The 55,598-nt window shown below is 58.2% G+C and carries 58 protein-coding genes and 2 tRNA genes; 25 read left to right on the top strand and 35 right to left on the bottom strand.

Annotated elements, in window-relative coordinates:
- Window positions 1-492 precede the first annotated feature (492 nt).
- From GS605_RS19520 to GS605_RS19535, 4 genes are all read left to right on the top strand, one after another.
- Complete coding sequence (locus GS605_RS19520) at window positions 493-1,242, top strand: allophanate hydrolase subunit 1 (protein WP_171725051.1); 750 nt, start codon at window positions 493-495, stop codon at window positions 1,240-1,242.
- Window positions 1,239-2,237, top strand: coding sequence for a biotin-dependent carboxyltransferase family protein (locus tag GS605_RS19525; RefSeq protein ID WP_171725052.1), 999 nt, complete (start codon window positions 1,239-1,241; stop codon window positions 2,235-2,237). The genes GS605_RS19520 and GS605_RS19525 overlap by 4 nt, the downstream gene beginning before the upstream one ends.
- 12 nt (window positions 2,238-2,249) lie before the next feature.
- Window positions 2,250-3,011 (top strand): LamB/YcsF family protein, encoded by a 762-nt coding sequence (locus GS605_RS19530; protein ID WP_171725053.1) that lies wholly within the window; start codon window positions 2,250-2,252, stop codon window positions 3,009-3,011.
- A 149-nt stretch (window positions 3,012-3,160) separates the two neighbouring features.
- On the top strand, window positions 3,161-4,408 hold the full coding sequence (locus GS605_RS19535; RefSeq protein WP_171725054.1) for a hypothetical protein: 1,248 nt from the start codon (window positions 3,161-3,163) through the stop codon (window positions 4,406-4,408).
- 57 nt (window positions 4,409-4,465) lie between these two features.
- Here GS605_RS19535 and GS605_RS19540 read toward each other — a convergent pair whose 3' ends face one another.
- Together GS605_RS19540 and GS605_RS19545 are read right to left on the bottom strand one after the other, a co-directional pair.
- Complete coding sequence (locus tag GS605_RS19540) at window positions 4,466-5,860, bottom strand: D-alanyl-D-alanine carboxypeptidase family protein (RefSeq protein WP_171725055.1); 1,395 nt, start codon at window positions 5,858-5,860, stop codon at window positions 4,466-4,468.
- Window positions 5,861-6,139: 279 nt separating this feature from the next.
- Window positions 6,140-6,841, bottom strand: a complete 702-nt coding sequence (locus GS605_RS19545) for an HAD family hydrolase (RefSeq protein WP_171725056.1) — start codon at window positions 6,839-6,841, stop codon at window positions 6,140-6,142.
- 93 nt (window positions 6,842-6,934) lie between these two features.
- On the opposite strand from GS605_RS19545, the gene clpS reads away from it, so the two are divergent.
- Genes clpS through hemF form a run of 4 tightly spaced genes read left to right on the top strand, consistent with a single transcriptional unit; the run spans window position 6,935 to window position 10,011 of the window.
- Window positions 6,935-7,276 carry an ATP-dependent Clp protease adapter ClpS gene (clpS, locus tag GS605_RS19550; RefSeq protein ID WP_152456986.1) on the top strand — a complete coding sequence of 114 codons (342 nt, stop codon included), beginning with the start codon at window positions 6,935-6,937 and terminating at the stop codon, window positions 7,274-7,276.
- A gap of 42 nt (window positions 7,277-7,318) precedes the next feature.
- Window positions 7,319-8,284 carry a class I SAM-dependent methyltransferase gene (locus tag GS605_RS19555; protein WP_171725057.1) on the top strand — a complete coding sequence of 322 codons (966 nt, stop codon included), beginning with the start codon at window positions 7,319-7,321 and terminating at the stop codon, window positions 8,282-8,284.
- 36 nt (window positions 8,285-8,320) lie between these two features.
- Window positions 8,321-9,121 carry an SDR family NAD(P)-dependent oxidoreductase gene (locus GS605_RS19560; protein ID WP_171637986.1) on the top strand — a complete coding sequence of 267 codons (801 nt, stop codon included), beginning with the start codon at window positions 8,321-8,323 and terminating at the stop codon, window positions 9,119-9,121.
- 5 nt (window positions 9,122-9,126) lie between these two features.
- Window positions 9,127-10,011, top strand: a complete 885-nt coding sequence (hemF, locus tag GS605_RS19565; RefSeq protein ID WP_171725058.1) for an oxygen-dependent coproporphyrinogen oxidase — start codon at window positions 9,127-9,129, stop codon at window positions 10,009-10,011.
- Between the two features lie 3 nt (window positions 10,012-10,014).
- Here the strand turns inward: hemF and GS605_RS19570 are convergent, their stop codons facing one another.
- The gene (locus tag GS605_RS19570) at window positions 10,015-10,422 is read right to left on the bottom strand and encodes a hypothetical protein (protein ID WP_171637989.1); all 408 of its coding nucleotides are present in this window, start codon (window positions 10,420-10,422) and stop codon (window positions 10,015-10,017) included.
- 185 nt (window positions 10,423-10,607) lie between these two features.
- On the opposite strand from GS605_RS19570, the gene GS605_RS19575 reads away from it, so the two are divergent.
- Window positions 10,608-11,120: a toxin-activating lysine-acyltransferase gene (locus tag GS605_RS19575; RefSeq protein WP_171637991.1), complete on the top strand. Its 513-nt coding sequence runs from the start codon at window positions 10,608-10,610 to the stop codon at window positions 11,118-11,120.
- Window positions 11,121-12,047: a Hint domain-containing protein gene (locus GS605_RS19580; protein ID WP_171725059.1), complete on the top strand. Its 927-nt coding sequence runs from the start codon at window positions 11,121-11,123 to the stop codon at window positions 12,045-12,047.
- Window positions 12,048-12,049: 2 nt separating this feature from the next.
- Here GS605_RS19580 and modC read toward each other — a convergent pair whose 3' ends face one another.
- Genes modC through modA form a run of 3 tightly spaced genes read right to left on the bottom strand, consistent with a single transcriptional unit; the run spans window position 12,050 to window position 14,624 of the window.
- Window positions 12,050-13,150: a molybdenum ABC transporter ATP-binding protein gene (modC, locus tag GS605_RS19585; protein WP_171725060.1), complete on the bottom strand. Its 1,101-nt coding sequence runs from the start codon at window positions 13,148-13,150 to the stop codon at window positions 12,050-12,052.
- Window positions 13,147-13,839: a molybdate ABC transporter permease subunit gene (modB, locus tag GS605_RS19590; protein WP_152456975.1), complete on the bottom strand. Its 693-nt coding sequence runs from the start codon at window positions 13,837-13,839 to the stop codon at window positions 13,147-13,149. Before modB ends, modC begins: the two co-directional genes overlap by 4 nt.
- Before the next feature lie 5 nt (window positions 13,840-13,844).
- On the bottom strand, window positions 13,845-14,624 hold the full coding sequence (gene modA, locus GS605_RS19595) for a molybdate ABC transporter substrate-binding protein (RefSeq protein ID WP_371807781.1): 780 nt from the start codon (window positions 14,622-14,624) through the stop codon (window positions 13,845-13,847).
- A 294-nt stretch (window positions 14,625-14,918) separates the two neighbouring features.
- On the opposite strand from modA, the gene GS605_RS19600 reads away from it, so the two are divergent.
- Window positions 14,919-14,994: transfer RNA gene (locus GS605_RS19600), tRNA-Val, on the top strand.
- Window positions 14,995-15,064: 70 nt separating this feature from the next.
- Here GS605_RS19600 and GS605_RS19605 read toward each other — a convergent pair.
- Genes GS605_RS19605 through GS605_RS19620 form a run of 4 tightly spaced genes read right to left on the bottom strand, consistent with a single transcriptional unit; the run spans window position 15,065 to window position 19,719 of the window.
- Window positions 15,065-16,306 (bottom strand): dipeptidase, encoded by a 1,242-nt coding sequence (locus GS605_RS19605; RefSeq protein ID WP_171725061.1) that lies wholly within the window; start codon window positions 16,304-16,306, stop codon window positions 15,065-15,067.
- Window positions 16,307-16,356: 50 nt separating this feature from the next.
- The gene (locus tag GS605_RS19610; RefSeq protein ID WP_171725062.1) at window positions 16,357-17,535 is read right to left on the bottom strand and encodes a carbohydrate porin; all 1,179 of its coding nucleotides are present in this window, start codon (window positions 17,533-17,535) and stop codon (window positions 16,357-16,359) included.
- Window positions 17,532-18,296 carry a DUF3299 domain-containing protein gene (locus GS605_RS19615; RefSeq protein WP_171725063.1) on the bottom strand — a complete coding sequence of 255 codons (765 nt, stop codon included), beginning with the start codon at window positions 18,294-18,296 and terminating at the stop codon, window positions 17,532-17,534. Before GS605_RS19615 ends, GS605_RS19610 begins: the two co-directional genes overlap by 4 nt.
- A 25-nt stretch (window positions 18,297-18,321) precedes the next feature.
- Window positions 18,322-19,719 (bottom strand): amidohydrolase family protein, encoded by a 1,398-nt coding sequence (locus tag GS605_RS19620; RefSeq protein WP_171118964.1) that lies wholly within the window; start codon window positions 19,717-19,719, stop codon window positions 18,322-18,324.
- A 142-nt stretch (window positions 19,720-19,861) separates the two neighbouring features.
- On the opposite strand from GS605_RS19620, the gene GS605_RS19625 reads away from it, so the two are divergent.
- Both GS605_RS19625 and GS605_RS19630 read left to right on the top strand, forming a co-directional pair.
- Window positions 19,862-20,863, top strand: a complete 1,002-nt coding sequence (locus tag GS605_RS19625) for an AraC family transcriptional regulator (RefSeq protein ID WP_171725064.1) — start codon at window positions 19,862-19,864, stop codon at window positions 20,861-20,863.
- A 536-nt stretch (window positions 20,864-21,399) separates the two neighbouring features.
- Complete coding sequence (locus GS605_RS19630) at window positions 21,400-22,398, top strand: LacI family DNA-binding transcriptional regulator (protein WP_171638007.1); 999 nt, start codon at window positions 21,400-21,402, stop codon at window positions 22,396-22,398.
- Here the strand turns inward: GS605_RS19630 and GS605_RS19635 are convergent, their stop codons facing one another.
- Together GS605_RS19635 and GS605_RS19640 are read right to left on the bottom strand one after the other, a co-directional pair.
- Window positions 22,399-23,532 carry a Gfo/Idh/MocA family protein gene (locus GS605_RS19635; protein WP_171725065.1) on the bottom strand — a complete coding sequence of 378 codons (1,134 nt, stop codon included), beginning with the start codon at window positions 23,530-23,532 and terminating at the stop codon, window positions 22,399-22,401.
- Between the two features lie 38 nt (window positions 23,533-23,570).
- Window positions 23,571-24,674 (bottom strand): Gfo/Idh/MocA family protein, encoded by a 1,104-nt coding sequence (locus GS605_RS19640; protein WP_171725066.1) that lies wholly within the window; start codon window positions 24,672-24,674, stop codon window positions 23,571-23,573.
- 123 nt (window positions 24,675-24,797) lie between these two features.
- Between GS605_RS19640 and iolC the strand changes: the two genes are divergently transcribed.
- Genes iolC through GS605_RS19655 form a run of 3 tightly spaced genes read left to right on the top strand, consistent with a single transcriptional unit; the run spans window position 24,798 to window position 27,448 of the window.
- Complete coding sequence (gene iolC / locus GS605_RS19645; protein WP_171638012.1) at window positions 24,798-25,766, top strand: 5-dehydro-2-deoxygluconokinase; 969 nt, start codon at window positions 24,798-24,800, stop codon at window positions 25,764-25,766.
- Window positions 25,767-25,775: 9 nt separating this feature from the next.
- Complete coding sequence (locus GS605_RS19650) at window positions 25,776-26,612, top strand: 5-deoxy-glucuronate isomerase (protein ID WP_171638014.1); 837 nt, start codon at window positions 25,776-25,778, stop codon at window positions 26,610-26,612.
- Window positions 26,609-27,448 carry a class II fructose-bisphosphate aldolase gene (locus GS605_RS19655; protein WP_171725067.1) on the top strand — a complete coding sequence of 280 codons (840 nt, stop codon included), beginning with the start codon at window positions 26,609-26,611 and terminating at the stop codon, window positions 27,446-27,448. The genes GS605_RS19650 and GS605_RS19655 overlap by 4 nt, the downstream gene beginning before the upstream one ends.
- A gap of 3 nt (window positions 27,449-27,451) precedes the next feature.
- On the opposite strand, the gene GS605_RS19660 is transcribed toward GS605_RS19655, so the two are convergent.
- The 13 genes from GS605_RS19660 to GS605_RS19720 form a co-directional block, all read right to left on the bottom strand.
- Window positions 27,452-28,231, bottom strand: a complete 780-nt coding sequence (locus tag GS605_RS19660) for a TIM barrel protein (protein WP_171725068.1) — start codon at window positions 28,229-28,231, stop codon at window positions 27,452-27,454.
- Window positions 28,232-28,257: 26 nt separating this feature from the next.
- Window positions 28,258-29,016 (bottom strand): SDR family NAD(P)-dependent oxidoreductase, encoded by a 759-nt coding sequence (locus GS605_RS19665; RefSeq protein ID WP_171638020.1) that lies wholly within the window; start codon window positions 29,014-29,016, stop codon window positions 28,258-28,260.
- Entirely contained in the window at window positions 29,013-29,819 is an 807-nt protein-coding gene (iolB, locus tag GS605_RS19670) for a 5-deoxy-glucuronate isomerase (protein WP_171725069.1), read from the bottom strand. The genes GS605_RS19665 and iolB overlap by 4 nt, the downstream gene beginning before the upstream one ends.
- A gap of 48 nt (window positions 29,820-29,867) precedes the next feature.
- On the bottom strand, window positions 29,868-31,049 hold the full coding sequence (locus GS605_RS19675) for a phytanoyl-CoA dioxygenase family protein (RefSeq protein WP_171725070.1): 1,182 nt from the start codon (window positions 31,047-31,049) through the stop codon (window positions 29,868-29,870).
- Window positions 31,050-31,099: 50 nt separating this feature from the next.
- Window positions 31,100-31,999: a myo-inosose-2 dehydratase gene (gene iolE, locus GS605_RS19680; protein WP_171725071.1), complete on the bottom strand. Its 900-nt coding sequence runs from the start codon at window positions 31,997-31,999 to the stop codon at window positions 31,100-31,102.
- The gene (iolD, locus tag GS605_RS19685; RefSeq protein WP_171725072.1) at window positions 31,996-33,828 is read right to left on the bottom strand and encodes a 3D-(3,5/4)-trihydroxycyclohexane-1,2-dione acylhydrolase (decyclizing); all 1,833 of its coding nucleotides are present in this window, start codon (window positions 33,826-33,828) and stop codon (window positions 31,996-31,998) included. The genes iolE and iolD overlap by 4 nt, the downstream gene beginning before the upstream one ends.
- A gap of 153 nt (window positions 33,829-33,981) precedes the next feature.
- Complete coding sequence (locus GS605_RS19690; protein WP_152459131.1) at window positions 33,982-34,803, bottom strand: ATP-binding cassette domain-containing protein; 822 nt, start codon at window positions 34,801-34,803, stop codon at window positions 33,982-33,984.
- Window position 34,804: 1 nt separating this feature from the next.
- Complete coding sequence (locus GS605_RS19695; RefSeq protein WP_171118992.1) at window positions 34,805-35,911, bottom strand: ABC transporter permease; 1,107 nt, start codon at window positions 35,909-35,911, stop codon at window positions 34,805-34,807.
- 69 nt (window positions 35,912-35,980) lie between these two features.
- The gene (locus GS605_RS19700) at window positions 35,981-36,901 is read right to left on the bottom strand and encodes a sugar ABC transporter substrate-binding protein (protein ID WP_171638033.1); all 921 of its coding nucleotides are present in this window, start codon (window positions 36,899-36,901) and stop codon (window positions 35,981-35,983) included.
- Window positions 36,902-37,025: 124 nt separating this feature from the next.
- Window positions 37,026-38,039 carry an inositol 2-dehydrogenase gene (gene iolG / locus GS605_RS19705; RefSeq protein WP_171725073.1) on the bottom strand — a complete coding sequence of 338 codons (1,014 nt, stop codon included), beginning with the start codon at window positions 38,037-38,039 and terminating at the stop codon, window positions 37,026-37,028.
- Window positions 38,040-38,420: 381 nt separating this feature from the next.
- Window positions 38,421-38,497 (bottom strand) — tRNA-Arg (locus GS605_RS19710).
- Window positions 38,498-38,518: 21 nt separating this feature from the next.
- On the bottom strand, window positions 38,519-38,995 hold the full coding sequence (locus tag GS605_RS19715) for a GNAT family N-acetyltransferase (protein WP_171725074.1): 477 nt from the start codon (window positions 38,993-38,995) through the stop codon (window positions 38,519-38,521).
- Window positions 38,996-39,307, bottom strand: coding sequence for an ETC complex I subunit (locus GS605_RS19720; RefSeq protein WP_152459136.1), 312 nt, complete (start codon window positions 39,305-39,307; stop codon window positions 38,996-38,998). It lies immediately after the preceding gene.
- Between the two features lie 157 nt (window positions 39,308-39,464).
- Here GS605_RS19720 and GS605_RS19725 point away from each other — a divergent pair, with 157 nt between their 5' ends.
- The 5 genes from GS605_RS19725 (at window position 39,465) to GS605_RS19745 (ending at window position 43,966) form a co-directional block, all read left to right on the top strand.
- Entirely contained in the window at window positions 39,465-39,722 is a 258-nt protein-coding gene (locus GS605_RS19725; protein ID WP_171638041.1) for a hypothetical protein, read from the top strand.
- A gap of 14 nt (window positions 39,723-39,736) precedes the next feature.
- Complete coding sequence (gene uvrB, locus GS605_RS19730) at window positions 39,737-41,923, top strand: excinuclease ABC subunit UvrB (protein ID WP_305851970.1); 2,187 nt, start codon at window positions 39,737-39,739, stop codon at window positions 41,921-41,923.
- Window positions 41,924-42,210: 287 nt separating this feature from the next.
- The gene (locus GS605_RS19735; RefSeq protein ID WP_171725075.1) at window positions 42,211-42,672 is read left to right on the top strand and encodes a hypothetical protein; all 462 of its coding nucleotides are present in this window, start codon (window positions 42,211-42,213) and stop codon (window positions 42,670-42,672) included.
- Window positions 42,673-42,786: 114 nt separating this feature from the next.
- On the top strand, window positions 42,787-43,494 hold the full coding sequence (locus tag GS605_RS19740) for an ORF6N domain-containing protein (RefSeq protein WP_171725076.1): 708 nt from the start codon (window positions 42,787-42,789) through the stop codon (window positions 43,492-43,494).
- Window positions 43,495-43,537: 43 nt separating this feature from the next.
- Entirely contained in the window at window positions 43,538-43,966 is a 429-nt protein-coding gene (locus GS605_RS19745) for a hypothetical protein (protein ID WP_171725077.1), read from the top strand.
- A 5-nt stretch (window positions 43,967-43,971) separates the two neighbouring features.
- On the opposite strand, the gene GS605_RS19750 is transcribed toward GS605_RS19745, so the two are convergent.
- Complete coding sequence (locus GS605_RS19750; RefSeq protein WP_171169092.1) at window positions 43,972-44,205, bottom strand: zf-TFIIB domain-containing protein; 234 nt, start codon at window positions 44,203-44,205, stop codon at window positions 43,972-43,974.
- A 157-nt stretch (window positions 44,206-44,362) separates the two neighbouring features.
- Window positions 44,363-44,785, bottom strand: a complete 423-nt coding sequence (locus tag GS605_RS19755; protein WP_171725078.1) for an excalibur calcium-binding domain-containing protein — start codon at window positions 44,783-44,785, stop codon at window positions 44,363-44,365.
- Between the two features lie 142 nt (window positions 44,786-44,927).
- Between GS605_RS19755 and GS605_RS19760 the strand changes: the two genes are divergently transcribed.
- Window positions 44,928-45,410 carry a pyridoxamine 5-phosphate oxidase gene (locus tag GS605_RS19760; protein WP_171725079.1) on the top strand — a complete coding sequence of 161 codons (483 nt, stop codon included), beginning with the start codon at window positions 44,928-44,930 and terminating at the stop codon, window positions 45,408-45,410.
- A gap of 3 nt (window positions 45,411-45,413) precedes the next feature.
- Here the strand turns inward: GS605_RS19760 and GS605_RS19765 are convergent, their stop codons facing one another.
- The 5 genes from GS605_RS19765 to GS605_RS19785 form a co-directional block, all read right to left on the bottom strand.
- Window positions 45,414-45,821 carry a universal stress protein gene (locus GS605_RS19765; protein ID WP_171725080.1) on the bottom strand — a complete coding sequence of 136 codons (408 nt, stop codon included), beginning with the start codon at window positions 45,819-45,821 and terminating at the stop codon, window positions 45,414-45,416.
- A gap of 65 nt (window positions 45,822-45,886) precedes the next feature.
- Window positions 45,887-46,213 carry an antibiotic biosynthesis monooxygenase gene (locus GS605_RS19770; RefSeq protein ID WP_152459145.1) on the bottom strand — a complete coding sequence of 109 codons (327 nt, stop codon included), beginning with the start codon at window positions 46,211-46,213 and terminating at the stop codon, window positions 45,887-45,889.
- A 144-nt stretch (window positions 46,214-46,357) separates the two neighbouring features.
- Window positions 46,358-48,646 carry a glycosyl hydrolase family 28-related protein gene (locus GS605_RS19775; RefSeq protein WP_171725081.1) on the bottom strand — a complete coding sequence of 763 codons (2,289 nt, stop codon included), beginning with the start codon at window positions 48,644-48,646 and terminating at the stop codon, window positions 46,358-46,360.
- 138 nt (window positions 48,647-48,784) lie between these two features.
- Window positions 48,785-49,186: a DUF4864 domain-containing protein gene (locus tag GS605_RS19780; protein WP_171725082.1), complete on the bottom strand. Its 402-nt coding sequence runs from the start codon at window positions 49,184-49,186 to the stop codon at window positions 48,785-48,787.
- 49 nt (window positions 49,187-49,235) lie between these two features.
- The gene (locus GS605_RS19785; RefSeq protein WP_171725083.1) at window positions 49,236-50,810 is read right to left on the bottom strand and encodes a lysine--tRNA ligase; all 1,575 of its coding nucleotides are present in this window, start codon (window positions 50,808-50,810) and stop codon (window positions 49,236-49,238) included.
- Between the two features lie 363 nt (window positions 50,811-51,173).
- Between GS605_RS19785 and GS605_RS19790 the strand changes: the two genes are divergently transcribed.
- The 3 genes from GS605_RS19790 (at window position 51,174) to GS605_RS19800 (ending at window position 52,782) form a co-directional block, all read left to right on the top strand.
- A complete protein-coding gene (locus GS605_RS19790) occupies window positions 51,174-51,899 on the top strand; it encodes a class I SAM-dependent methyltransferase (RefSeq protein WP_171725084.1) in 726 nt (241 codons plus the stop codon).
- Window positions 51,896-52,270, top strand: a complete 375-nt coding sequence (locus GS605_RS19795; RefSeq protein WP_216600271.1) for an EamA family transporter — start codon at window positions 51,896-51,898, stop codon at window positions 52,268-52,270. The genes GS605_RS19790 and GS605_RS19795 overlap by 4 nt, the downstream gene beginning before the upstream one ends.
- An 89-nt stretch (window positions 52,271-52,359) precedes the next feature.
- Window positions 52,360-52,782, top strand: a complete 423-nt coding sequence (locus GS605_RS19800; protein ID WP_152459150.1) for a tellurite resistance TerB family protein — start codon at window positions 52,360-52,362, stop codon at window positions 52,780-52,782.
- Window positions 52,783-52,801: 19 nt separating this feature from the next.
- On the opposite strand, the gene dacB is transcribed toward GS605_RS19800, so the two are convergent.
- The 3 genes from dacB to GS605_RS19815 form a co-directional block, all read right to left on the bottom strand.
- A complete protein-coding gene (gene dacB, locus GS605_RS19805) occupies window positions 52,802-54,280 on the bottom strand; it encodes a D-alanyl-D-alanine carboxypeptidase/D-alanyl-D-alanine-endopeptidase (protein ID WP_171725085.1) in 1,479 nt (492 codons plus the stop codon).
- A gap of 66 nt (window positions 54,281-54,346) precedes the next feature.
- A complete protein-coding gene (locus tag GS605_RS19810; RefSeq protein ID WP_171725086.1) occupies window positions 54,347-54,967 on the bottom strand; it encodes a nicotinate-nucleotide adenylyltransferase in 621 nt (206 codons plus the stop codon).
- 32 nt (window positions 54,968-54,999) lie between these two features.
- Entirely contained in the window at window positions 55,000-55,470 is a 471-nt protein-coding gene (locus GS605_RS19815) for an MOSC domain-containing protein (RefSeq protein ID WP_171638071.1), read from the bottom strand.
- Window positions 55,471-55,598: the final 128 nt, after the last annotated feature.

A 55,598-nucleotide genomic window follows, 5' to 3' on the forward strand; every position in this document is an offset into this window, starting at 1 on the left:
AGCGTAACCGCCGCTTCCGCCGCGTCCCAGCGCCTCAGCAGCGCCGGTGAAGGGGGTTCTAAGTATAACAAACAAATCCCGCAAGCGGAAAATGACGCCGCAGAGCATTTTTTTGAAAATTCTTAGATAACCATTTAAAAACAGCATATTACAAGCGTCGAAAGCTCACCTTTCCTGTGTCGGTCGGGACTCTCTCCATCGGATGGCCACGACACAACCCGGAAGACACAAGATGGCACTACTATATATAGGGAATCGACCGACACTGAACACAAGGCTGCGCGACTCAAGTCCGTGAATCGACTCGGGAATCTGCCAGAATCTGCATTGAAAACCTTAGGGCCAGATTTCGAACTGCATCATGCCGAGGGGGCCTACATGATTCCGACCACACCTTGAGTGTGCCAACATTCTGAACACCAATCTTGAACATCCCACCGAGATGAGTTCTGGTCTGGGACATTCGTTTTCGACTTCTTCAGCGAGACAGGCATGACGCGTCACCTTACGTTCCCACTGGTCAGAACCGTCGGATTTGACGGAGCGCTTGTCACATTTGCGGACACGATGTCTGAGACAGCGAACCGAGCGGCGCTGGCCTTTCGATCTGAACTGGATCGGCTTCAATGGGCAGAGGTCACGGAATCTTCTGCCACGCTGGCCTCGGCATATGTCCGGTTCGATACGCAAAGCACCACCCACCAACAGATGCTGCACAAGCTTCAGGACCTCGTCGATCAGAAGGACTGGTACAGCACACCACTTCCAACAGGCCGCAGGCTGTGGCGAATTCCGACGGTCTATGGCACCGACCTTGCGCCCCAGCTGGACGATGCCGCTGCTGCTGCCGGTCTCGCGCCGGAAGAAGCAATACGGCGGCTTGGCCAGTCCCGCGTGCGGGTTTTGACGATAGGGTTCGCCCCCGGGCAACCCTACCTTGGGCCATTACCCCTCGAGTTCAATATTCCGCGGCTGCAAAACCTGACCCCCATGGTGCCCGAAGGCGCTCTGGTTCTTGCAATATCTCAGTTTGTCCTGTTTTCCGGGCCGACGCCAACCGGGTGGCGGCATGTCGGGCAGACGGCTTTTCGGTGTTTCCGGCCCGAGACGACCGAGGCATTCGCCCTCAAGCCTGGGGATGAACTGATATTCGAACCCATTTCCCGCGAAGACCTGGAACAAATCAGAGCCAAAAACGAAGATGGCACGGGCGGAGCAACCTGCGAGGAGATTGCGCCATGAGCCTGATCGTCCACCAGATCGGCCCGGCTTGCACCATCCAGGATCAGGGGCGCTCAGGTTATCTGAACCAGGGCCTGTCCCGGTCCGGGGCCGTCGATACACTGGCCCTTCATGAAGGCGCCGCATTGCTCGGCCAAAGCCCGGAACTTGCTGCGCTGGAAATGGCCGGAATGGGCGGCACGTTCGAGGCGACACAGAACATGCGCATCGCATTGACCGGTGCGCAGATGCAGGCCAGCATTGATGGCAGCCCCGTGGCCTGGAATGCCTCGCATCACCTGAAGCCCGGACAACGGCTGGTCATCGGTGCGCTTCTGCAAGGCAATTACGGCTATCTTCATTTGGGGGGCGGTATCGATTCAGAGGTTTTTCTTGGATCTCGATCCGCGCACCTGACGGCACGGATCGGGCGAGCGGTGAAACCGGGCGACAGGCTGAACTGTGGCGCGGAGGCAGGCGACGCTGGTTTGAAACTGCCCCCTTCCGAACGCTTCTCGGGTGGCGTTCTGCGTGTCGTCGCCAGCTTCCAGACGTCCTTGTTTGATGACGCAACGCTTGATCGGTTTGCGCGCACCTCATTCCATCGTGGCGCACGCGCCAACCGGATGGGGATGCAAGTCAACAGTGACGGCGACGGGTTTGCGGCCACTGGCCAACTTAACATCTTGTCCGAGGTTATTACCCCGGGCGACATCCAGATGACCGGAACCGGAGACCCGTTCATCCTGCTGCCCGAATGCCAGACCACAGGAGGGTATCCCCGCATCGCGACCGTTTTGCCCTGCGACATGCCCCGCGCAGCGCAGACACCCGCGGGCGGAGCGATCACGTTCGAATTTGTCAGCATCGAGCAAGCCACCGAATTGCACGCGGCATTCATGGCGGATCTTGCCCGCCTGCCCTCGAAAGTCGAAGCGTTGGTGCGTAACCCGCATGACATCCCGGACTTGCTGTCCTACCAATTGATCAGCGGAGTGATCTCTGCCACCGACTAAGGAGATGTGCCGATGCCAAGCGTCGATCTGAATGCCGATATGGGGGAAAGCTTTGGCCCATGGAAAATGGGCGACGACGAAAGCCTTCTGAAGATCATCACCTCGGCCAATATTGCCTGTGGCTTTCATGCGGGTGATCCGGATGTAATGGCATCGACAATGAAGCTGGCGGCCGAGAATGGTGTCGGTATCGGGGCGCATCCCGGGTTTCCCGACCTGCAAGGCTTTGGCCGCCGGAACATGAAGCTGTCTCAGGACACCCTCCGCAATCTGGTGCGGTATCAGTTGGGCGCAGCCATGGGCATGGCCAATGCGGTTGGCACCAGAGTTCGCCATCTAAAGCTGCACGGCGCACTGGCCAATATGTGTTCGCTCGATGTCGATATGGCGCGGGCCTGCTATCAGGGCGCGCTGGACGTCGATCCCGACATCATCGTGATGGTTCTTGCCGTGACGAAACAAGAAGACGCCGTGCGCGAGCTGGGCTGCAAATGGGTGGGCGAGATTTTTGCCGACCGCGCCTACAATGACGACGGAACATTGGTTGACCGCAGCCTGCCCGGCGCGGTGATCCACGACGCGGATGTCGCAGGACCTCGCATCCTGAACATGGTCCGCGAAGGCGCGATCATCACCGAAAGCGGCAAGCGGCTGGAAACATCGATCGACACAATCTGCCTGCATGGTGACGGACCAACTGCGGTGCAGATCGCCCGTTCTGTTCGCGAAAGCCTGATCGGGGGCGGTGTCGAGGTGACGAAGTTCACCCGCTGAACATCATGGGTTAACGTCGGCAACCCAAATTCACGACTGTTGCCCGTACAGGCCTCAGCGCCTAGCATGGCGGGCAAACGCATATTCTGAATACTACAATTTCAAACAATGCCTTGACCCATGGCGGGCAAGAGCAAGGAGGTCGTGGAATGTCATTTGATCTGATGTCTTATCAGCCCCGGGGCGACAAGAAGAACTCGGACTTCTTCAACGAATACCTTCCGAAGATTTACGAACGCCGGACAAGCTCGGGCATTGCGGATCAGGTCGGCGCGATGCGGGCCATCATCATTCAGGTCGAACCCGACGCGGTGTTCGACACGATGGTCGAACTTTATGTGATGACACCCTATCGGCACACCGCCAGCTATCTGGGACGAACCCACAGAGTCTCGGTTCTGCATTCACATCCCGACTATCCTGCGCTAATCCTGATGGCGCCGCTCAGCCCCGGATTCGAAGACTTTATCCCCCGCATCAATCGCATGTATCCACTGGCGCGCAACACACCGCAGACGCGCTATGTAGGCGAGGTATTTGCTGCCTGTGATCTGGACGCGCTGACCCATGCACTTGAGGATCAGAACATACGTTTCGAATATCCCGGAGATACCGAGAACCCGTTCTACACATCGGACGGGTTCCGATTCACCACCCCGTCCGATTTCACCTGCAACCGCGTCGGGTATTCGACCCACGACTTTAACGACACCGACAGTCTGGGCCTTGGGGATCGCGTGTTGCTGAGCGACACGGAACAGGCCCGTTTGGAACAGGCCGCCGCCTTTGGAACCGAAAGCAAAATCGCCCCGCTGATGCTGGGAATCGACCATCTTGCGACGCGGGTCCTAGCGGGCGAGCGCGAGGATGCGATCCTCGAGTTTCTGACCATGGTGCCCTATTATTTCTGGGGCGCTTACAACATATTCGACATGAACTCATCGACCAACGTGAACCGCAACGGCAATGTGGACGATGACAAAAAATCTCCGGCCAAGGTATTCACCGCAAACAACACGCCATCCTTCGTCAACTCCTTCGCCAAACTGCCGATGCCGACCGAGGATTTCGTGCGCAATTTTGGCCGTCGTCTGCACCACATGGCCGTCGAGATTCAGGATGGCGATCACAGCGCCGGGGAAAAAAACGTCGATTTCGTTGTGAACACCCTGAAGGACAAGGGTGTGCCGTTCCTGGCCCATGTGGTGGGCGAGTGCAAAGACGACCCGAACCTGAAACAGATCTTCTCGAAACACTCCAAACATACCCTGCTGATTACCGAGTATATCGAGCGGTGCCACAAATATGATGGGTTCTTCACCAAGGACAATGTCGCCGCCCTGACAGCCGCCGCCGGACAGGACGAACAATACCAGCACGGTCACGTTTTCGATTGAAAAAAGGGCTGCGGAATACCGCAGCCCAGACCCATTCAGGAGAGAATATGCCGAACCTTATGATGGCCCGATCATGAAACAGGTGACGTTGCGGGCCTGCAAACGGCGACAGGCCAGATCCGCCTGTTCGCGGGTCATGCCCTGAAAGGTTGCGTCAAACCCGCGCGCGCTTTGGTTCACTTTGCGCAGCGTGCCTTCCAGTGTGGTCATTTCCGACAATGCGGTTTTCAGCAAAACCTTCTCGGCCTCATACCGCGTGGTATAGCGCCCCACATTGACCCCCCACAGGTGCCCACCTGACGAAGACAGCCGAGTGACAACCTCCTGCTCAGGCTCTGGCTGCTTGGTGGAATCCGTCGAAGCCAGAACCAGATTGTCGGGGCGCAATGCCGGACGGGTATCGGATGTTTCCACCGGCGGTGCCGTTTGTGCGATATCCGCTTCGGCAATGGCCGCCGCGATCGCGCTGTTAATGCGTCCACGATTCTCATCAGCTGTCACAGCAACCGCGCTTGCGACTTGCGTCGACGCGGAGGGGCGCCGAACCGGGCGCAAACTGGATTTTGGCGCGCCGCTCACGCTGGCGACCTGCGTCCCGACACCCAATCCGGTATTTCCAGCATAGGCCGGTCGGGCAGGTTTGCGAATGGGCGCACGGGACGGGGCGCGGCGGAAACCCAAATCCAGAAGCTCGGCAACCTTGGCATTCCGAGAGGCGCCGGACTTTCCGCCGAAAACGGTGGCGATGATGCGTTCATCCTTGCGTTTTGCCGATGCCACAAGATTGAACCCCGCCGCACGGGTGTAACCGGTTTTGATGCCGTCGGCGCCTTTGTAGGCCGCCAGCAGGCGACGGTTGGTGTTGGGAACGGTTTTGATCCCTGCATGCGTCGATTGACGCGAGAAAAGGTTATAGTATTGCGGATAGTCATACAGCAGATGCCGACCCAGCGTGGTCATGTCACGTGCGGTCGAAAGATGCCCCGCCTCGGTCAAACCATGGGCGTTCTTGAAGGTCGTGCGGCTCATCCCCATCGCCTTGGCGGTTCGCGTCATACGACGCGCAAAAGCTGCCTCGGACCCGCTGATGGCAATACCGATGGCCGTTGCAGCATCATTCGCCGATTTCACAGCAGCCGCGCGGATCAGATAGCGAAAAGCAATTGTCTGACCAGCGCGCAGGCCCAGCTTCGACGGTGGCTCGGCTGCCGCCTTTTTGGTGATCCGAACCGGGGTATCCAGAGTGATCTCACCGTTCCGCACCGCTTCGAACGCGATATAAAGCGTCATCATCTTGGTCAGCGATGCCGGGTGAAGCCTTGTGTCAGCATTACGCGAATGCAGAACCTCTCCGGTTCGGGCATCAATCACCATCGCTGCGTAAGGTGCCGCCATGGACCTGAGCGGCGCAAACGCCAGCACGCACAACACCACTATGAGAAAAAAGCCCATTCGGGCCGGAACTGTCCGCCGAATCTGCACGATTTTTGCCTCTGTCTGCCTCGCGCCGCTGGGTTTTCCCAGTCAGCAAAAATTATTTTATTATCGTAAACTCTATCACAGAGACTTGGTGAAATAAACCGAAAGCTGAGCATTTCGCGGTTTCGTTAGGTTGCCTGAACTGGGCTATATCTAGACAAATACTGCCCAAAGCCCACCAGATGCGCGATTGAGGCAGAACTTGGTCAACACCCGGCAGGGTTTTCGTGGAACTGCGGCCAATAGGCAACATCAATTCAGGCTATGCACCAGATCGGCCAGACCGCCCAAATCCCTCAACTCCCGGAATCGGGGACTGTCGACCGGCGCTTCGGCATGCTCCACCTCCCAGACAAGGCCGTGCGGGACATGAACCCCCCAGCTTCCTGCCTGGATCGGAGCCACAACATCAGATCGCATGGAATTGCCAACCATCATCGCGCGCGCCGGGCCATCACCATGCCGCTCAAATATCGACCGGTAAGTTTCAGGGGTCTTTTCAGACACGATTTCCACTGCGTCGAACAGATCGCCCAAACCCGACTGGGCCAGTTTGCGTTCCTGGTCGATCAGGTCCCCTTTGGTAATCAAGACAACCCGGCACAAGCCTGTCATGCCTTCCACCGCGTCGCGGGCATGGGGCAACAGCTCGATCGGATAGGCCAGCATCTCTTGCCCGGCTTCGATCAATTGGCGAATGACCGAGGCCGGCACACGGTCATCCGTGACCTCGAGAGCGGTTTCGATCATCGACAGAACAAAGCCCTTGATGCCATAGCCATAGTGTCGAATGTTGCGCTTTTCGGCCGCCAGAAGCCGCTCCATCAGATGATCCTGGTCGGCATGATCGGCCAGCAGCTCGGCAAAATGCGCCTGCGTCAGCTGAAAAAAACGCTCATTGTGCCACAGGGTATCATCCGCATCGAAACCGATTGTCGTCAGCTTGTCAGTCATCTCGTTTACGTCCGCTTGCTCTTTTCACCAGCCATCCCCACGTTATATAAGCGCGAAGATAAACCCCAAAACTGAATCGGACAGTTGCCTACGATGCTGGAAAAGACCTGGATGATGTCTGACGAACCGGACGACGACAGCGACGCGTCCGTTCTGGTACAGACGCGCCCAAAAACCAAGCGTCCGCCTTTGTACAAGGTGCTGTTGCTGAACGACGATTACACGCCGATGGAATTCGTGGTTCATGTTCTGGAACGTTTCTTCGGCATGACCCATGCAGAAGCATTCGAGATCATGCTGACCGTGCATAAAAAAGGTGTGGCCGTCGTCGGGGTCTTCAGCCATGAAATTGCCGAGACCAAAGTTGGCCAGGTTATGGACTTCGCCCGCCGGCACCAGCACCCGCTGCAATGCACCATGGAACGCGAAGAATAAGGCTTTTCGCCTGACCCTCACACATATTTGCCGGAATTGCCCATGTCCCCTCGCCTGGAACTTGCATTGCAGAACGGCCTGTCGCTGTCGTCGCCCCTCAGCGTGATCTGCCCTGTTCCAACCCATGATCTGTCGGCGCTTCCCCATGCGGCGCAGGTGGTGCAGCCGTTCAAACCTTTTTATGACCATTTTGCCGCGCAGGGCTTTGACACGGTGCCCGAGGCAGAAAACCCTTGCGAGGATGCAATTGTGTTTTTGCCGCGGGCCAAGGCGCTTGCACGGGCGATGATCCATCTGGCCAGCTCACGAGCCCGCGGCGTTGTCGTGATCGATGGCGCAAAGACCGATGGCGTGGACAGCATTCTGAAAGATGTTCGCAAAAGGGTCTCGGTCGAAGGGCCTCTGTCCAAAGCACACGGAAAAATCTTCTGGTTTCAGGCTGACCCGCACAGCTTTGCAGATTGGGCTGCGCCAAAGACGCAGATCGTCGATGGGTACCACACGGCACCGGGTGTGTTTTCAGCGGACGGGATCGATCCCGCCTCGGCCATGTTGCTGAACGCCTTGCCTGCCAAGCTGGGGCCGCGCGTGGCCGATCTGGGTGCCGGGTGGGGGTATCTGACCGCAGAGCTTTTGAAGCGCGACAACCTAAAATCCGTGCATCTTGTCGAAGCAGACCACACGGCCCTTGCCTGCGCGCGCATCAACGCCTCTGACCCCAGGGCCCGGTTTTATTGGGCTGACGCCGTTACTTGGACGGCGCCAGAGCCATTGGACACGGTTGTAATGAACCCCCCGTTTCACACCTCACGCAGTGCCGACCCCACGCTGGGGCAGGGTTTCATCGCAGCAGCGGCACGCAATCTGACGCGCAACGGAACCCTATGGATGGTCGCCAATCGCCACCTTCCCTACGAAACCACTCTGAACGAACACTTCGCTCGGGTCGATGAAGCCGCCGGCGACAACCGGTTCAAGGTGTTTGACGCCTCTCGCCCTCGGCGATAAGGCCAGCTAACCTGCCCCTAATTCAGGAGGATTCGGATGTCCTTTTCCATCGCAGGCAAGACCGCAATCGTTACAGGCGGGGCCAATGGCATCGGGCTGGCCATAGGTCGGCATTTCGCGGATGCGGGCGCAAATGTCATGTTCGCCGATATAGATGAAAAACGTCTGGTCGATGAGCTGGGGGAACAGGCAGAAGACGGCAATATTCGGTATTTCGCAGGCGACCTGCGTGAAAAGCTGACCATTGCCAATTTGCTGTCGGCAACACTGGATGCGTTTGATCAGGTGGATATTCTGATCAACGGCGCGCGCCAGGTGATCCAGTCTGATCCGCTTGATCCCGATGACGACTCGATGCGCACCTTGCTGAACCAGAACCTGATGCCCGCGCTGCGGCTCAGCCAGTTGGTCGCAAAGCGTATGATCAAACAGGCCGGGGATGACGATGAGAGCCCTGCCGGATCGATCATCAACCTGTCATCCATCGCGGCCCGCCGCACGCATCCCGACCTGATGGCCTATTCCGTGTCGACAGCCGCGCTGGACCAGATGACACGTTCACTGGCCGTGGCGTTGGCGCCGAACCGCATCCGGGTCAATTCGATTGCGCTCGGCTCGGTCATGAGTGCATCACTGCAATCGACACTGAGAGAGAACCGGGAATTCCGCGACGATATCGAAAAGCACACACCGCTTGCCCGTATCGCGTCGGCCACTGAATTGACGGAAACCGCGCAGTATCTGGCATCGGATGCAGCCGGATTCATCACCGGCCAGATCCTGACAATCGACGGCGGCCGCACATTGCTTGACCCTGTTGCCGCACCTGCGCATTGAGACCCATGTTCGAAACAGAAAAAAACACCGCCTCTGCCTGGTTCCGCCAATTGCGCGACGACATCGTTGCCGCATTCGAAGCATTGGAGGACAGCCACGACACCGGCCCGTTTTCAGACGCAAAGCCCGGCCGCTTTGAAGTCAAGGAAACCAAACGCCAGTCCGAGGACGGCTCTGACGCAGGGGGCGGTCTGATGTCCGTGATGCGCGGCGGGCGCGTGTTTGAAAAGGTCGGGGTCAATGTCTCGACAGTTTACGGGACCCTGGGCGAACGTGCACAACAGGCGATGGCAGCACGCAAAGGCATTCCCGGGATGACCGAAGACCCGCGTTTCTGGGCCTCGGGGATCAGTCTCGTGGCGCATATGCAGAATCCCCATGTCCCGGCGGTGCATATGAACACTCGGATGTTCTGGACCCCGCACGCCTGGTGGTTCGGCGGCGGATCGGATCTGAACCCCTGCATCGAATATGATGACGATACGGCGCATTTCCATGATACCCAAAAGGCTCATCTGGACCCGCATGGACCCGGACATTATCCACGCCTGAAAGAGTGGGCGGACGAGTATTTCTATATTCCCCACCGCAAACGCGCACGCGGCGTGGGCGGTATTTTCATGGATGATTATTGCACCGGAGACTGGCAGGCCGATTTCGCCCTGACTCAGGATATCGGTCGGGCTTTCCTGCCCGCTTTCGTGCCATTGGTTGAAAAACGGCGCGCACAGGGTTTCTTGGACGCCGACAAAGACACCCAGCTGGTGCATCGCGGTCTTTATGCTGAATACAATCTGGTCTATGACCGCGGCACCAAGTTCGGACTGGAAACCGGACATGATCCGGACGCGGTTCTGATGAGCCTGCCACCGATGGCGAAATGGATCTGACGCTCAGAACGTGTCCATGATGAAGTTGTCATAGCAGTAGTTCTGCGCCGACGACGCCGACATGTTGGCCCCGACTTTCCTGACGGTGATGGAATATCCCGGCTTGGTATCCGCCCCCGGCGGCGGGGTCAGCGAGAATTGCACGGTCCGGACGCCGGGTTCATAGGCGCGCCAGATATAGATCCGTTGGTTGTTTGGCACGCCCAGACTGCGGATCGCGTAATCCCCAATTCCACACCAATAATTCACGGGCGCTGAGGATCCGATGGCCTTGACCTCGTAGACACCGTCCGGCATCGGCGTGATTTCCGTACGGAATTGCGGCCGAACGGACAGGCCGAAACCGACAGCCTCGGCCATCGCAGGTATCGATAAAAGCGCGGCAGCAGCCAGAGTCTTGAATGAACGCATAATCCAGGTATCCCGAAACAAGGGTCCGATACCAATAGCATAGTCGGGACGACCTGCGAGTAAAGCAGGACAGGCCAACGAGCCGGCAACACTGACCACATCAAAGAATTTATTCTACCCATATTGCAGGAAAGCAGTACACTCGCTGTAGACTTTTGGTTCCCGTTACACTGTTGGGCATCTCTTTGAGCAAGACGTTTCCAAAAGACTGGTTCGACTTCACGCCGGAAAAATATGCGGATCTGGGCGCTATGTTCTATCTGGCGGGTTTGACGAAAACACATCAGAAACGCAGTCTGGCACAGGTTTTGTACGCGTTCGAAACTCCGTTTCGCCTGGGCCAGTACCATATCTTCCGGCAGCACGGATTCCCTCGTGGTTTTGTCACCTTCGCCGGGCTCAACCCCGAAGCCGAGTTCCGTTATGCGGTGAAAGAAAAACCCCTTTCCGACACGGACTTCACCAGCGGATCATCCTTCTGGATCATTGATCTTGTGGCTCCGTTTGGACAGACCAGCCAAATTGTTGATATCCTCAAGCAGGAAATCCCGCACCCGCGTGTGCGCACCAACCGGATGGACAGTGACATGACACGCAATCGCATCGTCGAATGGACGCGGGATGAAGCGGGCGAGGTTCACATGCGCCTGTATCGCAAGAAGGAATTTGAACGCGTGTTGCAGCAAGGCGAGGGTTAATTGGTTTCAGTTCCGATCACAGGTGAACTGACCGGGGATGTGACTGGTTTTCCACCCAACGTTGAGACGGGACAACCCACTCTGGACAATGGAAACTTCAATCCGGTCACGCAAACCTGGACGATTGCGGCACAACCCGCCAACGGCACCGCCTCGATCGACCCGAACACGGGAGAGTGGACCTATACCGTCGACCCGACATTTTTCGATGGCCTCGACAAAGGCGAAGTCGTCTTCGATTCTTTCTTCATCAGCGTCTCGGGTACAACGCAAGCCGGCCCATTCACCCTTCCATTCACCGGCACACCGGACCCGGTGGAAGTGGTCATCCGGATCGAGGGCGTCTGTTTTGCGGCCGGAACCCTGATCGAAACTGAAAGCGGCCCGCTTGCGATCGAAACGCTGGACGCGGGTCATATGGTGGCCACTGCCGATCACGGTCTGCAACCTATCCGCTGGATCGAAAGCAGCAGAATTCCACCCGAACGATTATGCGATGAACCTGCTTTGCGCCCCGTTCGTATCTCGGCGGGCAGTCTGGGGCCGAACGAACCCTCACGAGACCTTCTGGTGTCGCAGCAGCACAGGATCCTGGTCAAAGGCCCGAAAGTCGAGCTGCTTTTCGGCGCATCCGAAGCCCTGGTTGCCGCCAAACACCTGTGCGGATGGCCCGGCATCTGCATCGATACATCGGTTCAAACGGTCGAATATCTCCACGTCCTGCTGGACCGGCATGAGATCCTGAACGCCGAGGGCGCGCAGGCCGAAAGCCTGTTTCTGGGGGAAGAGGCCCTTTATGGGCTGTCCTCTGAGGCATTGCGGGAACTGGCTTCGATATTCCCCGACAGACCGACCTCGGGTCACACCGGGTTCGGGCGCGCGGCTCGTCTGATACTGCGCGAACACGAAGCCCGCGCCCTCGCCTGAGCCTAGCTGCTGGCCACAATGCGCCCGCCGACATCCTGCGGGGCCAATGCAACCGTCTTGATCACGGCATAACATGTGCTGCCCGGTTTCAGGTTCAGGGCCGCAACAGATCGACGCGTAACCCGCGCAAGCACATTGCCCGCCGGGGTCTTTACCGACACGATGGCACCCGGCCCCTCGCCTGACCGGATCGAGTCCACGGTCCCGCCAAGCACGTTCAGCGCCGAAAGCCCCTCGGGTTTGTTGTTCGACAGGATCACTTCCTGAGCGGGTATCCGAATCCGCAAGTTTGCCCCGACCTCATGCGCGACACGAGGCAGAAACAGCCGCGCGCCATTGGCGTTCAACTCTGTCAGCCCGTCGGAATGATGCTTTGCAACCTGAACCTGCAACACGGCCCCGACGGCACGAATTCCCGCAGGGGCGACTGACGGGTCGGCAAGCATTTCGGATGCGGGCCCGTGGCGAACTGCCTTGCCATCCTGCAACGCAACAACGGACGTTGCCAACCGGGCCACTTCGGCGGCAGAGTGGGTCACATAGAGGATCGGAACCGAGACCTCGTCCCTGAGACGCTCGAAATAGGGCAGGATTTCCGCTTTTCGCTCATCATCCAGTGCTGCCAACGGTTCATCTGCAAGGATCAACCGCGGGCTTGCCAACAAGGCCCGCCCGATGGCGACGCGCTGTTTCTCACCGCCTGACAACCCGGCAGGTCTGCGGTCCAGCAGATGACCGATGCCCAGCATGTCGATGACCCTGTCGGGGTCTTCGCGGCGTGTGTTTTTCGGCGCAAACCAACGCCCATAGGCAAGGTTCTGGCGCACGGTCAGATGGGGGAACAACCGCCCTTCCTGAAAAATATACCCCAATCGGCGCCGATGCGGCGGCAGCCACAGGCCCTGTTCCGTGTCGAACAGAACCCAGCCATCTACCGACACCCGGCCCGCCTGGGGCCGCAACAACCCTGCCACGGCATTGACGATGGTGGTCTTGCCCGATCCCGAGCGCCCGAACAGCACCGTCACGCCCGGTGGCGCATCAAAACTGACATTCAGATCGATCCCCGACAGATGGTGGTGCAACCGAACAGACAGGCTCATGATCCGGCCACCCGAGCTGCAGCACGCCGCCCCACATACTCCGACAGCAACAACGCGCTCATTGCGATGACGATCGATATCAGAACCAGCCGCGTCGCGGCTGCCTCGCCGCCCGGGACCTGCAAAAAGGCGTAGACAGCCGAAGGCAACGTCTGCGTCTGACCCGGGATGTTGGACACGAAGGTAATCGTCGCACCAAATTCACCCATGGCCTTGGCGAAGGCCAGAATAGCCCCGGCTATGACACCCGGTAAAATCATCGGCAAGGTCACCGTACAAAACACCATCGGACGCGACGCGCCCAGAGTTGCCCCGGCCTGTTCCAGCTTCGGGTCCACCGCTTCGATCGACAAACGTATCGCCCGGACCATCAAAGGGAAGGCCATGATCCCGGCGGCAAGGGCCGCGCCTGTCCAGCGAAAGGCCACTACGATCCCGAACTCGGCCAGAAGCCGGCCCAGCGGCCCTTGAATGCCAAAAGTCAGCAACAGCAGGTATCCGGTGACAACCGGCGGCAGGATCAAAGGCAAATGCACCAGACCGTTCAAAACCTGCCGTCCGGGAAACCGCCAACGTGCCAGAGCATAAGCGACAAATATCCCAAACGGCAAAGTCGCCAGCGTCGCCCAAAAGGACACGCGCAATGAAAGCTTCAAAGCTTCTGCTTCGGCAGGCCCCAACCAATCCAAGGCAATCACCTGACCGGCAGGGTAAATCCCTGCTCCAGAAATACAGCCGTGGCTGCATCAGTTTTCAGGTGTTCAAGAAAGGCGTGTGCTCCTTCTTTTGCATTGAGGGTCAGTGCCGCAGGGTAAATTATCGGTGGATGCAGATCGGCAGGGAATGTCGCAACGACCCGGACCCTTTCTTCCACCCTGGCATCTGATTGGTACACGATCCCAAGCGGCGCGGCCCCTGCCGCCACCAGAGCCAGCGCAGCGCGCACATTGTCGGCCTGCGCCACCTGTGTCCGCACAGCCTCCCACTGGTTCAGACTTTGCAAAGCAGCTTTGCCATAGATACCGGCAGGCACCGCGTCGACCAGTGCCATGGCCAGATAGCCGTCTTTCAAGTCCGCCTTGAGGTCATATCCGGGCTGGATCTCACCCACTTGCGCATGATCTTCAGCCCCGATCAGAACCAGGCCGTTGCCCAGCAGATCAACCCGAGAGTCTGCCCGGATCAATCCGTCCTGCTCCAACACATCCATCCAATCCGTATTGGCGGAGACAAACACATCCGCAGGCGCGCCTTGCTGAATCTGCCGGGCGAGGACCGACGACGCCGCATAGGAAACGGAAACGCTCTGACCGGTCTGCTTTTCGTACCCTGCAACGATTTCATCCAATGCGGTCTTGAGGCTGGCCGCTGCAAAGACCAGAATGCCTTCTGCACCGGCCTGAATCGGGGCCAGCGCCGTCATGCCAAGGACCAATGCCACCATCCAAAATCGGCGGGCGAAGGATAGGGTCATGTACACTCCCGACCGGTTTGCTTCAGTCTCTCTGGGGATATCGGACGTCACCGGTGGCGCGCAAGCGCCTTTGGCCATTTACACATGATGGGTCGCAGGTTGAGCAAGGCGTTTTCCATCGATCCGTCTTAAAATGTGCTGCCCACCTTCCAGCCCGAGAGGCGCCCCGAACGCCCGCCTGTTCGGCCTACTGCTGACAATATGCCCCGTTGGACGGCCGCCAGCGAAGGAACGCAAGAAAATCTTCCAGACCCTCTTGCACCTGCCCGCAGGCTTGGCTAAATGCAGCATCACGGGTGATTAGCTCAGTTGGTAGAGCGCTTCGTTTACACCGAAGATGTCGGGAGTTCGAGTCTCTCATCACCCACCATCCTTTCCCCCAAAATTTCTGCGCTGTTCCGCATCCGGGGCCAATCATCATTGATGCCGGTCCCGAAAGTCTATCGCGAATAAAACCCTTCTCGCAATTCCTGCCTGAGACGCAGACGCTCGGGGTATTCTTTCAGAAATTGTTCGGGGGGGGTGCCCTCCCAGACTTGCGCGTAAACCCGCATCTTGTTGCCGCCATAGATCTTTTCGAGGTCTTCATCGGAATAACCTCTTGCCCAGAGATCATCGGTAATTGCCGCAAGGATTTTGGCCAACTCACCGTTGCCGGTCGCCCCTTTGTTGAACGCGTCGATCATATAGCCGCCATCATCATACATGCTGGCGTTTGCAGTCGCGAACTGCACAACCAATTCAGTCGAGAACATGTCATCCGTTGCGATCCCAACGTGGTCGACCCCAACAAGTTGAACATAGTAGTCGATCATGCCGGCGGCTTGCTTGGGTGAGATATCTTCAGGCCAAACGCCGTCCATCATCCATTCAGTGAATGTCGGAGAAACATAGCCGCCCGATTTGGCCGCACGCAGGGCCTCGTCATCGGGAATGGCCCGATAACACCCGCGTGGCGTCGCACCGGGTTCGTTTGCGTAAAGGCCGGCAGGAACCGAATGCGTGTAAACATAAGGCACGCCGGGATAGTTTTCGTCCATGTAGTCCATGGCGTCGTTGGCCGTTTTGGAACCCGTGTGGCTCAGGTCCAGAAGGATGCCGAAACGCACCATTTCATCGATCACCGACTTGCCCCAAGGGGTCAGACCGATATCGCGCCCGTTATAGGCCGCCAACTGCCCCGACCCGGTGCGGAAGATATCGTTGTAGGCCAGGATCATACTCTTGATCCCCATATCCTTAAGCAACGCCATCTTCCTCAGGTCGCCATCCAGAATCGTCGCCGTCTGGCTGTTCCAGATGACCGCCGTCTTGCCTTGAATATGGGCGGCTTCGATATCGCGGGTTTCATTCACGATCAGGTAATTCTCTGGCTGTTGCGCCATCGCCGACCGGAAGTGGTAGTGCTGATCAAGAAAGGTCTCAAAAGACATATCCGCTGCGGCCAGCGTCATCTCATGACCTGTTATTCCGTGGTCCCGAGCCCGCGCGAAGTAAGTGTGCAGCTGTTCCTCTTCAGTCCAGCCGGTGCCGTAGGGGCTGGCCAACATGCCAAGCACGATTGTGTCATTCACAAATTGCTTTGCTTCATCCGACGCATCCCATGTCTTGCTTTCCTCGCTCGCGTGCAGCGCGGCACCGGATACGATTGCAATGGCGCTTGCGGCCAACCAAGTTTTCATGACTGAGCCTCCCAAATTGGTTTCGTGTGAGTTGCTGCTTTCGAGCCGCATCAAAAAACGATCCGGGTGCGCAGGCTGAACAACGTGATGCTATCCTGATTGGCGTTCAGCAGCGGATTGGAGATGAACTGTAGTGACGGCGTGATTTGCAGACCGGGTGAGATTGAAAAGCGATAGAATGCTTCCAGCGTGAACTGATCGCCGTCGATGTTTCTTGCTTCGGCCCAGTTCAAACCCAAACCGGCCAGATCGGTGTTTCGACCGTAATAGCCCAGCCCGGCAGAAACCGAACGATCATACAGCGCTGCCGTGCCTTTCGACGCTCCTGCCCGAACGAACGGCATCCATTTGTTGTCGACAAACCAAGCCGCGGAAAACACGGCGCCATAATCTTCTGCACGGCTGCCATCGTCGGCCGCATCTGCATGCCAGAGGGTCAAATGGACATTGTCGAAATAGATGCGGTCAAAGCCCGAAGTGTAGCCAATCTCAAACGATTTGAAGAGATTGCCGTAGCTGAACACGTCAAGACTTGGATCCGACGGATCGGCGTTTGCGTCTGCAACGCTGGCAACGGCGTAGAAGTTTTTGCTCAGCTTTATCCCACCGGCAATGCCAATTCCCTGGTTGGGTGTGTTGATTGTCGGGTTGGTGTTGAACGACAGGTTTTGGAACCCGCTGTAGGGGCTGACCAATCCATAGATATCCACAAAGTCCGTCACATCAATCTGGCCGACTTGCAGCGTCCACGCGCCGTTCTCGGCCCTTTGGGTCCAGAACAGGTTGGTCAGCAACAAACCATTGTCGTTGAAGGCTGTTCCGGTGATCGACAATGCACCTCCGTCCAGCCCAAGGAATTGCGGGGCAACATCGGTGTATCCGTGCCGATCTTCGATTTTGAATGTCAAAGAACCCCGCTCGGTTGCCTGCCAACTGCCGTAGACACGCGCGATTCCACTTGCGGCCTCACCAGTTCCCAAATCAGCGTTCGTGGATTGGCCCAACGCCAGGTAATCCACGTTGAACCGAAACCCGCCCTCGGCCAGCCGGTCTTTCCACCGAAACCATCCCGGCGCGATGTTGCGCGGAAATTCGGAACGGTATTGCGGATCGGTCAGGCCATCGCCAGGTTTCAGCTCGGCCTCGACCGAAGAAGGCCCGGACAACCCCTGCGCAGACGCCGTACCCGCGCAGGCAATGCTCAATGCGGCAACAAGGCGCCCTATCATTCCGACGCCTTTGCGCCGCCAGTTTTACGATTGCCAGCAGCTCGGACGCGATCGGCTGCACGCTGTCTCCATTCCAGACCGTCGGCCTTGGTTTCCAGCGTTTCAACGCTGTCCGTCTCCAGTTTGAAGGTTGCATTCATCGGCACAAGCCCATCCACGACCATCATGTTCTGAACCGAGGGTTCAATCGTCAGCCTACCTTTGAGCCGAACGGGTTCATGGAAGTAACTGGGGGCCCAGTCGCCGTTCAACCGCACCCGGATCATCTGATTGGGCGGAGGCGGGGGCATGTGGCTGCACATCCCGCGTTCTGGCACCAAATATGCAACCGCTCGCCCGTCCGGATCGTTCGGCGCGGGAATGGCAAAGCCTGTCAGCGTAACACTCTGGCCATCGAGTTGCGGATTTCCGTTTGTTCCTGCCTTTCTTCGCCGCTCTTTCACAGCCTCTCGCTGATCGAGCAGCCAGTCGACATCAACGCCACCCTCGGCCAAGGCGTCTTCAGTCTCGGTCAGAAGCTCTTGCCATTTCTGTCTTTCCTCAACGCTGCCGACATCCTGCTGCAACCTGCCGCGCAAGCGCACGACGAAGAGGACATCGTCAAACTGTTCAGGGCTCAGATCACGATAAGGGTCATCGAACACCTGCACCGACGGGTCCGGAAGGTCAGACCAGTCAAGCGTCGCATGGGGCGTTGCCATTGCGGAATGACCGCTCAGGACAAAGCCAGCGAAAACTGCGGCGCGAAACCAAGGGAACATCAAATCTCTCCAACCGTTATTTGGGTCAGTCCAGTGTGTTCTTGTATATCACACCGTCCTTCATAATCAGTCGGATCGTTTCCGGGCTTTCCGGCCTCGGGTCGGCGCCAAACCATTGATCCCCGGTTCCAACGACGGAAAAGTCTTCAAGTGGGTTTCCGTCGATCAGCAGGATATCAGCATAGGCCCCTTCCTCGATAACGCCCAGATTGCCTTCGGGATAGGGGTTCATGAACGGTCCGGACAAAGCGGCGATTTCACCGCCAGTAGATGTCATTGCGACCAACGATGCGTGAGAGCCAAAGAACTCATTATTGAGATGTTTTTCATAGGCAATTTGAATATTGCAGGCAGCTACAGAACCTACGCAATCCGTGTGAAACCCTCTTTTAGCTGGGCACTCATTCATGTTTTTTATGTAGTCGCCGAAAGCCTGCGTGGCGGACTGTGCCTTTCTTAAGCTGGCTGGGACATCTCGAATGGCAGGAATATCGAAGAGATTTGGATCAAATGCCGTGAGATTGGTTGTGATGTAGGCTCCTTTCTCTTCCATCAGCGCTGATATTTCACAATCAAACATGAAACCGTGTTCAATTGATCGCACACCAGCATTCAGTGCCGCCATGATCGTTTCCTTGCGGTAGGAATGGGCCATGACGTAGCTTTCGTATTCGTTGGCAACCTGCACGGCCGCTTCTAACTCTGCCGTCGATCCAGCCAATAACTGCCACGGGTCAAACACTGAAACTACACCGCCTGATTGCATGTACTTCAGTTGTGTTGCTCCCATCCGAAAGTTGTTACGAGCAAACTTGTACATTTCGGAGACACTGTCGACTTCTTGGGCCATATTCAGACGGCTGAAATTTGAAGACTGGCCAACAGGTGCTGTAAAGTTGGCGAAATCAGCATGGCCACCACGCGTACTTAGAAAAGCAGCCGCAGGGTAGAAACGCGGCCCGACAATAGTCCCGGTGTCGATTGCGCGGCGAAGCCCTCCATTAGCGCCACCTGCATCTCTTACGGTGGTAAAGCCTTGCATTAAGTACATCTCAGCCATTTGAGTGCCGTGAATCGCGAGGTCTTCCCAAGTGCTGTTGGCTTCCATTGCGGGCAACGTGGGTCCTGGCAGCATCAGGTGTGCATGATTTTCGATGAAGCCGGGGGTCAGTGTCCGCCCTTCTCCGTCAATAACCGTAGCATTGGGGGCATCAATCACTTCAGTTGATACGGCCTTAATCAGGTTGCCCTCGACCAATACGCTGGCATTCTCGATACGTTGCTCATTCACGCCATCAAAGACGTGCACATTGGTGAACAGCGTTTGAGGATCTTCTTGATCCTGAGCCTGCGCAGCCACCGAAAAACCAAAAACTGCCGCGACCATTACCGCCGGGCAAAGGGATATTCGCATGTTGGTCATAGGTCTTCCCTTCACATTCACGTTTTACCGAACGTAGCCCGAAAACTCTTGGGCGGGTTGCCACTTTTGGATTAACATGTGCGAATGTGACCGCAAAAAAGGCCACTGAACGAAACCATTGGTTTAAAAAAGGGTGACGGACGTGCCACTCAGCTCCACTTCTGAAGCGCATAGCGAAGGCTTTATCCGCCTCGCGCTGGCCGCCCCGTTTCTGCAATATCTCACCGACCGCAGGATCAATCCGCAACCGGCCTTGGATCAGGTCGGCTTGAAGGCCGACCTGCTGTCCGACCCATCTGTCTATGTCCACTCGGAACTGGTCTATGGTCTGTTGAATGCCTTCTCAGAGTTGTCAGGGGATCGATACCTTGGCCTGAATGTAGGAGAGACATTTGACCTGCAAGGATGGCCGCCGTTCGCTCGGTCGTTGCAATCCTCGAACACTCTGTTCGAGTTTTTTGCCCGGTTCGTCAGGCTTGTGCCACAAGAGTCCAACTCCGTGCGGCACAGCCTTGTCGTGGAAGCAGACAAAGCGATCTATCGGATCGCGCGGCAACAGGAACCAACCGTTCCGCCCGTTCAGGTTACCGGGTTCGGGGCTGCCATCTATGTGCGCCTGTTGCAAAGCGTGGTCGGAAACGCGTGGGATCCGTCCCGGGTGCGATGGGAAAGCAGATACATCCTTGGCTTGCCACGCGGTTACAAAGGTATCGAAGTCGGTCTTGGACCCAACCCCGGAATGCAGATCAGTTTTCCCGTGGAATGGTTGTTTCTACACCATGCGGCAGAGGAGTCCGAAGCGCCGACAGCCACGATTCGACACAATGAAGACGTCACCGTAGTGGCCGCTTTGCGGTCTGTCCTGCGTGGAAAACTGGATGAGTCAGAGCTGGGGCCGGAGGTTGTGGCCGGATTGCTGGGTATCCAGCCCGAGCGGTTCCTGAAAGCACTTCAGAAACATCAGACAACACTTCCCCGAGAGGTAAGGCGTCTGCGGGTCGATGTCGCCAAGAAGCACCTCAGAGAAAGCAAAATGACAGTTGCCGAGATCGGTCTCATGCTTGGCTATTCCGACAAGTCCCACTTCACTCGGTTTTTTCGAAACCAGACCGGTGTGACGCCAACCAAATTCCGCCTTGGATAGCACCTGCGCTGCGAATGGGCGGGTTGGCGTTCCACTGCTTCTCTCATGTGTGTCCACCAAGGGATGGCAAGAGTTTTTGCCACGGTCATGGAGCCAATGCCAAGGGTTGAAAAAGCTGTTGCCCCACGGTCCTTTTGGCAACGCATGCGCCGTCACGCATGCCTGTTGCGGCTCGATCGGACGTGATCTTGAAAGCGGCAGGAAAGGATATGCCCTTGAACCGCTCCGCGGTTTGTGCAACTTCAAATCGCTGACAACGCCAAGCATTTCTAAGAAATCGTGCGCTTGGCGGTAATGCAAGACGGCGTCTTGGTGCATCTGCGGATTGGAAAATGCGCTTCGGTTATGCCGAAGATGTCAGGAGTTCGAGTGTCTCATCACCCACCTTTTTGCCTTCAAAATTTCGACGCTCAAACACGCTTGAATCGTCGCGGCAGAGTTGCAACCGGTTGCAAGTTCAGGTCGATGATGCATAATGCTCGGGCAATGCCAGACTTATCTGTTTTCCTGCCTCGCTGTAATCGGAGTCCCGCAGCGTGAGCGTGACCCTGAAAGACGTGGCCGCCTTGGCCGGTGTATCGCGATCTGCGGTGTCGCGCACCTTTACCGAAGGTGCCTCGGTTTCCGCAAAAACGCGCAGCAAGGTTGAAAAGGCCGCGCGAGAGCTGGGCTACAGCCCCAATGCTCTGGCTTCGTCGCTGACGACCGGGCGCACCAAACTGATCGGGTTGATTTCGAACAACTTTCACAACCCGATCTTTCTGGAAGTCTTCGACCAGTTTACACGCGCCTTACAGGAACGCGGCCTGCGCCCGCTGATCGTGAACCTGACGGACGAGACCGAGCCCGCCAATTCCGTACGCATGCTGCGGCAATATTCGGTGGATGCGGTGATCGTCGCCTCGTCGACCTTGCCGCCCAGCTTTGCCAAAGCGTTCCACGATGCGGGCGTGCCGGTGGTGCACACGTTCGGCCGGTCTGCCACCTCGCCTGAGGTGCATGTGGTCGGGATCGACAATGTGGAATGCGGCCGCATGGCCGCGCGCGAGCTGGTCGCGCGGGGTTATGCCAGCGTGGGCTATCTGGGCGGGCCGCAGGATGCGACCTCGTCCCTGGACCGGCAGCGGGGCTTTTTCGAGGAAATGGCCAACCATCCGCAGATTCCCGTCAACCACTCCTTCGCCGGAGCTTATTCCTTCGAGGCCGGCCGGGCCGAGATGCTGCGCCTGCTGGCGGGTGATCCGGCGCAGGCCTATTTCTGCGGCGACGACATCCTGTCGATCGGGGCGCTGTCGGCGCTGGCCGATCACGGGCTGAAACCGGGCACCGATATCGGGATCATCGGCCTGAACGACATGGAGATGTCGCGCTGGGAATATATCAACCTGACGACTATCCATCAGCCGATCAAGCAGATCATCACCTCGTCGGTCGATCTGGTGGAAGAGATGCTGAAGGCGCCCGATCGCTACCCCGAGGCACGGATTTTCCCCTGCCGGGTGGTCGAGCGGGGCACGTTGCGGCCCCGCCCCTGATCAGCGGAACATCGGCGGGCGGGCGTCCTGCCAGGCACCATCTGCTTTGCCCGACGCAACAGCCGCGTGCACCGCTGCGATCGATCGCACGCCATCCGCTGCGGTGGGCAGGCCATCCCGGCTTTCACCGCGGATCGCATCCGCCAGATCGCAATAGATATTGGCTACAGCCAGCGGGAAGCCTTCGGGGTGCGCGATGGCGACCCGAGACAGGCGCTGCACTTCATCATGAAGCCCCCCCTCGCCCTTTTCGATGATCTGGGTGCGCCCTCCTACCGGGGTGTAGATCAACTGGTTGGGTTGCTCTGACGCCCAGCGCAACCCGCCGGTTTCGCCAAAGACCTGAATGTCAAAGCCATGCTGGCGCCCGATCGCCACAGAAGATGTCCAAAGACGCCCGACTGTGCCGCTTTCCATCCGGAAGTTGATCATTGCATCGTCTTCCAGTTCCCGGCTTGCGATCGTTGAGGCCATATCAGCCGAAAGCGTCTTCACCTCATCATCGCAGATAAAACTGGCCATATGCAGGGCGTGGATACCGCAATCGGCGAACTGCCCGGAAACCCCTGCCATCGCAGGGTCATAGCGCCAGCGCACGCGCGGATTGTCCGCATCGGTGGCATCCCCATGATGGCCGTGGCTGAAATTGGTCACCACAAGACGCACCTGTCCGATTTCGCCTGAGCGCACCATAGCGCGGGCCTGCCGCACCATCGGATAGGCGGAATAGCAGTAGTTCACCGAGCAGATCTTTCCCGACGCTTCGGCGACGCGGACAATTTCCTCACCCTCTTCTACAGTCATTGTCATTGGCTTTTCACACAAGACATTGAAGCCCGCCTCAAGATAGGCCTTGGCGATCTCGAAATGCGTCGAATTCGGAGTGGCGATTGTCACCAGATCGATCCGGTCTTCACGGTCCTTCTCACCGGCCAGCATCTCTTGCCAGTCGCCATAGGCGCGATCGGCTGCAACACCCAATCGCTGCGCGTATTCCCGGCCCGCTTCGGGCCGGTGATCCAGCGCGCCTGCGGCAAATTCAAACAGCCCGTCAGCCTGTGCCCCCAAGCGGTGCGCGGGGCCAATCTGGCTGCCTTCACCACCACCGATCATGCCCCATCTCAACTTAGCCATGGTCATCGTCTCTCATTAGAACTTTTTTGTTTGAGCGATCAGAAATCGCGGATGTCTTTCCACTGCCGCTGCTCTGACGATGCCAAGGCGGCGGCAAGCACCCGGTTGACCTCATGCCCGTCGCGAAAGGTGGGCCAAGTGGCCGTTCCGGTGTGGACGGCCTGAAGAAAGTCTTTGGCCTCGATAATGATCTGGTCCTGATAGCCCGTTCCGTGGCCCGGACCCTGGCAGAAGGGCTCGTAATCCGGATGCGCCGGTCCGGTCAGGATTTTTGTGAACCCACGGGACGCTTCGGGTCCTTCCCGCTTGTAGAGCCACAGCGCGTTCTGGTCTTCCTGATCGAACCGGATGGCGCCCTTTGTTCCCGATATTTCATAAGCATAGCCCATTTTCCGCCCCGTCGCGACGCGGCTGAAATACAGGTTGCCCATAACCCCGTTTTCAAAACGGCACATCATCTGGGCATGATCATCATTTGTCACTTCACCACCCGGTCGGGTTTTGTGAACCGTTTCAACATCCGCCATCACACGCGCGATCGGTCCAACCAGCGCCAATGCACCGTTGACCATATGCGGTGCCAGATCTCCGATGGTGCCATTGGCCATGCCCGTCGTACGCCAGGAGGCAGAAGCGTGCGGGTCGGCATAGAAATCCTCGGTATGCTCGCCCCGGAACCAGGTGATATCCCCGATTTCACCATTTGCAATAAGCTGGCGTGCGTATTGCGTCGCAGGCGTACGAACATAGTTGAACCCCACCATGTTGACCGCGCCCGACGCTTCGGCAGCAGCAACCATGGCCAGACTGTCCTCAAGCGATGCGCCCAATGGTTTTTCACACAAGACCGGTTTACCCAGTGCAAAAGCTGCTTCGGCAATCTGACGATGTGTCGATTGAGGCGAGGCGATGACGATTGCCTGAACCTTGGGATCCTCAACCAATACCCGCCAATCATCGGTCGCTCGGTCAAAACCGTAGGCCGTCCTGTAACGTTGGGCGCTTTCGGGGCTGGAGGCACAGATGACCTCGAGCCGGGGTCTCAATGCCGTGTTGAACACCGCGCCGACCGCTGACATGGCCACGGAATGGGCCTTGCCCATATAGCCGCCGCCGACGATTCCAATTCCGATTTCAGGCATCTGCAACGGCTCCGAACATATCATTTGCAACCGGTTGCAAAATCAGTATCGTGTGAATCGATTCAACGCAAGGTCCAAACTTTGCCGACCCATTCTGCCGGAGGACAAAACTTGAGCGTTTTGATGGATGGTATCAAAGGAAACCGTTTCGCCGTTCTGGGGCGTGCGGGTATGGACCTTTACGCAGACCCAATTGGTGTCAAAAGCGAGGATGCCAGCACGTTTCATGCCGACCTTGGTGGTTCTTCTGCCAACATTTGTGCCGGGCTGGTCAAGTTGGGCAGCGAGGCGTCGCTGATCACGTCCGTCTCGAACGATGCGATTGGGCGGTTCTGCCTCAACCGGTTGCGGCATTACGGGGTGGACACATCCTATATCCGCATTCTGGGCGGCGAATACCGCATGTCTTTGGCCGTGTACGAAAGCCGGATCGAGGACTTTCAGAATGTGATCTATCGCAACGGGGCCGTTGATTTCCAAGTCACGAAAGAGGATATGGACAGAGTCGATTATTCATCTTTCTCGGCAATCATCTCGGCTGGAACGGTCTTTGCGTCCGAACCGTCGCGCAGCGCCACATTCCAGGCCTTCGAGAACGCCCGAAGCGCAGGACTGCCGATCATCTTCGACATCGATTACCGTCCGTACAGCTGGCCCTCGGCCGAGGTGGCTGCCGAAGTTCTGTCGCGGGCTGGCGAAGCCAGCGACCTGATCGTCGGCAATGACGAAGAATTCGGATTCATGGCCGGCGGCATCGAAAAGGGTTTTGCCAAAGCGCAGGAACTTGCCCAAAAACCGGGTCGGATCGTCATCTACAAGATGGGCGAAAAAGGTGCTGTCACCTTTGTGGACGGGCAAGAGCTGCGAACCGGTATTTACCCGGTTACGGCCGTCAAACCCAACGGGGCTGGCGACAGTTTCATGGCCGGGCTTCTGGCCTCGATCGCGGCGGGGCACGATCTGAAAGACGCCGTCATGCGCGGTTCGGCCTGCGCGTCGATCGTGGTGTCGCATCCCGGTTGCGCACCCGCCATGCCAACGACACCAGAACTGGACGCGTTCCTCGCTTCGCATCCCGGCCCGACCACATAGGAGAGTACCATGCATATCGCGCCCTATGACAATCGGAACAAACCCATCGTAGACGCCGATGATCCGACCGTTCCGCTGAACTATTTCAACATCGTCAAACTGAACATAGGTGAAGCGTTCGAATACCAGGTGCCGGGCTACGAGACCTGCATCGTGCCCGCCACCGGCAGCGTCGACGTGGACGTCGAAGGCGTGCGCTTTGCCCATCTGGGTAATCGGGGCGAGGATGTCTGGGATGGCGAACCCGAGGGAGCCTATGTCCCGTCGGGAGCACGGGCGCAGATGGTCTGCGTGTCAGAGGCTGCCGAGGTGTTCGTGGCAGGCGCAAAGTATGACAAGGTGCTGGATCCGTTCGACGTGCGCGAGCACGACCTGGTGCAATACGGCAGCGACGACACCAAGACCCACCGCAAAATCAAGCACATCCTCGGCCAGAAACAGCATGACAAGGTCGGTCGCCTATTGGTGAGCGAGCTGTTCACCGTCGGTCAGGGCGGCTGGTCGGGCTTTCCCAGCCACAAGCACGACACCAACCGCCTGCCGGACGAGACCCGGCATGACGAAACCTACAATTTCCGCTTCAAACCCAACTGGGGCTCGGGCCTACAGATGCTGCAACGCGAGGACAACGAGCCGGGCGATGCCTATCACATCGTCGATGGCTCCACGATCTGCATCGACAAGGGCTATCACCCCTGCTGCGTGCTGCCGGGATACGAGATGTATTACTTCACCATCCTCGGCGGGCTGACCCAGCGGTCGCTGGTACAGTATTTCCAACCCACCCATGCCTATCAGATCGAAACGATCCCGGGCATCAAAGACATGATCGCCAAATTCAAATGACCCTCGTTACGCTCAAAGACGTCCTGCAACCCGCCTACGAACAGGGCTATGCCATCGGCGGCCTGGTGACGCTGGGCTGGGAAGACATGCGCGCCTATGTCGCCGCCGCCGAGGCCGAGAACGCCCCGGTGATCCTGCAAGCCGGACCGAGCTGCCGCGAGCACACGCCGCTGCCGATCCTGGGCAAGATGTTCCGGTATCTGGCCGAAAACGCCACGGTGCCCGTCGTGGCGCATCTGGACCACGGCTATACCTTCGAGGACTGCAAGATCGCGCTGGACAGCGGGTTCACCTCGCTGATGTTCGACGGGTCGCGCAAGCCCTTGCAGCAGAACATCGATGAAACCGCCGCGATTGCCGAAATGGCCCATGCCGCCGGGATCTCGTGCGAGGGCGAGATCGGCTTCGTCGGCTATTCCGGCGGTGAAGGTTCCAACGGCACGGATCCCGAGGAAGCCGCGAAGTTTGCCCGCGACAGCAGCGTGGACGCGATGGCAATCTCGGTCGGAAACGTCCACCTTCAGCAAAAAAAGGAAGGTGGTCTGGACGAAAACCGCATACGCCAGATCGACTCCATGACCGACGTTCCACTGGTCATCCATGGCGGATCGGGTGTGCCGGTCGAACAGCGCGCGCGGTTGGCGCGTGAAACCGCGATCTGCAAATTCAACATCGGGACCGAGCTGCGCATGGCCTTCGGCACCGCCCTGCGCGAGGCCGTAAACCGCGACCCCGACCGGTTCGACCGGGTAACGATCCTGAAGGAAACGCACGACTCGGTTGAGGCTGCTGCCCGCACGGTGATCCGCGCCTTTGGTGCGCCACCGCAGCGGTAACGCTCAGAGCGTGAATGCCGACCGGAAGGCGTTTAGCGCGTCTTCCGGGTCGCCTGCGGCGAAGGCTTCCATCCCGACCGGGCCGCGATAGCCCAATTCGTTCAACGCACGCGCCACGGCGGCATAGTTGATCTCACCGGTTCCGGGCTCGCACCGACCGGGATTGTCGGCCACCTGCACCTCTCCGATCCAGGGCAGGCATTTTTCACACCAGCGGATCAGATCCCCCTCGCCGATCTGGGTATGGTAGAGGTCGAGATTGATCCGCAACTGCGGACGATCAACCGACGAAACCAAGGAAAGCACGTCCGCCGTTGACCCGAACGGACAGCCTGGATGGTCCAGCAGGTTCAGGTTTTCAAGCGTGAACACCACATCTTCGGCCTGGGCCAGATCACAGATCCGGTTCAGGGTGTCCCTGGCCTTGAGCCACATCGGCCCTGTGACCTCGTCATGTTGCCAGATCGGTATGCCACCATCACCCAACCCGGTGCCGTGCAGATTCAGACGCGCAACGCCCAGGCGCTTGCCGACCTGAATTGTTTCGGCCGCCGAGGCCAGCAGCATCTCGGCCCCGTCATCGTCGGCCAGCCGCCCCTGAAGATAGCCGTTCATGATGGTGAAACTGGCGCCGGTTGCGACCAGTCTGGGAATATCGAGCTCCGGCCAGTTCCACATCCCGACACCGAACCCCATCTCGGCCAGCCGGGCGGCGCGCCAATCCATCGGCCTGTCCAGCCACAGCATCTCGGCACAGGCCGCAAGTTGAAACGGTTGAGGCATTGATTTCTCTTTCGGTATGGAAAGACTTAGATCGACCCGCCTTCGACCATGAAGTTCCCGGCACTGCACATGGCCGCGTCGTTCGAGGCCAGAAACAGCACCATCCGCGCCACATAGACCGGGTCGATCGGGTCGGGCAGGCACTGACGGTCGATCTGCTTGGCCAGAGCCTCGGGGGTGACCCACAGATCTTTCTGGCGCTGGGTCATGATCCAGCCGGGCACGACCGTGTTGACGCGGATACGGTGATCGCCCAGCTCGCGCGCCATGGTGCGGGTCAGTCCATGCACAGCGGATTTGGCGGTGGCATAGGCAGGGAAACCCGCCCCGGCCTCCCACCACGAATTCGAGCCGATATTGATGATCGAACCTGCACCCCTGGCGATCATTCCGGGTGCCACCGACTGAATGGCAAAGAACATGTGGCGGATATTTGTCGCCATGCGCTCATCCCAGTAGTCAGGCGTGACGTCGCGCCAGTCGTGCCGGTCATCCCGGGCCGCGTTGTTCACCAGAACACCCGCCTCGCCCAGCTCTTCAACCAATTGCCCTATTGCGGCGTTCATCTCGTCAATGTCGCGAAGATCGCATTGGGCGAATGCATGCTCTCCGTCCAGTTCGGAAAGCAAAGCAAGCCCGGCATCGGCGTTGAGGTCCAAAAACCCAACCTTTGCCCCCTGTTCGGCAAAGGCCCGAACGGTTTCCGCGCCAATTCCGCCGGCGCCGCCGGTGATGAAAACAGTCTTCCCTGCGAGGCTTGGGTAATTGGCAAAAGTTTGGCTCATCCGTCACGCTCCATGATCCATTCGACCTCGGGGGCCGGCACGAACCGCCATTTCCGCAGCGGTCCGGCCATGACGTTCAGATAATACATCTCGAACCCATAGGGCGCGCCGCAAGGGTGATGGCCACGCGGGACAGTCACAACGTCGCCATCGGATACCGCCATCGTCTCATCCAACTGGCCGTCATCGGTGTAAACCCGCTGGATCCCAAATCCGTTCGACGGGTTCAGGCGGTGGTAGTAGGTCTCTTCCAGATAGGTGATGTGGGGATAGTCATCTTCGTCGTGGCGGTGGCTGGGATAGGACGACCAGTGGCCGTTCGGCGTGAACACCTCGGTCACCAGCAGGCTGTCGGCGTAATCCTCGGCCTCCATCGCGATGTTGTTGATATAGCGTGTGTTTGCGCCCTTTCCACGTTCAGTCAGGGTTATCCCGTCCGGACCGATCCGCCGGGCCTCGTGGCCGCCCTTGCCCGGGGCTGAACACACGGCGATCACACAATCGGTTTCGGCCACGGCCTCCCATGCGGTTCTGTTCGGCAGATAAAGGCAATGCGGCGGGGTCTTTTCAAAGACGTTCATCCGCTCGCCCAACACGCCCCAGTCCTGACCTGCCCCGGTGATCCGCGCCTTGCCTTCGACCATCACAAGGATGACTTCGCGATCCGCGGTCACTTCGTTTGCGCGATCCCCGGCCTTTAGCTGATAAAGCCCAAAGCCCACATATTTCCATCCAGCGCTTGACGGAGTGATGTCATGTACCTTGCCGTGGGTTCCGACCGGTTTCTTCAGCAGGTCTGCCATTCTTGATCTCCTTCTTGGGCGGGCCCCGAGCGCCCGCCTGTGTTGTATTCAGGCAGCTTGCCTTTGGTTCCGGGCCGATAGGGACTTGTCCAGCTGCGCCTGGGTCCATCTTTCCGCAACCGCGCGACGCAGAATATCCGCCTGGCTTTCCGGCGCATTGCCCCCGACCGGGGGGTCCGTGTCCAGATTGGTCGGGAAGGGATAGCCCTCAGCCGTGGCCGCAATTGCGGCCTCCACCTGCGCTGTGTCCAGCGCCCCGCGCTGTTTTAAGGCGATCAGTGACGGGAACACCGCCACGGACATCGCCCGCCGATCCACCGACTCCATCGCGCGCCCGAAGGCAGATGAGATTTGCAGCAGGTTTGCCATGCGATTGATGTTGGCGCTGCTGTTCGCGCCCGCCGAATGGAACAGCGCCGGATTGAAGAACACCGCGTCACCCTTTTCCAATGGCAACTGGATACAGCTGTCTTCGAAATGCGCCCGGTGTGCTTCATCGTGGAACGCCAGATAGCCCGGCGGGTAGAGCTGCGAGAACGGTAACAACTTGGTCGGCCCGCTTTCCACCGGCATGTCACAATGCGCAACCGCCCCTTGCAGGGTCAGCGAGGCCGTCACCAGATGGGCGTGAACCGGATAACTGGCCGCGCTTTCGGCGCTTTGAAACCCAAGGTGATAATCCCGATGCGCCTGTTGCGCCTTGCCACCGGGGCGCACCTGATTGATCTGCGCGGTCATTTGATAGTTCGGCCCCAGCCACGCCTCGCAAGCCGCTGCAATGGCCACATTCCCGAAATAAAGCGCAAAGCCCTCGGGATCGCGCAAGCACTGTTTCTGCAATGCGTTCCATATCCGGTCATTCGCGCCCGAGGCTGCGAAGTGGTCACCTTCTCCGGCCCCGCCCTGACGTTCTTCCTCGATCATCTGATGGAACACAGCGGTCGCCCGGTCGATCACGGACGTATCCGCAAATGCGCCTTTTAGAACGATCACACCCGCAGATTTGTCCAGCACATACGCCCATTCCGCCAGCAGCGCTTTTCTTTGATCAGCCTTCTCCAACGCCGGGCGCAGCGCATGCATATCATAGATCGGAACGTTCTTTTGCACCGATGCGGCATGAGGCACCGCACCGGTTGTCAGGTTTTGCGAGGTCAACACCTTGAATTCGTCCAGATCACAGGATTCCCGGTCGAAATAGCCGACATATCCAAGGTCCTGTTGTACCATGACGCGCTCCTCTCTGATGGCTTCGGTGTTGCCCCGTTTGGGGTGGTGATCTATGGGGTGATCTTCAGCCCGGCCTTGCCGCAGACCTCGACGATGTGGTCATAGCCCATTTTCGAGTACTCGTAGGGCGGCGCCTTGGCCGGGTCCTGCTCTGCCTCGACCACGATCCAGCCGCTGTAATCCATTGCTTTCAGTGCATTGGCCACGGCCTGAAAGTCGATGCAACCATCGCCCGGCACGGTGAACGCGCCCGCGATCACCGCATCCAAAAAACTGCGATTGTTCTCACGCGTGACCTGTACGATTTCAGGGCGGATATCCTTGAAATGCACGTGATGCACCCGGTCGCCCCAACGGTTCAGCGTGGCCATCACATCGCCGCCGCCAAACAGCAGATGGCCGGTATCGAAACACAGGCTCAATTCGGGGCCTGACCCCTCCATCAGCCAGTTCACCTCATCTTCGCTTTCGATGATCGTGCCCATGTGATGGTGATAGGCCATCGGCATGCCCTGATCTGCCATCCATTTGGCAAGCTCGGTCAGCTTCCCCGCATAGGCCAGAACCTCGTCCCGCGACAGTTTGGGGCGATCATTGACAGGTGTTCCAATCTGTCCCTGGACGGTATTGGAGCATTCGGCATAAACGATGCACGGGCTGTTCAGCGCAACGAATTGTTCGACCTGTTCGCGCACGACGGCGATCTCGGAGTGCAGGTCGTTAACCAGCGTGCTGCCCGAGCACCACCCCCCACACAGCGCGATGTCATTTGCGTCCAGATAGGCCCGCAACCCTTCGGTGTCGGCGGGCATCCTCTGGCCGCGTTCGACACCTGTATAGCCGATCTCGCGCGCTTCTTTCAGCGCCTGCTCCATCGTGTAAGCTGCGGTCAGGTCCGGCAGGTCGTCATTCTGCCAGGCAATCGGAGAGATACCGATCTTCACGCTCATTTCGTGTTTCTTTCCTTGATGGCGACTTCATAGGCCGCGCGTTTTTCATTCACTTCGGGGCGGGTGCTGACCTCGGGCACCGCCACTTCCCACCAGGTTCCGCCATATTCGGTCGATGGGTAGGGATCGGTGTCGATCACCACGACATAGGGGCCTTTGACCTCATCGCGTTTGGCCAGCGCGTCTTCGAGCTCGGCAATTGAACTGACCTTGACCGAAGTCGCCCCCATCGCTGCCGCATGGGCGGCAAAATCGATGGCTGATTTTGTCTCGTGCACAGTGTGGTCGAGAAGGTTGTTGAACTCGGCCCCGCCTGTCCCCATTTGCAGACGGTTGATGCACCCAAACCCGCGGTTGTCCGTGACGACAACAGTGAACGAAATCCCCATCATCGCCGCCGTCGCCATTTCCGAGTTGGCCATCATATAAGTGCCGTCACCGGTAAAGCAGATCACGTCGCGGTCGGGCTGGGCTATCTTGATGCCCATGGCACCGGCGATCTCATATCCCATGCAGCTGAAACCATATTCCATGTGATAGGCTCCGGGGCGTGGTGCCTTCCAAAGCTTGTGCAGCTCACCCGGCATCGTTCCGGCAGCGCACATCGCAACAGTGTTTTCCTTGGCGGCCCGCTGCACGGCGCCGATCACCTGCATATCCGTGGGAAGTGCATTGCTGTCCGCAGGGGCATCCGTCAGCGCATCAACTTTGCCGAACCAATCAGATTTCAATGCCGCGGGCAGATCCGGCGCGCGATGGCCGCCCAGCGCTTCACTGAGTTCATCCAGACCAACCCGAGCGTCGGCCTGCAACGGCATCGCTCCGTGCTTCTCGGCGTCATAGGCGGCGGTGTTCAGGCTGATCAATTCCCGCTCGGGGTTCGCAAACAACCCCCATGACCCGGTGGTGAAGTCCTGAAACCGGGTGCCGACGCCCAGCACAAGATCCGCCCTTGCGCAAATGTCGTTGGCAGGTTCGCCCCCGGTCACACCAACAGAACCAAGGTTGAGCGGATGATCCCAGGCCAATGCGGACTTGCCGGCCTGTGTCTCGGCCACGGGGATATTGTGTGCCTCGGCAAAACGCTGCAACGTGGCGGTTGCGTCCGAATAATGCACACCTCCGCCGGCAACGATAACGGGGCGCTTGGCGGCCTTGATCGCGGCAACGGCGCGCGCCAGTTCCCCCTCATCCGGGCGAATGCGGCGCTGATACCAGACGCGCGGCTCAAAGAAGCTTTCAGGATAGTCATATGCTTCGGCCTGCACATCCTGACAAAAGGCCAGCGTCGCCGGGCCGCAATCCGCCGGGTCCGTCATCGTGCGGAAAGCGCGCGGCAGAGCCGTCAGCAGATGTTCCGGGCGGGTGATGCGGTCGAAATACCGGCTGACCGGTCTGAAACAATCATTCGCACTGATGGTTCCATCCGAGAACACTTCGGGTTGCTGCAAAACCGGATCGGGGCCACGCGTCGCAAATACATCGCCGGGCAGCAACAAAACAGGCAGACGGTTCACGTGGGCCAGAGCAGCGGCCGTGACCATGTTGGTGGCCCCCGGTCCGATCGACGATGTCACCGCCATGGCGCGTTGCCGACCCAACTGCTTGGCATAAGCAATAGCGCTGTGTGCCATGGTCTGTTCGTTGTGACCGCGATAGGTGGGAAGACTGTCTTTCACCCCATGCAGCGCCTCGCCCAGACCGGCCACGTTGCCATGGCCGAAGATCGCCCACACACCTGCGATGAACGGCTCTCCGGCCTCGTTCATCTGCGCGCCCAGATAGCGCACCAGAGCCTGCGCCGCGGTCAATCGGACTGTTTTGCTCATCATGATCCCTTTCAACTCGGAGCCGCCATCGGCGGTCCGCGGGTTTTCTCATTTGCGAAGGTGTCAGGCCTTTTGCCAGAGCCTGAAATCAGAGTGGCGTCAGGTGCCACCGCCCGATGGATGCCCCCCGTGAGGGCATCCGAGTGTCTTGCTTTAGACAGTACCGCCCAGCGATCCCTCAAGCTCGGCCATTTCCTGACCACCGGCCATCAGGTCCTGCAACTCTTCGGGTGTGATTTCACCGCGTTTGGCAGTGCCCAGTGTTTTGCCGCGGTTCAGTACGGTAAAACGATCGCCCACCGCCAGCGCATGGCGCACGTTGTGGCTGATGAAAACCACGCCGACACCCTGGCTGCGCACCCGGTCGATCGTGGCAAGAACATTCGACGTCTGACGCACACCAAGCGCCGAGGTCGGTTCGTCGAGGATCAGGATCTTGGCGCCGAAATACACCGCCCGCGCGATGGCCACCGTCTGACGTTCGCCGCCGGACAATGTCCCAACCGCCTGATCCGGCGCGCGCAGATTGATGCCCATCTTGCGCATCTCTTCCATGCAGACTTCGTTTGCATGATCCACATCGAACCGCTTGAGCAACCCTTTGCCCTTTGTGGGTTCGCGCCCCATGAAGAAATTGCGCGTCACGCTCATCAGCGGGATCATCGCAAGATCCTGAAACACGGTCGCGATGCCCGCTTCCATCGCGTCACGCGGCGTGTCGAAATGCAACGGCTGGCCTTCGAACAAAATCTCGCCCTTGGTGGGTTTGTGCACCCCGGACATGGTCTTGATGAAGGTGGACTTGCCCGCGCCGTTGTCGCCCAGCAGGCAATGGCATTCCCCGGGCTTGACGTCAAAGCTGACGCCAGCAAGTGCGATGATATTGCCAAAGTGCTTTTCGATGTCTTTCATCTGAACGATGGGCGCCTGATCGTCGACGGCATCGCCATGGTGGAACTTGGTGTCTTCGGTCATATCAGCGCTCCCCGGTTACGCGCTTGCGGATCGCGTTGTTGAACAGAACGGCAATTAACAGCATGGCACCCAGGAAGACCTGGAACCAATCCTGATCAAAGTCGGTATAGGTCAGTCCGATGACGACCATTCCAAAGATGATCGAGCCGAAGAAAGCCCCGATGGCCGAGCCGTATCCGCCGGTCAGCAGGCAGCCGCCGATCACCGCGGCGATGATCGCCTCGAATTCTTTCTGGAACCCCCGCCGCGCATCGGTCGAGCCTGCGTCCATGACGGTAATGATCGCCACAAGGGCGGCACAGCACGCCGTCAGCATGAACAGTGAAACCTTGACGCGGTTCACCGGTACACCCGAATTGGATGCAGCCGTGCTGTCACCACCCGAGGCGAAAATCCAGTTCCCTACCGGGGTACGCAGCAGCACGTAGGTCGCCGCCAGTGTAATGACGATGAACCACAGGATTTCGACCGGAATACCCGGGACCTTGGGCGCGCCGCTTTTGAATGTATCGATCATGCCGTTGGCGGCCAGCCATGCGAACAGGCTGCCGAATGCTTCGCCCGAAAAGAAGGGGGCCAGCCAGTCGTTTTCGACCGCGTCGCGCACGCCGCGCAGTTGGGTCGAACCGCCTGTCGCCATTTTCAGCCCCACCAGTGACAGGCCACGAAGGATGAACAGAAACGCCAGCGTTACAATGAACGAAGGCAGGCCCGAACGGATCACGATATTGCCGTTGACCGCACCGACACAGGCCGCAAATACGAATGTCATTGGGATGGCAAAGATCAGCGGCAATTGCCAGGTCACGACGCAGACGCCGAAAAACAGCCCCGAGAACGCGACCATCGATCCGATCGACAGGTCGAACTCTCCACCGATCATCAGCAGTGCCGCACCGATCGCCAGGATACCCAACTGTGCCGCAGGGGTCATGAAGTTCATGACACCGGCAAGAGTGAACATCGATTCATCTGCGGTGATCGCAAAGAACACGAATACCAGAACCGCCCCTGCAATGGCGCCCAGCTCGGGTCTTTTCATCAGTTTGGTCAGGAACGGTTCTTTCTTGACCCTTTCGTCCGACAGGACGGGCGCTGATTCACTCATGGTTTCCTCCCAATTCGGTGAGACCGGCGCGTTGGCGCCGATCCTGTTGTTTGTCGGATCGCGCCGAAATCAGCGGATACCCTGCGCGGACAGTTCGATGACCTGTGCGGCCTTGTCCTGAGTGATCAGGTTCGGACCCGAAGGCACGTCGCCGCCCGGCATCAGGCCGTATTTGGCGTGCAGACCCATGAAGTTCACCGACAGGTAGCCCTGAAGGTACTGCTGCTGGTCAATGGCAAAGGCCGCGTCACCATCCACGATTGACTGGAGGAAGTTGGCCGACAGGTCGAACGAGGCAACATTCAAATCCCGCCCCGAGGCTTTGGCCGCGGCGACCGAAGGCTCGCCGGCCGAGCTCGCGCCCAGCGCCATAACGGTATCGACACTTTCGTCAGCGGCCAGCGCTGCGGCAACTTTGGACTCGATCTCGGACGGATCGTTCGAGGTCGGCAGAACGGTTACTTTACCGCCAAACCCTTCGGTGAAGCCTTCACAGCGCAGGTCAAGTGACACGTTGCCGACCTCGTGGTTGACACAGATCGCATTGGTTCCACCCATCGAGGCCAGCTTTTCACCAGCCGCCTTGCCCGCATCATATTCGTCCTGACCCACATGCAGCAGAGCGCCCAGTTCCTTGGCCACTTCCGCACCCGAGTTGATCGAGATCACCGGGATACCGGCGGCAACCGCACGTTCGATCGAGGGGCCAAGCGCATCGGCATCCGGGATCGAGACGATCAGTCCGTCAGGCTCCTGGTTCACGGCGGCGTCGATCAGCTGCGACATGGCAACCATGTCAAAGGTCTCAGGTGCACGATATTCCACGTTCACACCGACATCTTTTCCGGCCTGCTCAACGCCGTTTTTCACGACGTTCCAGAATGCGTCATTGGCCTGGCCATGCGACACGACCACGATTTCCTGCGCAAATGCAGGTGTGGCCAAGGCCAGTGCCCCGGCAGCAAGCGCGCCTTTAACGAATTTCTTCATTTCAGTTTCCTCCCAATGGTTCAGTCTGATCTTCTGTCGGGGTACCGGCCCCAATCATCCGGCTGTGCCGAATCTCAGTGGCTGCGGCGCTGGGCCGAGCTGGTATTAGTTTGAAGAATTTCGATCATTTTGCAACCGGTTTCAAAATCTCTTCCATCCGAACGGGCTTTCCCGTCTGCGCTGACAGGGTCGCGGCCTCGGCCATCGCCAGCGCTGCAACACCGTCCTTCAGCGTGACCGGAACTTCGGATCCACTTTCAACAGCGTCGACAAATGCGGCCCATTCCACACGGTAAGCAGGCATGTAGCGTTCCAGGAAGAAATAGGTCGGCTTGGCCCCCACCACACCGTCCGCCGTTGACTTTACGACAGTGTTTTCCAGCATGTTCTGAGCCTGTAGCAACCCCTCGGACCCCAGCAGTTCGACCCGCTGGTCATAGCCATAGGCCGCGCGCCGCGAATTCTTGATGACCGCGATGCGGCCATCCGCGTAAGTCATTGTAACTGCCGCTGTATCCACATCCCCCGCGGCGCCGATTTCAGCATCCACAAGCGAGGACCCAACCGCCGAGATCGTTTCGGGAACGTCCCCCATCAGGAAGTTAGCCATGTCAAAATCATGGATCATCATGTCCCGAAACAAACCGCCAGACACCTTTACGTAGCTGACTGGTGGTGGCGCCGGGTCAAAAGATGTGATCGACAGGAGCTCTGCCTTGCCGATCTCACCCGCATCCAACCCCGCCTTCAAGGTCGCAAAATTGGGATCAAATCGCCGATTGAACCCTATCATGACCGGCTTGCCGCGTTCCGCGACGGTATTCAGACAATCCGAGGCGCGCTTCAGGTCCAAATCAACGGGCTTTTCACACAGGACGGCTTTTCCTGCGCCTGTCGCTGCTTCAATCAGGTCAGAATGCGTATCTGTTGGAGTTGCAATCAGAACCGCGCCGATTTCCGGATCCGCAATGATCTCTTCGGAACTGCGCGCCTCGGCCCTATAATCACTGGCAAGGCTGGCCGCGGCCTCGGTCAAGGCATCGGAAACAGCAATGAGTTTGCTGCCCGGATGCGATGCAATCGCCTGCGCATGAACACGCCCGATGCGCCCGGCACCCAACAATCCGACGTTCAACATACAGATCTCCCGAATCTTGTTGTTGCGCGCAACAATGATTCTATTTGCAACCGGTTGCAATATTTTTTTCGCTACCTTGGCGCTTTTACGGCCCAGGCCCCAAATCACCCTGAAAAATTCGCGTTATGATCCCGGATCCTGATCCGCCGGCTGCAACCCACACGCTGAAATCCGCGCATTGGCCGTCCTACGGGAATCCCCCAATTTCGGAACATGGTGAATCAGGTTAATGTTTGGTTAAGGAACACACACTACCACTCTGTGACCCCTTAGAAGGGCTGGCATGACCCCCTCGTCCAGCCCTTCATACCTTACCCGACAACCGCGAAGAAACAGCCCGCATTGCGGCCTGACGTGTTCATCGAAATCGAAATTCGAGAATGGCGATCCCTGAAGGACTCGAACCCTCAACCTGCTGATTAGAAGTCAGCTGCTCTATCCAGTTGAGCTAAGGGACCGCTGCACCCTTCTTGCGGTTTTTACGAGCGGGGTTCAAGAGCCAAGCGCATGAATGCGCTGTTCGGATCGTCACTGTACCCAAAGATCGGTCCGCAATAGGAATAACCCAACGCTTCGTAAAGCTTGCGGGCGGCATCATACTCTGGAAGATGCTCTGCCCCGGTTTCCAAAACCAAAGCTTTGACGCCTTCTGCGCGCGCCAGATCGGCCAGATGAGCCATCAAGACACGCGCCAGTCCGCGCCCCCGTGCCTGTGCGAGGATATGCACCGATTTCACCTCGGCCGTGCCATCGGGCAACAGCTTCAAGGCGCCGCAGCCCAAAGCCTGCTGATCGTCGTAAATCGCACAGAATCGAATGCCCGATCCGGCCAGTGATTCTGCGCTCATCGTATGGTTGCTTTCCGCAGGGCCGGCCGATTCGCTGTGAGCGAAATGAGCTTCCACAATCGGGCGCAACACGTCCGAGGTCGGGTCTGCCTCGCGAATTTCGATCATTCAGTGTGTCCAGGGCCCACGGCGGTCGGTGGCGAAGTTTTCTCCGTATCCGCGTGCGCGCAGGTTGGGTTTGCGCTTATGCGGCTCGCTGACCTGCGCATCGATGCCATTGTCCCTGGCATAATCCATCGCCTCTTTCTTGGTGTCGAATTTCAGGCGTATCTGGGTTTGCGTGTCATTGGATGATGTCCAGCCCATCAGCGGATCAACCTCACGTGCCGAAGCGGGGGCATATTCCAGAACCCACTTGCGGGTCTTGGCCATTCCTGAAGTCATCGCATTCCTTGCAGGCTGGTAAATCCGTGCGCGCATGTCGCCTCTCCGTACTCACTTGGCTGGACCTGTTTATGCGTCAGAGCGCAGCCCGGGACAAGACAACAATTGTCGCGGATTGTCGAAGCAAGCCAATGACAGAAACTGTCATCAGGGCCAACTATGATCTTCGACAAGTCAGCCGAAGGATAAGCAGATGATCCATCGTGAATGCATTCTGGACGTCAACGCAAACCCCGGGAACAACCGGGCGATGCCCTCGACCGAAGCCCATGCCGTGATCGCCGGCAAACCGATGATGACGAAGGCTCTCATCGGCGACCTTGCCGCGTTGGCCGGCAAGGTTGGCTCGGATCACAATCCGGATGCGTATCTGCCCAGTTTCAAAACTGGGGAATTTGTACCGGATCAGCCCTTGCAGTTGGACAAAATAAGAACAAATGTAGGGGCCTGATCCGGAGCCTGCCCATGCCATACGCCCATTCCGACAAGACTCAAATGACAACCGAAGATGTTCGGGCCCGCCTGAAACTGGAAGGCGGCAAACGGTTTGTCATGCATACGGAGTTTGCCCCCGCAGGAGACCAGCCAACCGCGATCAAGGAACTTGCAGGCGGCATTCTGGATGGAGAGCGCGATCAGGTTCTGTTGGGGGCGACCGGTACGGGCAAAACCTTCACCATGGCCAAGGTGATTGAAGAAACCCAACGCCCGGCCATCATCCTCGCCCCAAACAAGACATTGGCGGCGCAGCTTTACGGAGAGTTCAAGGGGTTTTTCCCGGAAAACGCGGTCGAATATTTCGTCTCCTACTACGACTATTACCAGCCCGAGGCCTATGTCGCGCGATCGGACACGTATATCGAGAAGGAATCGCAGATCAACGAACAGATCGACCGGATGCGCCACTCGGCCACGCGGGCGCTGCTGGAGCGCGACGACGTGATCATCGTGGCCTCGGTCTCGTGCATCTATGGCATCGGCTCGGTCGAGACCTACGGGGCGATGACGCAGGATCTGAAGGTCGGGCACGAATACGACCAGCGGCAGGTGATGGCCGATCTGGTGGCCCAGCAATACCGCCGCAACGATCAAGCCTTCCAGCGCGGGTCATTCCGCGTGCGGGGCGACAGCCTTGAAATCTGGCCCGCTCACCTTGAGGATCGCGCCTGGAAATTCTCGTTCTTCGGTGAGGAACTGGAAAGCATCACCGAATTCGATCCGCTGACCGGCGAGCGCGCCGCGACGATGGAACAGGTGCGCGTCTATGCGAACTCGCACTATGTCACGCCGAAACCGACGATGCAGCAGGCCATCATCGGCATTAAAAAGGAACTGCGTCAGCGGCTGGATCAACTGGTGGGCGAGGGCAAGCTGCTCGAGGCGCAGCGGCTGGAACAGCGCACCAATTTCGACCTCGAGATGCTCGAGGCCACCGGCGTCTGCAACGGGATCGAGAACTACTCGCGCTATCTGACCGGCCGCGCGCCGGGCGAGCCGCCCCCGACCCTGTTCGAATTCATCCCCGACAATGCCATCGTTTTTGCCGACGAATCCCACGTCAGCGTGCCGCAGATCGGCGGCATGTATCGCGGCGACTACCGGCGGAAATTTACGCTGGCCGAACACGGGTTCCGCCTGCCCTCCTGCATGGACAACCGCCCCCTCAAATTCGAGGAATGGGACGCCATGCGCCCGCAATCCGTCTTCGTCTCGGCCACCCCCGCGAAGTGGGAGATCGAACAGACCGGCGGCGTTTTCACCGAACAGGTGATCCGCCCAACGGGCCTCTTGGACCCCGAGGTCGAGATCCGCCCCGTTGAGATGCAGGTCGACGACCTGCTGGACGAGGTGCGCAAAGTTGCCGCCAATGGCTTCCGCACGCTGGTCACCACGCTGACGAAACGCATGGCCGAGGACCTGACCGAATACCTGCACGAACAGGGCATCAAGGTCCGTTACATGCATTCCGACATCGACACGCTGGAACGGATCGAGATTCTGCGCGACCTGCGGCTGGGCGCATTCGACGTGCTGGTCGGCATCAACCTGCTGCGCGAGGGGCTCGACATCCCCGAATGCGGCCTGGTCGCCATTCTGGACGCGGATAAGGAAGGCTTCCTGCGCTCCGAAACCTCGCTGATCCAGACCATCGGCCGCGCCGCCCGCAACGCCGAAGGCCGCGTGATCATGTATGCCGACCGCATCACCGGCAGCATGGAGCGCGCGCTGGAGGAAACCAACCGCCGCCGCGCCAAGCAGATCGCCTATAACGAGGAACACGGCATCACGCCTGAGACCGTGAAGAAGAATGTCGAGGACGTTCTGGCCGGTCTCTACGAAGGCGACGTCGATATGAACCGCGTCACCGCCACCATCGACAAACCGATGCACGGCGCGAATTTGGAGGCCCATCTGGACGGTCTGCGCGACCAGATGCGCAAAGCTGCCGAGAACCTGGAATTCGAAGAGGCCGCCAATATCCGGGATGAGATCAAACGTCTGGAAGCGGTCGATCTGGCCGTCGCCGACGACCCCATGGCGCGTCAGTGGGCGGTCGAGAAAGCATCCGAAGACGCAGTGAAATCGCGTGGACGGTCAACAGCTGGCAGGCCGGGGCAACGGGGTGGGAATGTGAAGCGGCGGAAGCGGTAGGTTTGCATTATCTGATGTTAAGTTCGAAAGGTGATTAATGAAGCAAAATTACTCACGACAAATATCTCTTATGTGCCCAACTTGCGGTGCAAAAGACTTTTCATTTGACGACAGCGTTCCTGAAGAAAACCGTTACTACGTTTGCACGGGGTGCGAGCTAAAGTTTTCCTACCAAGAGATTTACGATAGCAATCAAGAGATTATCTCGCGGGCAATCGACGAAACTAAGCGTGAAATCGTTTCGGATGTGAAAAAGAAATTTAAACGAATGTTCAAATAGGTTCTAAATGGAATTATCGGATGTTATTGCCGGGTTTGCTCTATTGGTCTCCGCATCTGCCTTGATAGTGACCTTGAGATCTTTCAAATCTCAAAGCCGCTTAACTGATCGCGAAATCGAGTTAGTGCGCATTCAAATCCAGCAGGCACAAGGTGAAGCAAAGCGCGAGAAAACTGCTTCGGTGTCAGCACGCCTAAACCGAATTGATAGAACAAATTGGCGCCTACGTGTTTTCAACACCGGGCCGGCAACTGCTCGTAACGTTCGTCTATTGCTGGACGATCAAAATCAAATTGTCGCAGAGAACTTTGCAAACGATAAGTTTCCAATGAGCAAACTTGAGAAAGGCCAAAGTGTGGACTTGGCTGCTATGGTTCACATGCAGACCCCTCCCAAAGAATGGTTACGTATCACTTGGGAAGACCCTTCGGGCGAGGTTAAGGAAAACCGCGTGGAAATTACGATATAGTAAGGTTGGGTGGATGCTCGCACCCGTTTTTCCAATGGCGACCACTCCACCCTTGCCACCCACCTCTCCTTCCTCCACGTTTGAAATCACAAATTGTGATTCCAAACGGTTGCCATGACGAACCCCAAGAACCTGCCCTCCACGCATGAGGTTCAAAACGCCATTCACCGGGTGCGCGGAACCCGTGTGGTGCTGGCCGAGGATCTGGCGCAGTTCTACGGAAAATCCGTCAGCGCCTTCAATCAGGCCGTCTCGCGCAACAAGGACCTGTTCGAGGGCTATCGCTTTCAACTGACCGACGCCGAGGTCGCCGATTTGACATCACAGAATGTGATTTCAAAGCCCAAAGGCCGCGGCGGGCGGCGGGTCAACCCGTGGGTCTATACCGATTACGGCGTGGCCATCGCCTCGGCCCTGTTCAAGGACCCGCGCGCGATCAAGATCACCCGCATGATCACCGAAGCCTTCGTCGACGGCGCCAACGCCCTGACCGAAACCCCGCGCAGCGCGCCCGAGATCCTGCCGCCCCAAGACGCCCCCGCCCCGCTGCTGCCCAACGGTGAGCAGTTGCGAGATCTGGCCGAAAACATCCTCGATTCCGGGCAGCAGAGCCTGGTCGATTACATCGCCAACCCCACCACCAAGCGTCAGCAGGCCGTGGCGACAATCATGAAGACCCTGGCCGAAACCGCCGGCGAAGAGGTGCGCACCCAGCACGAGCGTCTGCGCCTGCGCATCGCTGAACGGTTGGCTGCGGGCGATTATGCCGATGATGACGACCGCAAGGGGTTGCTGGACCTGCTGAATGCGATGAAAGGCTGACGCAGCCCTTGCCCCGGACCTTTCGGCCGCTAGACTCCGCACCATGCGCGTTGTCCTGTTATCAATGATCCTCGGAACACCCGCCGCCGCGTGGGAAGCAACGGTGGGCCAGATCTGCACCCTGTCACACGTTACGGACACGGCAGAGATATTCCTGACCTATGACCCCGCAAAGCCGCTCTATACCCTGTCCGTTACCCGCAAGACCGAAGGTTGGACCAATACCCCATGGTTCGCGATGCGGTTCCAGGGGCCAAACCCTATCGAAATCGCCACTCCGCATCATGTCCTATCTGACGGTGCATCGATGCTGACGGTTACCGATACCGGATTTGGAAACGTGCTGGACGGGCTGGAATACAACCTGACCGCCTATGCGTTTACGCAGGACAGGGTGAGTGAATTTCCCTTGGACGGTGCAGCGCCCCAGGTTCGCATTTTCCGCGAATGTGCCGGGGCCCAGCTGTCCTAACCGGGTCAGAAATCGAACAGATCTTCCAGAAAGCCGCCTCTTTTCTTTTTCTTGCGATAGCCGTGATCCGCCCGGTCATCGTAGCCGGGTTGTGGCGGAGAATACGCTGTCGAACGCTCGATGATCTTGTCCAGTTCGCCCCGATCCAGCCAGACACCTCGGCATTGCGGACAATAGTCGATTTCAACCCCGTTTCTGTCCGTGATGACCAGTTGAGTTCCGTCAATCGGGCATTGCATCATACGATCTCCTGTTTTGCCATCCATATGAGATGGGGTTGATCCGCTGCATTGCCATCCCACTGTGACATGACGCCCGTTCGCTTGAGGCTAACTGGATGACACAGGCAACCGGCCCCGGCCCGAGCAGATTTTCTGGACTTCGCGATTACAACCGTCAGGGGCGCACGAACTTGGCCGTTCCAAGAGACCGCTGTTGCGGTTCGGGATTGTTGTGAACTGGCGGCGCAGTTGCCCGGGGCGGGCTAGTAGCGCCACAGGCGACCCCGTCGCCATCCGGGTCATTACGCTTGTGATAACCCGCCTGCCCCTCGTAAAACGGCCCCACCCCCAGCGACTGCGTTGCATCACACCCTGCCAATGCGATCAGGTGGATCACCGCCTCTTCCCGCTCAAATTCGGACAGGCGCAGAAAAACACCCGTGGCGATCAGCACGGTGGTCAGCGGCAACAACAGAACCATGACCAGAATGCGTATCGGAGACAGCGCATGCCTGCGCGTCGCCTCTGCGCGCCGGTGTCGTCTGGACGGCCGCGGCTTCGGATCAGACGTATCCTGCGAGGGTTTCTTGAACAGCATTATCTGATCTGTAACGTCGATTTGTGGCAAAGCCGAGGCAATCCCATATCGCTGAGGTAAAACAAATGGCGCAATCCATTTCAGGCACTTAAAATGACAGGGAACCGTCATCTGCCCGATTTTTTGCTGCCGAACCGATATCGTGACCCAATCCGATCCTTATCAGACGCCCGACGCAGCGGCGCGCTTGCAAGCACAGGACCTTCTCTTTCAGGCCAAATTTGCCGCACTGGCCTTTCTGCGCCCTGACACCGGGTGGCCGTCTGTCTCGCGGATCGCGCTGGCCACGGATGAAGCAGGTTGCCCTGTTTCGCTGATTTCAACCCTTGCGGAACACACGCGCGCGCTGAGCGCTTGTCCCAACTGCGCCCTTCTGATCGGAGAGCCCGCAGACAAGGGCGACCCGCTGACCCATCCGCGCCTGACATTGCACGTGATCGCTCAGCCAGTTCACCGGGACATGGCAGGCTATGGTGACTTGCGCGACCGGTACTTGGCGCGACGGCCCAAAGCGAAACTCTATATCGATTTCGCCGATTTCGGACTGGTCCGGTTCGCCATCCAAGACGGCCTTTTGAACGCCGGATTTGGCAGGGCCTGCCGCCTTACCGCACAGGATTTCTAGCCATCAGCGGACCACATGCACGGCACATGCCGCATGACGAACGACATGAGACGCGGTAGAGCCCAGTAGCAGGTCCTGCATCCCCGGCCGGTGGGACGCAATTATGATCAGATCGGGTTTGTTCGCCTCGGCCCAATCCAGAATGGTCCGGCCGGAATGTCCCTCGATCACCAAACCCTTTGCATTCGGCAGCTGCGATGCCAGTTCATCCAGTTCTGTCTGAATCGCCTTACGCGCCTCTGTCAGATATTCTGACGGCATGTACGAGATTGCATAGTTAGGAATATGCTCGACCACATGCAACAAGGTCACCTGCGCGTCTGGCGTGGCCAGAATCTGGGCCAGCTTCAAAGGCCCGGATGTATCTCTTTCAACATCGAACGAGATGGGGACCAGAATGTTGTGATACATGATGTGAGCCTCCGTTTTTGCAGGCTAACTTTGAAACAGATACGAATTGCAGGCTTTGATTCAGGTCAGGAACTGCCGAATGTCTCAGCGACGTCATACATGACCGGTTCAAAGCTTTTGCAGAGTTCGTTGATCTTGCGGTTGCGATCGCGCATTTCAGGCGTGCGCAGCATGGCAAGGAAATCTTCGCGGCGTTCCCATTGCGAATAGTTTGCTATTCGGGTTTGCGCGTCATTGACGTGCAGCCCGGCGGAAACGAAACCTGGCTGCTTCGAAATGAATTCGGCATAGGCATCCGTCAGAGCTTCCAGAAGGTCCTGGCAGGTGCCAGGCGTCATTTCAAAGGTCGTGATAACTGTCTGAACACTGGCGTTTTTGGCGATTTTCAGCATCGGGATTCTCCACTTTCTGTCCCAAGCCTAACACATCAAAATGAAACGTCGCCTATTTCCTGCCGTCCTTGCAAACCGGGTCTGTCATTTTACGGTCAGATCAGAGTGAAATGGCCACCCGTTTCGGGGTGGCCAGACAGCCTTTTAACGTTCCATGCGCATCAGAACCGAGGCCGTACCCTTCACATGCTCTGGCCAACGCAACAGAAAACTGTCGCCTGTCGCCCCCTGTTCGACCTCAACATGAGGCGCACTGAAGACGTGGTTGTTGAACACCCCCGAGAGCACACCGATCGTCGCAACCCCATCGCAGCTTCTTGCTTTGCCGTCGAAAGGCAACTGCCCGTTTGCCGAAACAGGCCAAAGATTGGACACCGAGTTCTGCGTATAACGAACCCTCAACGGGTTTGCGGATTTCCTTGTTACGCCATGATACGTATTGTTCTGGAAGGTCACGTTCGAGTGCCTGTCTTTGTTCAAGTCGGCAAAGCTTGTATCCACCCGATCCGCTCGAAAGATTTCACCGCTCGTGGCACGGAACTTGTTGCCGGTCACGACCAGGCCATTGAGAAAATGCCCGGGCCCATAGGGACGAATGACGATGAAACTGAACCAGGACGGGGCCTGACTGGAATAAAAGATGTTGTCCGTGATGCTCATTGCACTGAACGAAAAGCCACTCGTGTAGGTCGGCGACGGGTCGCGTTCATTCGTCCATTCGACGAAACAGTTGTCGACATAATTCTCGGCGATAGTGGAACTGTTGTAGGTGCCGATCATGATCAAACCGGCCGTACGCACACCTTGCGGGATGCTATCGCCCTGAAAGACATGGTTGCCCAGAATCATGTTATTGTCACCGCCCAGAACAGCGAAATGTCTGAAGCGCACGGCTCGGTTGTGGCGCAGCTTCACATCGTTTGAATTGGTATTCAACGCAATGGAATATCGGTCCGTGACGACAAGGGATTCTTCTGCTGACAGGAACTGGCAATTATCGATCAGCATACCCTTGCACCCCGTTCCGGTCGACGTGATCCCCCGGTTTTTCGGGCGGCTGATAAAACAGTCGCTCAACGAAAACGTACTGCCGGAGGCCGCCAAACGAATTCCGCTGCATCGGCTGTTGCACTGAAATTCGATCTGTTCCATGCCGAATTTCCGAAGCGTGCTGAAGCCGCTGAAATCCAGCAGGTACTTGAGTGAATAGAATGTGAAAGACTGGGTCCCCGAAGCCCCCACAAGAGGCGCACTCAGTGTGATCTCACCCGCACCGACATTCTTTGACCGTACATAGATTTCACGCCCGACCCCGCTGCCGGCAACGTAGGACCCGACGGGAATGTTGGCGACATTCGCGACATTGGTCAGACGCGTTTTGTCCGACGGATCATAGGTCGCAGTCGAGGTGAACGTTTCGGTATCCCACGCCGAACTGCTTTTGACATCAAACTGACCATTCCGGATCACGCGACGGGTTGAAAAACCACTCTGCTTGTTGGGAACCGCTGCGGCCATGTCGATCGGCGCGGTGACGGAAATCTTGCGACCACCCAAATCCAGCGAGTCATGATCCGAATTGTTCAGAAGGGCCTGAAACGCTTTTTTGAACGCCAGTTCTTCGTCTCCGAAAGCCGAGATGTAAGCCGGCAGATGGAAATCCTTTGTCAGCAACAGCATCTTGTCATCCGGCATGGTGACTGTGCCTTCAAAGTCCATTTCGGATGTCATACTGGTGTTTTCGGCCAGATGATAAGTCCCTTGCGGAACGTAAACCCGACGGCCACCCGCCGCCTGATCGGCCGCTTCAAACGCAGCTGAATCATCCGTCACACCGTCGCCGATGGCCCCATAGTCGCGCACATCCACAACACTGATCATCTCACGCAAGAAGACACCGGTGACATCCGTGATCTCTAGGTCGTCGACACGCACCAGCGCCCCATTCGCGCCCTCAATATCCAGACCAAAATGGCCATACAGGGCGGCCAGCCCCCAAGGCATGTCCACGCCGGGGCGTTTGCCGGTTCCGACAATCGCCGTTATTTCATGCACTCCTCCATAGCCCGACAGCTGTGTTGCAGGCCCCTGCTCCACAACACCTGACACATGCGTGTCCTCCGCGCCCCCGGCCCAGGCCGCTATGCGCACCGACGGCAAAGGGCCGCTGATCGCCTTGACCCGCGCTTTGATCTGCAAATAGCAACCAGGCAAAATCGGCGTCTGGCCCATGTATCGAAGCTGTTGGGTGGTTTGGACTTTCAGGATCTCCAGACAGCCACCAAAATCGGCATCCGCAGGCACGAAAACCCCCGTGCCGGATCCACCATATGTGGGCGAGCCGGGCGTTCCGTCCCCTGCAGACCAAACGTTCAGGCCATTCGCGAATTGAGGCGGCATGAAGACGATGCCGTCAGTGATTGCCTTGTTCATTGAAAACCCTTTCTAAATCGCGCCACGCCAATCTGGCGACGCGTCCAAACCCCGTGTCCAGGTCCGCCCCGAACGCGTCAGTCTGAATACCGAAAGAGAATTAACCACGGCTCATATCACCGTGACGGTGGTGTTGCCTCAGGCCGCAGGGTCAGCGTTGCCCAACAATTGGACGCCATTGATTTTCCAACCGCCTTCCAGAGGGATCATCTGATAGTCCAATATGTGCACACGCCCGTTTGCATCCGTGATCATCACCTTCTGCCACAAGGCTCCTGCAATTTCACGCAACTCCAGAAAACGTATGTCGGCAGGACGCCAGACCATCGGATATCCATTGCGCACCATCTGTCCGAAATTGTCGGGGTTCTGAAAAAGGCGCTGGATGCTGGGGCTGGCAAAGGTGAAGGCCGTGGCAAAATCATCCGCCTTGAAGGCCTGTATCTGCGCCGAAATGTTTGCTTCGATCTCTGCGTTTTGCGCAAACGCGCCCGACCCCAGCCCAACACTCAGGGATACAGCAAGCAAAAATCGACGCATGGGGCCACCTCCTGCAAAAAAGAGTAGCCCCATAGGGGATCAGGTCAAATCAGACCAGCTCTCCGGCCAGCGCCTTGTCGATCAGGCCAATTGTCTCTGGCACACCGTACAGCGCGATAAAGCCGCCAAAACGCGGGCCCTGCGATGCACCCAGAAGCACTTCGTACAACGCCGTGAACCAACCGCGCATGGGGTCGAACCGCTCACGCCCGATGGAATAGACCACTGATTGGAGCGCCTCGTCCTCGGTCGGGCCATCATAAGCCTCAAGCGCGGCTTTCAGCGCTTCCAGCGCCTCGCGCTCCTGATCCGTGGGTGCGCGATGTTTGCGCGTTGGTTTGACGAAATCGTTGAAGTAGCGAACCGCAAAGCCCGCGGCCTGATCCAGATCGGGATGGCTTTCAGCCGTTGCTTCCGGCGCATAGCGGCGAATAAAGCCCCACAGCGTCTCCTTGTCTTCCGCGCCCGAGACCGACGCCAGGTTCAGCAACATAGCAAACGGTACGATCAGGGTCGATTCTGGAACGTCGCCACCGTGAATGTGCCAGACCGGATTGTTCAACTGAGCTTTCAGGTCCTGCCCCGGATAGGCGCGCAGCTGCTGATGATACTCATCATAGGCTCTCGGGATCACGTCGAAATGCATCCGCTTGGCCGTCTTGGGCTTTTGGTACATGAAATACGCTAGGCTTTCAGTCGGCGCATAGGTCAGCCATTCGTCAATCGAGACACCATTGCCCGACGATTTCGAGATCTTCTGGCCATTCTCATCCAGAAACAGCTCATAGCTGAAATGCTCGGGCGCGCGGCCGCCCAATGCACGGCAGATCGCGTCATAGATCTTTTCGTTGGTAGCATGTTCTTTGCCGTACATCTCAAAATCGACACCCAGCGCTGCCCAGCGCGCCCCGAAATCCGGCTTCCATTGCAGCTTCACGTTGCCACCGGTGACGGGAACGGTCCATTCCTTGCCGTCTTCATCATCGAATGTGACGGTATAGGTCTCTGCACACACTTTCTTCATCGGCACATACAGAACCCGACCGGTTTCCGGGTGGATCGGCAGGAAGATCGAATAGGTCTGCTGGCGTTCTTCCCGCAGGCTTTTCAACATGATGGCCATCACGTCGTCATAGCGTTCAACTGCACGCTTCAGAATCTCGTCGAATTGGCCCGAGCGATAGAAATCACGCGCCGAATAGAACTCATATTCGAATCCGAAGGTATCGAGGAACCGGCGCAGCATCGCGTTGTTGTGCTCGCCGAAGCTGGGGTATTCGCCAAACGGATCGGGAACCGAAGTCAACGGGCGCTGCAAATGTTCCTCAAGCGCCTCCGGGTTGGGCACGTTGCTGGGCACCTTGCGCATCCCGTCCAGATCGTCTGAAAAACAGATCAACTTGGTCGACATGTCCGAAAGCGCCTCGAACGCGCGCTTGACCATCGTGGTCCGCGCGACCTCGCCGAACGTTCCGATATGCGGCAAGCCAGACGGGCCGTAACCAGTTTCGAACAGCACATACCCCTTTTCCGGAGCACCCTTCTGATAGCGTTTGAGCAACCGGCGCGCCTCTTCAAAAGGCCAGGCCTTGGACGACATCGCGGTTTCACGCAGTTCAGACATTTCAATGTGCTCCATCGGGGAAAGTGCCGCGGTCACCCCATGCAACCGGACCGGCCCCTCCTATTGTGCCAGTGCAGCATGAGTCAATAAAGCAGTGGCGCAATTCGCGACACACTGCGCCAAAAAACAGTCGCCCTCGGGCAGGTAGGGAAACGTTCCATGGCCCGCAAACACTCTGCCCGGGATATCTGCGCTGCATTTTCACCGGCCAGCCTTGCTCAGGCCACAATGGTGGGCCGATTGTTCCTCCGAAACAAAAAAGACACGGGCGCGGGCGCAAACTTGACCCGGTTGTTTCGCACGCTCACCGGGCAGTGTTAGACAAAGGCGACACGGGGGGTTCCCCGGACCAGAGGAAACGGGATGCGACGCGAAACCACCAACCGTATACGCTTTGTACTCGAAGATATCGTGCCGCCTATCCTGCGTGACAGCGCCGCCTTTCATTGGCTGGCATGCAGGGTTTGGGGCGACCATATCACGCGCCTTGCCGAATTCCGTGAACGTGCAACCTATCTGACGGATGACGAATACGAAAGACTCTACCGCGATCATCCGCGCGTACATCAGGGCACCGACAATTCCGAAGCCTGCATCAAGCGGATTGCCAAGGATATCGTCGGGCAAAGCATCTGCGATGTCGGCTGCGGCACCGGAGTTCTTTTGCAACGCATAAAGGCCGCCCGACCCGACATCACGCAACTGACAGGAGTGGATTTCGTCGTCGATGATGCGGCAGCCATCGACAATATCGACTATGTCGCAGCTCGGATCGAAGAACTGCCGTTCGAAGACAACAGCTTTGACACCGTAATCTGCACCCACGTGATCGAGCATCTTCTGGATTACCGGCAAGCAATCGCTGAACTGCGTCGTGTCGCGCGAAAACGCGTCATTATCGTCGTCCCGCGTGAACGCGAAAGCAGGTACACCTTCAATCCGCATTTCAACTTTTTCCCCTACACCCACAGCTTTCTGCGCGCGGTGCATCCCAGCCCGGACATCCATGTCTGCGAAGATCTGGGGCGCGACATCTACTATTGCGAAGACCGCCCCGGGGAAAAACCGGAACCGGAGCATCAAGGATGACTCCGCCCGCCCCAACGACACTGGTCTGGGTTGGTTTGCTGTGCACACCAGTTATGATCTCGGCCGGGCAAATCCTGTTCAAACTGGCAGGAAACCGGATTGACGGGCGCGAAGCCACCGGAATTGCGGGCCTCATCCAGACGCTGTTCGATCCTTTCCTTCTGACAGCCTTTGCCATCTATGGCTCGGCTACGGTGCTGTGGGTGTATGTCCTGCGGTATCTGACCCTGTCCCAGGCCTACCCTTTCATGGCCCTCAGTTTCGTTCTTGTGCCACTGGCCTCGCACGTCTTCTTCGGCGAAACACTTGGGCTGCGCTACTGGCTGGGGGCCGCGCTTTTGATTTCGGGAATGATGGTCATGAATACCTGATCGCGCGGGGGTGGATGAAACAAGGTGTTGAACCTGACCCGCTGCGCTCATATCGTGCGTCCTCGAACGACCCCAATCAGGACCATCCCATGACCGAGCAAGTGCCCCACCCGATGTCCCCGCAGGATTGCCTTGTGGCGATCATGGTTGCAGTCTCGGCGTCTGACGAAAACATCCGAACCGCCGAGCTGGTCAAGATCGAAGTCGCCGTGAACATGCTGCCGGTCTTTGCCGGGTATGACATCGATCGGACCCGTCGTGTATCACAGATTGTTTTTGACCTGTTCGAACAAGAAGACGGTTTGGATGCGCTGTTTGGCCTGATCCGTGAAAACCTGCCCGAGCGTCTGAACGAAACGGCCTATGCGCTGGCTTGCGATGTTGCAGCCGCCGACGGTTCGCTCGCTGAAACGGAACTGCGCCTGCTGGAAGAAATCCGGTACGAACTGAATATCGACCGGCTGCATGCCGCCGCAATCGAACGCGGGGCACGCGCGCGCCACACGGTCTGATCTGGGCAATCTACGGGTTTCAGCTTCCGTAGAGCGAACCCCAACGTTCCAGCAAGGCCCGTTGCAGTTTCCGCGACCTGCGGTTCCAGCTGCGCGCGCCTTCAGGCCGTTCGCGTTGTGCGCGAGGAATCTTGGCGCGGTGGGCCACGTCCGCCGTAAAAATGGCAAAGGCAAGATCGACCCCGTCCGCCGTTGTCAGGAAACCGCCCAACCCGGATACGAAGTTCAATGTGCCTGTCTTGGCATCGACCTTGATCGGGTGGTTCTTGACCGGCCGCCCATTGCGATCCGTCAAGGCAAAAGGCTTCATCAATGGGCGCAATGCGCCCATTTTCCGGGCCGCGACCAGGGCCGCAACCAGATCCGCCGGCACCATACGCGAGGCATCGCCAAGACCGGAATGATCGACCATCGCGATCCCGTTCACGCCAAAGCTCTGAGACGCCCAACGGTTCATCTCGGCCGCCGACTCCGCCAGGTTGCGCGGGTCAACGCCCCGCGCTTTGGTTGCGGCCAGCCCAACCATCTCGGCCGTCAGGTTCGTCGAGTATTTCAGCATCCCGCGCAAAATACTGTTCAATGGATCGCTGCGATGCACCACAAGGTCGACGCCTTTTGGCGTCTCTCGTGTCACTTGCACCCGATTCAAAACGATTCCATTGGATCGGGCTAAAGTACGAAACACATCACCCGCGTACAATGCGGGCTTGCGCACAGGCAGCCAGCGCGCCCCGCCATTGCCCAGCGCGCCCTTGGCCACGGTCCAGCGGTCCTGCCGCGCACTTGGCTGATAGGTATAGATAGGCAAGCTGCGGTTCTCGACCCGCATGGCTGCCACATCCACTGCCGGCACATATCGTGCGCTGCGTGCATCCATGGTCACATCGTACCCCTTACCGGCACGCTTCCACTCGAAATGGACCCGATTGAAATTCAACGATATCCCGCTTACCGCCGGGCTGTACCCCACATGATCCGGCTGTCCGGGATCAATGCTGAACACGAAGGGCAGCGCCCCGTCATAGACCTTGAAAGCTCCTCGAACCTCGGTGATTCCGGCCTCGCGCAGGTTGGCCGCCATCGTGGCCAGCGCATCCGTATCCAACAGCGGGTCACCCCCGCCTGCCAGTATCAGATCGCCATGCAGAATCCCGTTTTCAATTGGCCCATCTGCGATCAAACGGGTTTCGAACCGGTGGTCAGGCCCCAGAACGTCCAGCGCGTAAAGCGCGGTCATCGCCTTGCCGACACTGGCCGGGGGCAAGCCCGCACCTTCACCAAAAACCTCCAGCGGCTTTCCGGTCGCCACATCCGCGACGGCGAAAACAACTTCGCCCGTCAACCCTGCGGCTGCAACCAAACGCTCGGCACCACTCAACAGCGCCGCACGCGCGCGCGGTCTGAGCGAGACCAGCGGCGCCTGCGCCAAACCAGTTGCCGGGATCAGAGACGCCCCCAATCCTCCCAGAAACTCACGACGTGAAAAACGACCAGCCATAGTTGGAATAAAATCCCACAGATCAAATGCGCGCAACCACTCGCTGCGATTATGCGCCGGGCAAGGCTATTCCGGCAACACTTCCGCGCGCCATTCGCCGCGCGTCCGAATCTCAGTGGAACTGACATCAACCATCGGCACATTCACGAAACACCAGGCCGGAGCCTGCGCCCGCCCCAAAAGATGCCGCGCCTGCCCGTCGATCCTGTACTTGGCATAGACCCGTGCCGCCCTGGACATCCGGGCAGATATCCGGTCGCCGGGCCGCGCGACCACACCGACAGGGACACTGTCCATGATCCCTCGCCAGTCTTTCCAGCGGTGAAACTGCGCCAGATTGTCCGCCCCCATCAGCCACACAAATCGGACCTGTGGATACAATCGCTGCAACACTGTCAGAGTATCCGCAGTCGCGCGTGTACCTGTGAGCGCCTCGATGTCCGTCACTTCGACACGCGGATGCTGCATCACATTCCGCGCTGCCGCCATTCGCTTGTCCATGGGCGCGGGCCCGCGTTCCTTCAACGGATTGCCCGGCGATACCAGCCACCAAACCCGATCCAGCCCGAACGCCTTCTTCGCTTGAAGCGTGACATGCACATGGCCCTGATGCGGTGGATCAAACGACCCGCCGAACAGACCGACGACCTGCCCAGGTCGCGCATAGGGTATGCCGTACCGCTCCATACCCTGCTGATGTTCAGAACTGCGAGGCGTTGTCAATCAACAGGTTGCACCACATCACCCAGCCGAACCCGCCCGGGTCGCACGACTTCAGCGCACCATCCTCCGTGCCCACGCACGGAGGAATAGCCGCCTTTGCCCAGCGCTTCTTCCATCCGGCTGCACGGCGCACAAATCACGGTGAGGCGCAAAATTGCCTCGCCCACCTGCACCTCGCGCCCTTTGAGCGCCGTCAGATTGATCCCCGAAACCACCAGGTTGCGCCGCAGGATTTCAGGCGCAACCGGCCCCTGCCCCAGATACGACCCAATCGCCGCCAGATGCTCCTGCTGGATCAAAGTCACTGCTCTCTTGCCAACGCGGGCGCGGTCACTGATCAGACCGGCCTCAGTAATCACGGATTCCTCCAGTGACACCATCTCGGCCCGGCGCTCTGGTCGCGCTCCGATCCAAGTCACGCAACCGGGCTGCGCCCAACCCGCAATCAACTCGGCCAGTTCCGACATAACACCCCCATTTACAACGCACCCACACTATGCCGCCCGACCCAAAGACGAAATTCACAAAACCACCAGCTTGCCCCGCCCGTCCCGCTCGGATATCCAGCGTTTCAACCAAATTCCCCGACCCAGAG

This window comes from Ruegeria sp. HKCCD7559, assembly GCF_013110575.1.
Lineage (GTDB): Bacteria > Pseudomonadota > Alphaproteobacteria > Rhodobacterales > Rhodobacteraceae > Ruegeria.

Excerpts from the sequence above, each read along its gene's own strand:
- hemF (WP_171725058.1), top strand. The coding sequence starts at position 9,127 with ATGTTCGAAACAGAAAAAAACACCGCCTCTGCCTGGTTCCGCCAATTG.
- GS605_RS19785 (WP_171725083.1), bottom strand. The coding sequence starts at position 50,810 with ATGTCTGAACTGCGTGAAACCGCGATGTCGTCCAAGGCCTGGCCTTTT.
- modC (WP_171725060.1), bottom strand. The coding sequence starts at position 13,150 with ATGAGCCTGTCTGTTCGGTTGCACCACCATCTGTCGGGGATCGATCTG.
- GS605_RS19740 (WP_171725076.1), top strand. The coding sequence starts at position 42,787 with ATGACGAACCCCAAGAACCTGCCCTCCACGCATGAGGTTCAAAACGCC.
- GS605_RS19810 (WP_171725086.1), bottom strand. The coding sequence starts at position 54,967 with ATGGAGCGGTACGGCATACCCTATGCGCGACCTGGGCAGGTCGTCGGT.
- GS605_RS19540 (WP_171725055.1), bottom strand. The coding sequence starts at position 5,860 with ATGGGCTTTTTTCTCATAGTGGTGTTGTGCGTGCTGGCGTTTGCGCCG.
- GS605_RS19555 (WP_171725057.1), top strand. The coding sequence starts at position 7,319 with ATGTCCCCTCGCCTGGAACTTGCATTGCAGAACGGCCTGTCGCTGTCG.
- GS605_RS19720 (WP_152459136.1), bottom strand. The coding sequence starts at position 39,307 with ATGCGCGCACGGATTTACCAGCCTGCAAGGAATGCGATGACTTCAGGA.
- GS605_RS19695 (WP_171118992.1), bottom strand. The coding sequence starts at position 35,911 with ATGAGTGAATCAGCGCCCGTCCTGTCGGACGAAAGGGTCAAGAAAGAA.
- GS605_RS19635 (WP_171725065.1), bottom strand. The coding sequence starts at position 23,532 with ATGGCTAAGTTGAGATGGGGCATGATCGGTGGTGGTGAAGGCAGCCAG.
- GS605_RS19700 (WP_171638033.1), bottom strand. The coding sequence starts at position 36,901 with ATGAAGAAATTCGTTAAAGGCGCGCTTGCTGCCGGGGCACTGGCCTTG.
- iolB (WP_171725069.1), bottom strand. The coding sequence starts at position 29,819 with ATGGCAGACCTGCTGAAGAAACCGGTCGGAACCCACGGCAAGGTACAT.
- GS605_RS19815 (WP_171638071.1), bottom strand. The coding sequence starts at position 55,470 with ATGTCGGAACTGGCCGAGTTGATTGCGGGTTGGGCGCAGCCCGGTTGC.
- iolE (WP_171725071.1), bottom strand. The coding sequence starts at position 31,999 with ATGAGCGTGAAGATCGGTATCTCTCCGATTGCCTGGCAGAATGACGAC.
- GS605_RS19795 (WP_216600271.1), top strand. The coding sequence starts at position 51,896 with ATGACTCCGCCCGCCCCAACGACACTGGTCTGGGTTGGTTTGCTGTGC.
- GS605_RS19690 (WP_152459131.1), bottom strand. The coding sequence starts at position 34,803 with ATGACCGAAGACACCAAGTTCCACCATGGCGATGCCGTCGACGATCAG.
- uvrB (WP_305851970.1), top strand. The coding sequence starts at position 39,737 with ATGCCATACGCCCATTCCGACAAGACTCAAATGACAACCGAAGATGTT.
- GS605_RS19545 (WP_171725056.1), bottom strand. The coding sequence starts at position 6,841 with ATGACTGACAAGCTGACGACAATCGGTTTCGATGCGGATGATACCCTG.
- GS605_RS19775 (WP_171725081.1), bottom strand. The coding sequence starts at position 48,646 with ATGAACAAGGCAATCACTGACGGCATCGTCTTCATGCCGCCTCAATTC.
- GS605_RS19660 (WP_171725068.1), bottom strand. The coding sequence starts at position 28,231 with ATGCCTCAACCGTTTCAACTTGCGGCCTGTGCCGAGATGCTGTGGCTG.
- GS605_RS19610 (WP_171725062.1), bottom strand. The coding sequence starts at position 17,535 with ATGATAGGGCGCCTTGTTGCCGCATTGAGCATTGCCTGCGCGGGTACG.
- GS605_RS19535 (WP_171725054.1), top strand. The coding sequence starts at position 3,161 with ATGTCATTTGATCTGATGTCTTATCAGCCCCGGGGCGACAAGAAGAAC.
- GS605_RS19755 (WP_171725078.1), bottom strand. The coding sequence starts at position 44,785 with ATGCTGTTCAAGAAACCCTCGCAGGATACGTCTGATCCGAAGCCGCGG.
- GS605_RS19745 (WP_171725077.1), top strand. The coding sequence starts at position 43,538 with ATGCGCGTTGTCCTGTTATCAATGATCCTCGGAACACCCGCCGCCGCG.
- dacB (WP_171725085.1), bottom strand. The coding sequence starts at position 54,280 with ATGGCTGGTCGTTTTTCACGTCGTGAGTTTCTGGGAGGATTGGGGGCG.
- GS605_RS19770 (WP_152459145.1), bottom strand. The coding sequence starts at position 46,213 with ATGCTGAAAATCGCCAAAAACGCCAGTGTTCAGACAGTTATCACGACC.
- GS605_RS19520 (WP_171725051.1), top strand. The coding sequence starts at position 493 with ATGACGCGTCACCTTACGTTCCCACTGGTCAGAACCGTCGGATTTGAC.
- GS605_RS19525 (WP_171725052.1), top strand. The coding sequence starts at position 1,239 with ATGAGCCTGATCGTCCACCAGATCGGCCCGGCTTGCACCATCCAGGAT.
- GS605_RS19750 (WP_171169092.1), bottom strand. The coding sequence starts at position 44,205 with ATGCAATGCCCGATTGACGGAACTCAACTGGTCATCACGGACAGAAAC.
- GS605_RS19655 (WP_171725067.1), top strand. The coding sequence starts at position 26,609 with ATGACCCTCGTTACGCTCAAAGACGTCCTGCAACCCGCCTACGAACAG.
- iolG (WP_171725073.1), bottom strand. The coding sequence starts at position 38,039 with ATGTTGAACGTCGGATTGTTGGGTGCCGGGCGCATCGGGCGTGTTCAT.
- GS605_RS19790 (WP_171725084.1), top strand. The coding sequence starts at position 51,174 with ATGCGACGCGAAACCACCAACCGTATACGCTTTGTACTCGAAGATATC.
- iolC (WP_171638012.1), top strand. The coding sequence starts at position 24,798 with ATGGATGGTATCAAAGGAAACCGTTTCGCCGTTCTGGGGCGTGCGGGT.
- GS605_RS19605 (WP_171725061.1), bottom strand. The coding sequence starts at position 16,306 with ATGAAAACTTGGTTGGCCGCAAGCGCCATTGCAATCGTATCCGGTGCC.
- GS605_RS19735 (WP_171725075.1), top strand. The coding sequence starts at position 42,211 with ATGGAATTATCGGATGTTATTGCCGGGTTTGCTCTATTGGTCTCCGCA.
- GS605_RS19675 (WP_171725070.1), bottom strand. The coding sequence starts at position 31,049 with ATGGTACAACAGGACCTTGGATATGTCGGCTATTTCGACCGGGAATCC.
- GS605_RS19615 (WP_171725063.1), bottom strand. The coding sequence starts at position 18,296 with ATGTTCCCTTGGTTTCGCGCCGCAGTTTTCGCTGGCTTTGTCCTGAGC.
- iolD (WP_171725072.1), bottom strand. The coding sequence starts at position 33,828 with ATGAGCAAAACAGTCCGATTGACCGCGGCGCAGGCTCTGGTGCGCTAT.
- modA (WP_371807781.1), bottom strand. The coding sequence starts at position 14,624 with ATGACCCTATCCTTCGCCCGCCGATTTTGGATGGTGGCATTGGTCCTT.
- GS605_RS19620 (WP_171118964.1), bottom strand. The coding sequence starts at position 19,719 with ATGACCAACATGCGAATATCCCTTTGCCCGGCGGTAATGGTCGCGGCA.
- GS605_RS19650 (WP_171638014.1), top strand. The coding sequence starts at position 25,776 with ATGCATATCGCGCCCTATGACAATCGGAACAAACCCATCGTAGACGCC.
- GS605_RS19725 (WP_171638041.1), top strand. The coding sequence starts at position 39,465 with ATGATCCATCGTGAATGCATTCTGGACGTCAACGCAAACCCCGGGAAC.
- GS605_RS19530 (WP_171725053.1), top strand. The coding sequence starts at position 2,250 with ATGCCAAGCGTCGATCTGAATGCCGATATGGGGGAAAGCTTTGGCCCA.
- GS605_RS19560 (WP_171637986.1), top strand. The coding sequence starts at position 8,321 with ATGTCCTTTTCCATCGCAGGCAAGACCGCAATCGTTACAGGCGGGGCC.
- GS605_RS19665 (WP_171638020.1), bottom strand. The coding sequence starts at position 29,016 with ATGAGCCAAACTTTTGCCAATTACCCAAGCCTCGCAGGGAAGACTGTT.
- clpS (WP_152456986.1), top strand. The coding sequence starts at position 6,935 with ATGCTGGAAAAGACCTGGATGATGTCTGACGAACCGGACGACGACAGC.
- GS605_RS19765 (WP_171725080.1), bottom strand. The coding sequence starts at position 45,821 with ATGTATCACAACATTCTGGTCCCCATCTCGTTCGATGTTGAAAGAGAT.
- GS605_RS19570 (WP_171637989.1), bottom strand. The coding sequence starts at position 10,422 with ATGCGTTCATTCAAGACTCTGGCTGCTGCCGCGCTTTTATCGATACCT.
- GS605_RS19640 (WP_171725066.1), bottom strand. The coding sequence starts at position 24,674 with ATGCCTGAAATCGGAATTGGAATCGTCGGCGGCGGCTATATGGGCAAG.
- GS605_RS19800 (WP_152459150.1), top strand. The coding sequence starts at position 52,360 with ATGACCGAGCAAGTGCCCCACCCGATGTCCCCGCAGGATTGCCTTGTG.
- GS605_RS19780 (WP_171725082.1), bottom strand. The coding sequence starts at position 49,186 with ATGCGTCGATTTTTGCTTGCTGTATCCCTGAGTGTTGGGCTGGGGTCG.
- GS605_RS19715 (WP_171725074.1), bottom strand. The coding sequence starts at position 38,995 with ATGATCGAAATTCGCGAGGCAGACCCGACCTCGGACGTGTTGCGCCCG.